Source organism: Terribacillus aidingensis (assembly GCF_900215625.1).
GTDB lineage: Bacteria > Bacillota > Bacilli > Bacillales > Amphibacillaceae > Terribacillus > Terribacillus aidingensis.
In genome coordinates this window covers 294676-352346 of the sequence record NZ_OBEK01000002.1, presented here as the reverse complement: position 1 = coordinate 352346, position 57671 = coordinate 294676, and the positions used below count along the sequence as shown (strand labels likewise).

Annotated in this window: 45 protein-coding genes (1 of these 45 running past the window's edge); 37 read left to right on the top strand and 8 right to left on the bottom strand. The window is 37.4% G+C overall.

Annotated features, from left to right (window positions below):
* From CRO17_RS07040 to CRO17_RS17350, 3 genes are all read right to left on the bottom strand, one after another.
* Positions 1-259: the 5' end (the start) of a hypothetical protein gene (locus CRO17_RS07040; protein WP_097040714.1), read on the bottom strand. 743 nt of this gene lie to the left of the window's left edge; 259 of the gene's 1002 nt are visible here — the first part of the coding sequence; it begins with the start codon at positions 257-259; its stop codon lies off the left edge, out of view.
* A gap of 133 nt (positions 260-392) precedes the next feature.
* Positions 393-2591 carry an AAA family ATPase gene (locus tag CRO17_RS07035; RefSeq protein ID WP_097040712.1) on the bottom strand — a complete coding sequence of 733 codons (2199 nt, stop codon included), beginning with the start codon at positions 2589-2591 and terminating at the stop codon, positions 393-395.
* A 13-nt stretch (positions 2592-2604) separates the two neighbouring features.
* Positions 2605-2769 (bottom strand): helix-turn-helix domain-containing protein, encoded by a 165-nt coding sequence (locus CRO17_RS17350; RefSeq protein WP_143595999.1) that lies wholly within the window; start codon positions 2767-2769, stop codon positions 2605-2607.
* Between the two features lie 146 nt (positions 2770-2915).
* On the opposite strand from CRO17_RS17350, the gene CRO17_RS07030 reads away from it, so the two are divergent.
* The 5 genes from CRO17_RS07030 to CRO17_RS07010 are packed head-to-tail and all read left to right on the top strand — an operon-like array spanning position 2916 to position 7041.
* Positions 2916-3104: a hypothetical protein gene (locus CRO17_RS07030; protein ID WP_097040710.1), complete on the top strand. Its 189-nt coding sequence runs from the start codon at positions 2916-2918 to the stop codon at positions 3102-3104.
* Positions 3105-3137: 33 nt separating this feature from the next.
* Positions 3138-3866, top strand: coding sequence for a hypothetical protein (locus CRO17_RS07025; RefSeq protein WP_097040709.1), 729 nt, complete (start codon positions 3138-3140; stop codon positions 3864-3866).
* Positions 3867-3914: 48 nt separating this feature from the next.
* Positions 3915-4799 (top strand): hypothetical protein, encoded by an 885-nt coding sequence (locus CRO17_RS07020; RefSeq protein ID WP_097040707.1) that lies wholly within the window; start codon positions 3915-3917, stop codon positions 4797-4799.
* A 16-nt stretch (positions 4800-4815) separates the two neighbouring features.
* Positions 4816-5127: an HU family DNA-binding protein gene (locus CRO17_RS07015; RefSeq protein ID WP_425444427.1), complete on the top strand. Its 312-nt coding sequence runs from the start codon at positions 4816-4818 to the stop codon at positions 5125-5127.
* A gap of 57 nt (positions 5128-5184) precedes the next feature.
* Positions 5185-7041 (top strand): LysM peptidoglycan-binding domain-containing protein, encoded by a 1857-nt coding sequence (locus CRO17_RS07010; protein WP_097040703.1) that lies wholly within the window; start codon positions 5185-5187, stop codon positions 7039-7041.
* Positions 7042-7126: 85 nt separating this feature from the next.
* Here the strand turns inward: CRO17_RS07010 and CRO17_RS07005 are convergent, their stop codons facing one another.
* A complete protein-coding gene (locus CRO17_RS07005) occupies positions 7127-7927 on the bottom strand; it encodes a hypothetical protein (protein WP_097040701.1) in 801 nt (266 codons plus the stop codon).
* 287 nt (positions 7928-8214) lie between these two features.
* Here CRO17_RS07005 and CRO17_RS07000 point away from each other — a divergent pair, with 287 nt between their 5' ends.
* From CRO17_RS07000 to CRO17_RS06845, 32 genes are all read left to right on the top strand, one after another.
* Positions 8215-8421: a YonK family protein gene (locus CRO17_RS07000; protein ID WP_097040699.1), complete on the top strand. Its 207-nt coding sequence runs from the start codon at positions 8215-8217 to the stop codon at positions 8419-8421.
* Between the two features lie 12 nt (positions 8422-8433).
* Complete coding sequence (locus tag CRO17_RS06995; RefSeq protein ID WP_097040697.1) at positions 8434-9627, top strand: hypothetical protein; 1194 nt, start codon at positions 8434-8436, stop codon at positions 9625-9627.
* A 207-nt stretch (positions 9628-9834) separates the two neighbouring features.
* Positions 9835-10707, top strand: a complete 873-nt coding sequence (locus CRO17_RS06990; protein WP_097040695.1) for a hypothetical protein — start codon at positions 9835-9837, stop codon at positions 10705-10707.
* Positions 10704-12482, top strand: coding sequence for a terminase large subunit domain-containing protein (locus CRO17_RS06985; protein WP_097040693.1), 1779 nt, complete (start codon positions 10704-10706; stop codon positions 12480-12482). The genes CRO17_RS06990 and CRO17_RS06985 overlap by 4 nt, the downstream gene beginning before the upstream one ends.
* A 62-nt stretch (positions 12483-12544) precedes the next feature.
* A complete protein-coding gene (locus CRO17_RS06980; RefSeq protein WP_097041928.1) occupies positions 12545-14002 on the top strand; it encodes a hypothetical protein in 1458 nt (485 codons plus the stop codon).
* A 29-nt stretch (positions 14003-14031) separates the two neighbouring features.
* Positions 14032-15468: a hypothetical protein gene (locus CRO17_RS06975; protein ID WP_097040691.1), complete on the top strand. Its 1437-nt coding sequence runs from the start codon at positions 14032-14034 to the stop codon at positions 15466-15468.
* A gap of 28 nt (positions 15469-15496) precedes the next feature.
* Entirely contained in the window at positions 15497-16063 is a 567-nt protein-coding gene (locus CRO17_RS06970; RefSeq protein WP_097040689.1) for a hypothetical protein, read from the top strand.
* 45 nt (positions 16064-16108) lie between these two features.
* A complete protein-coding gene (locus CRO17_RS06965; protein ID WP_097040686.1) occupies positions 16109-17125 on the top strand; it encodes a hypothetical protein in 1017 nt (338 codons plus the stop codon).
* A 61-nt stretch (positions 17126-17186) separates the two neighbouring features.
* Entirely contained in the window at positions 17187-17657 is a 471-nt protein-coding gene (locus tag CRO17_RS06960) for a hypothetical protein (RefSeq protein WP_245864690.1), read from the top strand.
* Between the two features lie 15 nt (positions 17658-17672).
* On the top strand, positions 17673-18068 hold the full coding sequence (locus tag CRO17_RS06955) for a hypothetical protein (RefSeq protein WP_097040682.1): 396 nt from the start codon (positions 17673-17675) through the stop codon (positions 18066-18068).
* Positions 18065-18319, top strand: coding sequence for a hypothetical protein (locus tag CRO17_RS06950; protein WP_097040681.1), 255 nt, complete (start codon positions 18065-18067; stop codon positions 18317-18319). The genes CRO17_RS06955 and CRO17_RS06950 overlap by 4 nt, the downstream gene beginning before the upstream one ends.
* Positions 18297-18941: a hypothetical protein gene (locus CRO17_RS06945; RefSeq protein ID WP_143595998.1), complete on the top strand. Its 645-nt coding sequence runs from the start codon at positions 18297-18299 to the stop codon at positions 18939-18941. Before CRO17_RS06950 ends, CRO17_RS06945 begins: the two co-directional genes overlap by 23 nt.
* Positions 18941-19444: a hypothetical protein gene (locus CRO17_RS06940; RefSeq protein ID WP_097040676.1), complete on the top strand. Its 504-nt coding sequence runs from the start codon at positions 18941-18943 to the stop codon at positions 19442-19444. The genes CRO17_RS06945 and CRO17_RS06940 overlap by 1 nt, the downstream gene beginning before the upstream one ends.
* A gap of 35 nt (positions 19445-19479) precedes the next feature.
* On the top strand, positions 19480-20163 hold the full coding sequence (locus CRO17_RS06935) for a hypothetical protein (protein WP_097040674.1): 684 nt from the start codon (positions 19480-19482) through the stop codon (positions 20161-20163).
* Positions 20164-20212: 49 nt separating this feature from the next.
* Complete coding sequence (locus CRO17_RS06930) at positions 20213-20935, top strand: hypothetical protein (protein WP_097040672.1); 723 nt, start codon at positions 20213-20215, stop codon at positions 20933-20935.
* Between the two features lie 200 nt (positions 20936-21135).
* On the top strand, positions 21136-21621 hold the full coding sequence (locus CRO17_RS06925; protein WP_097040670.1) for a hypothetical protein: 486 nt from the start codon (positions 21136-21138) through the stop codon (positions 21619-21621).
* A 3-nt stretch (positions 21622-21624) separates the two neighbouring features.
* Entirely contained in the window at positions 21625-22041 is a 417-nt protein-coding gene (locus tag CRO17_RS06920; protein WP_097040668.1) for a hypothetical protein, read from the top strand.
* An 18-nt stretch (positions 22042-22059) separates the two neighbouring features.
* Entirely contained in the window at positions 22060-23073 is a 1014-nt protein-coding gene (locus CRO17_RS06915) for a tyrosine-type recombinase/integrase (protein ID WP_097040666.1), read from the top strand.
* 123 nt (positions 23074-23196) lie between these two features.
* Complete coding sequence (locus tag CRO17_RS06910; RefSeq protein ID WP_143595997.1) at positions 23197-23838, top strand: hypothetical protein; 642 nt, start codon at positions 23197-23199, stop codon at positions 23836-23838.
* A 345-nt stretch (positions 23839-24183) separates the two neighbouring features.
* Complete coding sequence (locus CRO17_RS06905) at positions 24184-26427, top strand: homing endonuclease associated repeat-containing protein (protein ID WP_097040662.1); 2244 nt, start codon at positions 24184-24186, stop codon at positions 26425-26427.
* Between the two features lie 157 nt (positions 26428-26584).
* Positions 26585-28330, top strand: coding sequence for a phage tail tape measure protein (locus CRO17_RS06900; RefSeq protein WP_097040660.1), 1746 nt, complete (start codon positions 26585-26587; stop codon positions 28328-28330).
* 144 nt (positions 28331-28474) lie between these two features.
* Positions 28475-33706: a phage tail tape measure protein gene (locus CRO17_RS06895; protein WP_143595996.1), complete on the top strand. Its 5232-nt coding sequence runs from the start codon at positions 28475-28477 to the stop codon at positions 33704-33706.
* Between the two features lie 40 nt (positions 33707-33746).
* Positions 33747-34514, top strand: coding sequence for a phage tail domain-containing protein (locus CRO17_RS06890; protein ID WP_097040655.1), 768 nt, complete (start codon positions 33747-33749; stop codon positions 34512-34514).
* A gap of 14 nt (positions 34515-34528) precedes the next feature.
* The gene (locus tag CRO17_RS06885) at positions 34529-42421 is read left to right on the top strand and encodes a DUF7359 domain-containing protein (protein ID WP_425444426.1); all 7893 of its coding nucleotides are present in this window, start codon (positions 34529-34531) and stop codon (positions 42419-42421) included.
* A 53-nt stretch (positions 42422-42474) separates the two neighbouring features.
* Entirely contained in the window at positions 42475-42687 is a 213-nt protein-coding gene (locus CRO17_RS06880) for a hypothetical protein (RefSeq protein ID WP_097040650.1), read from the top strand.
* A gap of 5 nt (positions 42688-42692) precedes the next feature.
* Positions 42693-42938 (top strand): hypothetical protein, encoded by a 246-nt coding sequence (locus CRO17_RS06875; RefSeq protein ID WP_097040649.1) that lies wholly within the window; start codon positions 42693-42695, stop codon positions 42936-42938.
* A gap of 29 nt (positions 42939-42967) precedes the next feature.
* Entirely contained in the window at positions 42968-43759 is a 792-nt protein-coding gene (locus tag CRO17_RS06870) for a hypothetical protein (protein ID WP_097040646.1), read from the top strand.
* A gap of 60 nt (positions 43760-43819) precedes the next feature.
* Positions 43820-46480, top strand: coding sequence for a peptidase G2 autoproteolytic cleavage domain-containing protein (locus tag CRO17_RS06865; protein ID WP_097040644.1), 2661 nt, complete (start codon positions 43820-43822; stop codon positions 46478-46480).
* A gap of 82 nt (positions 46481-46562) precedes the next feature.
* Positions 46563-47108, top strand: a complete 546-nt coding sequence (locus tag CRO17_RS06860; RefSeq protein ID WP_097040643.1) for a hypothetical protein — start codon at positions 46563-46565, stop codon at positions 47106-47108.
* A gap of 12 nt (positions 47109-47120) precedes the next feature.
* Positions 47121-47510, top strand: coding sequence for a hypothetical protein (locus CRO17_RS06855; RefSeq protein WP_097040641.1), 390 nt, complete (start codon positions 47121-47123; stop codon positions 47508-47510).
* Between the two features lie 61 nt (positions 47511-47571).
* The gene (locus tag CRO17_RS06850; protein ID WP_097040639.1) at positions 47572-47811 is read left to right on the top strand and encodes a phage holin; all 240 of its coding nucleotides are present in this window, start codon (positions 47572-47574) and stop codon (positions 47809-47811) included.
* An 88-nt stretch (positions 47812-47899) separates the two neighbouring features.
* Positions 47900-48847 (top strand): peptidoglycan recognition protein family protein, encoded by a 948-nt coding sequence (locus CRO17_RS06845; protein ID WP_097040637.1) that lies wholly within the window; start codon positions 47900-47902, stop codon positions 48845-48847.
* A gap of 65 nt (positions 48848-48912) precedes the next feature.
* On the opposite strand, the gene CRO17_RS06840 is transcribed toward CRO17_RS06845, so the two are convergent.
* The 4 genes from CRO17_RS06840 to CRO17_RS06825 all read right to left on the bottom strand — a co-directional run bounded on the left by CRO17_RS06840 (position 48913) and on the right by CRO17_RS06825 (position 56973).
* A complete protein-coding gene (locus CRO17_RS06840; protein ID WP_097040635.1) occupies positions 48913-50160 on the bottom strand; it encodes a hypothetical protein in 1248 nt (415 codons plus the stop codon).
* A 158-nt stretch (positions 50161-50318) separates the two neighbouring features.
* Positions 50319-51659, bottom strand: coding sequence for a hypothetical protein (locus tag CRO17_RS06835; protein WP_097040633.1), 1341 nt, complete (start codon positions 51657-51659; stop codon positions 50319-50321).
* Between the two features lie 559 nt (positions 51660-52218).
* Positions 52219-56046, bottom strand: a complete 3828-nt coding sequence (locus tag CRO17_RS06830; RefSeq protein WP_097040631.1) for a YobI family P-loop NTPase — start codon at positions 56044-56046, stop codon at positions 52219-52221.
* Between the two features lie 180 nt (positions 56047-56226).
* Positions 56227-56973 carry an FRG domain-containing protein gene (locus tag CRO17_RS06825; RefSeq protein WP_097040629.1) on the bottom strand — a complete coding sequence of 249 codons (747 nt, stop codon included), beginning with the start codon at positions 56971-56973 and terminating at the stop codon, positions 56227-56229.
* Positions 56974-57671 lie beyond the last annotated feature (698 nt).

Sequence of the window (57671 nt, the reverse complement as noted above, 5' to 3'; positions counted from 1 at the left end):
GCAGATAATCACCGTATACATTTCGATTTCCACGACTGCCTTTGCTCAGTCCCCTGTTGTCTTGTTTAGGCAGGGGGGTATTATAAACATCATTAATCAGATACTTATGCCCCTGTTTAGTGAACATACAGTATCTGCTGAGCTCCTTCAGTTGGTATTCTCTGTTTTTACTACTCGTCTTGAACTCAATCTTTAACAAAGAGCAAAGCTCCTTATAGTTCTTAATTATTAATCCTTCTTTTAAACCATCTGTATTCAATTCGACCATCCTTTTATTTTACTTTTAAGGGGTCTTAGAGCCGCTGTAGTGTCTCCGAGTGTAATGACACTCGAAACAATTAATATCGTCTCAGAGACTCCTATATAACCGTATCACTTAGTTTTATTTTATTTTAGAAACTAAATCCTTGCTCCTGTTCTTCTAGCATATCTCTAAGAAAAGTATTTCTTTGAAGATTGGTCATTTTCTTTAACGCATAGTTGTAAGTTTCAGCCTGAGTAATAATAATAAGCTTCTCCTTAGCCCTTGTAATTCCTGTATACAGTAAATTGGTATTAAGGCTAAATTTATGAGATTTGTCTATAAGCATTATTACTGCAGGGGATCCCGAACCTTGACTCTTATGTAATGTTATACACCATGAGTGCATCAATTGCTTCAGTTGATGTGCTTCTAAAGGTATCTCAGAAGATCCAAAATCTACGATAATCTCTTTTTTATCTGGATTAACATCGATAATTTTACCGGTATCACCATTAACAATTGTAGTTAGATCGCCCTGAACATCCTCGATATTGTAAGTATTTGTTGTATTCATAGTGTAGTCTTGTACTCTAAAAGTAACTTCATCCTGACCATGAGTGATTTCTTTCTTCTCAATTGATTCAGGATTTACTACGGATTGTATGTATTTATTGATTTCGACTGTCCCAAACCCATTCTTCTTTGTAGGTGATAAAGCCATTATCTCTTCAGGATCGTATTCTTCAAGTAGTTTCTTATAGTAATAAATAAACCCATCTTCCATTTTTTCTTGGGGAACACATGCTATAGTACAGTTGTTACCGAATTCAATTATCCCCTTATCTGAATTATCGAGGAATCTCTCCTGTTTCCTGGTTCTTGTTGCTATATCTAAAATGCCCCCTTCTTTCTGTCTGAATACTTGAGTAAGAATTGTCTTAGGAATGTCACTATTAATAAGATCGTGCAATATGTTTCCAGCTCCTACCGAAGGAATCTGTGCATTATCGCCAATAAATAGTATCCTGACATTAGGATTTACGCATTTACTTAGCAGCTTCGCACACAATACCGAATCCAACATAGAAGTCTCTTCCACTATTACAAACTCACTGTTTACCTGCTGGGCTTCTTCCATATCTGGACTTAATCCCACTCCAATTGCCTTGTGTATGGTTGTAACTGGCCTATCAGTATATTGTGCTAATACTTTCGCAGCCTTGGCAGTTGGAGACATCATGGAATACGTTTTACCCAATGTTTCGATAATCTTAATTAGAATTGAAACCAGCATACTTTTTCCTGCTCCCGCGTTACCTACCAGCAATTGAAAGTTATATTTAAACATATTAATGAAGAAACTTCGCTGTTCCTCACTTAATTGAATGCCACTCTGCTCTGCTTCCTCATCTAAAAATCTCTCTACATCAAGTTCTAAAACGCCACTACCACAACTTGATAATTGTTTTATTTTATCTGATATGGTCTTCTCAGCTTTGTATAGGGACTTAAGTGCGAGCCGATCATTATGTACATAGAGACCTTGTGTATTATGAATCTGCTCACTAATTGATGTGTGGTTTACATTAATAAGTGCATGTACTTCATCAATTGCTTTATCGATAGTGCAATAAACATGACCTTTATTAGATTCTTGATCAACTACATATTCAATTGCTGCTTGTATTCTATAAGGATCGTTGGCTTTAACACCGAGGCTTTGCGCAACTGGGTCCGCTGTTTTAAACCCTATGCCATTTACTTGAGTGATACAATATGGATTTTTCTTCATCTCTGAGATAAGCTGAGCAGAAGTCTTGAAATGCTTAATTAACTTTATAACTAGGTTCTGAGGGAGTGAAGCTTTACCTAGAAATGCAAAAGCCGCTTGGTACTCCTTACTCTCTCTTACTCTGTCTTTAATTTTTCCATAAATAAAGACACCAATACCATAGATGTTTTTATAATCGAGTTTATCTTCTTCGATAAGTTTAAGTATATTTCCGGAAGGATGAACTTTAAGTATTTCTTCTACCTGTTTATCTGTAAGTATGTATCTAAGGTATTCGATCTGTCCCTCTCTTGTTTCAGGTATAGGCTCGAAAATTGAATTTACCTTATAGCTAATTCCATATTTACCCTTCTCCCTTTTAACATTTGCTTTATATTCTTTGTATAGATTTAACCTGAATGGTAAATTACCGTTTATAGTAAAGTTGCCATAATTGTTAAGCTCAACCTTATTTTTTTCCTTAGTATCACATGCATATACTCCATAGCCCGTTGCTGTATCGTAAAATACTTGTCTCACTGGTTTAACTAGTATTTCGAATGAATTGTTCTCCATTAATATCTCTCCTCTATTTTAATAGTGCAGTCCATTTGCTTAATAAGTGTTCAGGTATCGGGCGCTTATCGTTCTCCATCATGCTTATGTATTGTTTAGATAGTACAAGCTTTTTTGCAATATCGCATGCTTTTATGTCTAACCCTATCCTCATCATCTTTAGTTCTTTTCCAGTCAATAGTCTCACCTCCCTGTTAACTTGTTCACAATAAACATTACATAATTTTACTTATCTTGTCCAGCAAATAAAATAAAATATAATTGACTAATACTTCGTTGCGTTATAAAATTAGGTTATTAGGTACATAAGGAAGGAGGCAGCGTATGGAATACAACTTTATAATTACTTCAAGTGAGGTGATTGAGTATCTTGAGGAAAAGATTAAAGACAACCTGGCCTATGATGATGAGTTAGAATTGTATGAGGACTACAAATGGAATGGAACTATTAACACCGGCCGTTATACATACCAGTTATTAAAACGTGAAATTGAGAATAATCTATTTTATTAAGTAAAATAAAATTATATATGAGAGGAATAATTAATGGGAGCAGTTAAACGTGATATACATAAACATGAACATCCCTTCCGCTTTCTTTCCTTCAGTGATGAGGAAGTAATAGAAGGATTAATTAGAAATAGAAGTGAATTCGATGACTTTTATCAATTAAGTACATCTCAACAGTTTGATTTAGAAGAGGTAGCCAATATTGCCATAACGCTCGCCGAACAGCGACTTAACATTCATAGAAAAGAGCTTTTTTTAAAGAAGCAGCAAGATGGAGAAATACCTTTACATATAAAGTTTAAGCCTGTCAGACTTATGGTGAATAGATATGATCCTTCTCTCTGGGAAAAATTCATCTCTGCCTCTCACCTAGCCCAAACAAATCCAGAAATTTCAGCTGTTTACGGAGATTTAGATTACTACATTCACCAAGTACCGCTATCTCATAAGCAACGAAAGATAATTGGACTGTTTGAAGCAGGACTACGAGAAGCTGATATTGCCTTACTCTATAATCAGAAAGCACAAGCAATTACCAAAAACCTAAAGACAGCTTGTAAGAAGATCAGAGATCAATATGTCAAGCAGTGGAAATACTCAATGGCCGATGAAAACTACATTAAAGTTGAATGGAACTACTCTGAATGTATTTATTGCAAAAAGGTATTACCTTTAACCGAAGATTTCTTTATAAAAGACAAACAAAAGAGCAATGGATTTAAGTCTAAATGTAAGAAATGCGCTACCATGACGCAAAACGGATAAATTTCATCAAAAAAAACCGATTATATATAAGTGAGGGAGTAGATAAAAGTGATATTTACAATAGACCTCCCTAATGGCGGGATGCATACATTACACTCAAGTGCTTCTGATTCAGGTACTGAATTAGTTAATCAGGTACAGCAATACATATTAGATAAGTTCGATAACTACATAACTAACTATACTACCTTCCATGGCACTAGAAAGATGTTACTCGATTGCGCTAACTACCTTCTACGTGAAACTCAGGAAGGTGGAATCCTTACACCTGACAAGTACTCCACGATTAATAAGCGAGAAACCGTTATATCAAACTTGGCTAATCAAAGTGTATATGATTACTTATACGGCTATTCTGAATTCAACAACGATCAGGGATTCTATTCTGCTGAAATCGAGTCAATTGACCAAGATCTTATTGAAGATTACCGAAATGAGATTATCCCAGAGCTCTCCCCCACTATAAACGCTGAGTACAGAGATTCAGCAAAAGCTAAAAAGTGGAGAGATACTAAAACTTATAAAATGAATATTCTCTACAGCACTAAAGATAAGTACATTGAGGTAGGTGATGATGATGTGTTTACATATGATTTGAAGAAGAACGAAGCGGGTGAATGGTCTGCTGAATACCCTAAGTTTGATGGAAGCACTATACACTTTAGCAAAGAACTTATACATGAAAGCAGAAATGGCAGAATTCCGATAGATGCTGATTACATATCAAACTGGTCTTACATAGATACTGAAAACAATTTTAAATTTAATGGTGAATATTTCATAGTCGATAAGTCTTGTAAGCAATATATCGTATTGGATGACAATGAATCTAAAATGGATCATGTGCTTGGGTTTTACATCAAAGACAATAATGAATATATCTTCTTCGATGAAAATATTGAAGACATAACTAAATTTGTTAGTAAAAAGTAAAATAAAATTATATTCGATAAGGAGGGAACAAAATATGAACAAAGCAGAATTAATTAAAGAGGTAGCAATTAAAACGGGAATTTCCAAGAAAGACACTGAAGCGGCGGTTAAAAGCACACTCAAAACAATTAGTGAAACCTTAGCAAAAGGTGAAAAAGTGCAACTGGTTGGGTTTGGTACTTTTGAAGTTCGTAATCGTGCCGAACGAAAAGCTCGCAACCTACATACTCAAGAAGAAATGGTCATTCCTTCGGGTAAAACCCCTGCCTTTAAGGCTGGAAAAGAGCTTAAGGAGGTGGTAAAAAAAATATCCATACAAGTAAAATAAAATTACAACACAGAATTAATCGCAGCAACTATTAATAAAAAGAGAGAGGTTATAATTTTGGCAACTACTACATACACAGTTAAATCTGGAGACAACCTAGGAAGCATCGCACAGAAGTTCGGCATGACGCTGGCTCAAATCCAATCTTTGAATAACATTTCTGATCCAAATAAACTTCAGATTGGTCAAAAACTAAAAGTCTACTCCACTTCTGGTGGTTCTACTGGTGGCGACTCCACACGCGCGACTACTACTTATACTGTTAAATCTGGAGACAATTTGGGCAGCATCGCACAGAAGTTCGGCATGACGCTGGCTCAAATCCAATCTTTGAATAACATTACTGATCCAAACAAGCTTCAAATTGGTCAGAAATTGAAAGTCTATTCTTCTTCAGGTGGCTCTACAGGCGGCGGTTCCACTCGTCCAACCTCTACATACACAGTAAAATCTGGAGACAATCTAGGCAGTATCGCACAGAAGTTCGGCATGACGCTGGCTCAAATCCAATCTTTGAATAACATTACTGATCCAAATAAGCTTCAAATCGGTCAGAATTTGAAGGTCTACTCTACTTCAGGTGGTTCTACGGGAGGCGGTTCCACTCGTCCAACCACTACGTACACAGTTAGATCTGGAGACAACCTAGGCAGTATTGCACAGAAATATGGCATGACGTTAGCTCAGATTCAATCATTGAACAATATCAGCGATCCAAACAAGCTTCAAATTGGTCAGAAATTGAAAGTTTATGCCTCTTCAGGTGGCTCAACTGGCGGTTCTACTCGCCCGACTACTACATATACAGTTAAATCTGGAGATAATCTAGGCAGTATTGCACAGAAATATGGCATGACAGTGGCTCAAATTCAATCATTGAATAACATTAGTGATCCTAACAAGCTTCAAATTGGTCAAAAATTGAAAGTCTATTCCTCTTCGGGCGGGTCTGAAAGTGGAGGGTCTTCTCGTAAAACCATTACTTATACTATTAAATCTGGAGATAACCTAGGTAGTATTGCACTGCGTTATGACATGACGGTGGCACAAATTCAATCTTTGAATAATATCAGTGACCCAAATAAAATTCAGATTGGACAAAGAATAAAAGTTTATGATAATGGTAGCAGCAATGATGGTGGGAAGGATACTCCAACCCAAAAAACCACTACATATATCGTTGTATCCGGAGATAACTTGAGTAGCATCGCACAACGTTTTGGAATGACATTGTCCCAAATCCAATCGTTAAATGGTATCAGTGATCCGAACAAGCTTCAGGTTGGCCAAAAATTGAAAGTTTATGACAATGGTAGTGGCAGTGATACTGGAAAGGATACTTCGACTCCAATCAAAGGTGGAACTGGTAAAACAGGTAAATATGTATCCGAAAGTCAGCTAAATCACATTGGATGGCCAAGTTCAAAAATTTCAGATGCCATGTTAAAAGATTTAAATAGCTGTTTAGAAAGATATCATATTACAACTCGTTCTAGAATCACTCATTTTCTTGCCCAATGTAGTCAGGAATCAGCATGTGGGGTATATAGAACAGAGTTAGCCAGTGGATGGGATTATGAATACAATACATCCAAAGGTGTTAAACTAGGTAATACACAACCAGGCGATGGTCCAAAGTACAAAGGAGGGGGTTATATTCAATTAACTGGTCGTTACAACTATACTGCTTTCTCAAAAGCAATTGGTGATCCAGAAATAGTAAACCAAGGTGTTAATTATGTCGCTTCTCATTATCCATGGACTAGCGCAGGATTCTGGTGGCATAACAATAATATGAATGCGCTATGTGATACAAATCCAACAGTAAGAGCTGTGACGTTAAGAGTAAATGGTGGTACAAATCACTTAGCAAACCGAGAGATGTATTACGCAAAAGCTATTCAAGTATTTTAATTTAATACTAGGGCGGTTCATAAAAATTACGAACCGCCCCTTTTTTATAGTAATCTCAATATTATCGGTGACAGTGATATCTAAGTCAATTACTGTTCATAGAATCAATGAGCTTAATGATTTCTTCATTGTTGCCCGTATCAACAGAAACTTTCTTTGTATTATTAATGATATCCTCTGTTATTTCACGAATTACTCCTTCTCCAAGTTCATCATCAGGAACACCATCCCAGCGCAAAGGAACGGAGTAAACATTAATTGTGCCATCACCATTACTACTATATGTTACCGAACCATCAACTAAGCGACCACCTGCTAACTGGATAACATCTTCAGGATAAGCAGCACTTTCATTATTATCAGGTTTAACTAATTCACCAGCTGCAATATGTCGAATATTTAATTCATCTATGTCTTTTATAGTTCCAAGTTGTAACCAAACTCGGGCGTATTCAATCTGAGCAGCTGAATAATTTGATAATTCATCTTCTTCTTTGGGTTCAGATCCACTATCCGATTCTTGTTTTTTTGCATCATCTGAAGAGGTTTCCTTAGATTCGTTTACAGAAGATTCTCCTTTTGAAGTACTCTCGGACTCATCTGTTGTAGTCTCTTGCGTTGTAGATGCATCAGAACTGTCTGTAGTAGATTCATCTGAACTCCCTGTTCCAGATACTTCTGTGTCTTTTGTAGATTCGGATTTATCTTTATCTACTTGATTGTTCTCTTCTGTTTTGTTAGTTTTATCGTCGGATTTTTGAGTGGCTTCACTATTTGAAGCATCAGTTTTTGCTTCATCGTTTGTACCGCCTGAACACCCTACGAGCAACAGCACAAGCAATAATAGAGCGACATTACAATAAAAAACCTTTGTTAATTTCTTCATAAAGCCAATCCTTCCCTTCCATTACATTCCATTCCAACATATCACACTGGTATGGTATGTCAATAATGGAAATGAAGTGTAAAGATTCTTACAATAGTAAAATTAGCTTTCCTAATAAACTTTTAATAAATCTCCCTTTCTAATTTGGGGAGGTTTTTTAGAATATTTGTATCAAAATACAGCTGATTCTACAGATGTATTTAATGCAAATATAAATCAACTCAGTTTGTGAGATGTTAAATACAAAGTATAAATAAATACAGGATCAATTAGGAGGAGAAATTAATATGGCGAAGCAAAACATCACCCAAACGTTTAAAAAAGCAAAGATTGATTTAGAAGCGGGCACCCTGACTGAATATGATGACGAAATCAAAGTTTACCAGTTAGAAGAAATACTTGACGCTTTTGAAGGAGAAAATCGTATGATTGATATCACCATCAAGGAAGCATCAGAACTTGAAAATTATAAGTTAGATAGTTCTATAGACTAAGGTGGTGACTAGATGACTCACGACATTTTACAAAGAGGAAATAATGAAAGCTTTCTAGACTATCAAGTTCGACTCTTCTCTAATAAAGATACCTATAAAACATCTTTTGATGAGATAGCTGATTTGTTAAATAAAGAATATGGAAGCAACTATGGAGAATCAAAATGGCGCAAATCCTTTAAAGAATATTGCAATTGGAAAGATTACATCCTTTCCAAGAACCTCGATAAAGAAATCCTAGATAAATACGAAGAAATGCGGGTTGAGGCAGAGAAAGAGAAAATTCGAAAGCTCGACCAGAAACGTGAATACAACAAAGCTATCCGAAATCAAGCAAGATTTGAGAAATTGAGAGATGATTTGCAGGATGGGATTCAGTTACTCGAGCGAAAGAAGCCTCTTACTTTTAAACCCTCTAGTTCAACTGTCGAAAATGTCAAGCATGGACTAGCTTTATTCAGTGATTGGCATTTCGGTATGGAAGTAGATAACTCTGTTAATAAATTCAATAAAGAGATATTTGATGCTAGGGTTAATTTATTGGTCTCAAAGATTGTAGACTATGGACTCAAGAACGAAATACATACACTACATGTTGCTAATTTAGGAGACCAAATTAGTGGTACCATACATATAAGCACCAGAGTGCAATCAAACGAAGATTTAGTAGAACAAGTTCAATACGTATCTGAAGTTCTCAGCGAAATTGTATCACACCTCTCCTCTATCTTTCCTAAGGTTGTTTATTATAACGTCATCGGCAACCATGGTCGATCCGGCAAGAAAGACGAAGTTGGCTTAAAAGAGAATTACGAGTATCTCATTCCGTGGTATATGGAGGCACGTTTGAGAAACCATCCTAATGTAACTATTAAGACTGACAAAGATGGTTATATCTTAGACAAGATTTTTGATGAAGAAGTTGTATATGCACACGGAAACTTTGACAATCCAAATCAAAGTGTAAATCGCCTTCCTCAGCTTCTAGGTGTAATTCCAAAGCATATCTTTACAGGACATATTCATCACAAATTCAGCAAAGAATATGGTGTTACAAGAGTTCACGTCAATCCAAGTTTGATTGGAGCGGATGACCACTCTACTTCAGGACGTTATGGCGGAAAACCCGCTCAATCTTTCTTTGTTTTTGATAAAGAAGATGGCTTAGAAAGTGAGTATTATATTCGTTTAGATAAAGTGAAATAAAATTACCGTAGGGGATGGAGCCTAGCCCTCCCCTCTTTCATGCCTGCATAAATCATTAACAGGATAAATTGGTGATTTTATTTTAAGTTCCCCGCTTCACACCTCGAAATATCTTTTACAAGTGTCTGGCAGTGGTCTCCCCTTTCCACTTCTGCCGGGCACTTTCTAAAGGATATTTCGATCCTTTTATATAGGTGGTGATTATTAATGAGCACTAAACAATGCTTAAAATGCTTAAGAGATAAACATGAGGCTAATTTCTATAAGTCGTATAGCAAATGGCATACAGATGAGAAAATGCCATGGTGCAAAGACTGTCTTAAACAAGAGTTCGACAATGCGCATGGTGATAAGGAATCCATGAAAGAGATTCTTCGAGTATGTGATCGACCTTTCAAGAGAGAACTCTGGGAAGCTTCAGTTGCAGACGAGAAAGATACATTCGGAATGTATTTTAAAAATATCTCATTAAAGAAATTCCGGCTTGAAACATGGGCTGACAGCGACACTGCAACTACTAATACAGGACTTGCCGCTGACTTTTCGGATGAAGATAAGAAGATAGCTCAAGAAAACGCTGGTCTCTTGGTTAAGTTCTGGGGACGCGGCTTTTCTATGGATGACTACACTTGGCTACAGAACGAGTATGAGGACTTCACTTCAAGATATCAGATAGATTCAAAAGGTATGGAGCTTGTAATTAAGCAAATCTGCCTTACACAACTAGATATTGAGAAACGTAGAGAAAACAAGGAAAAAGTAGATCAGCAGCTTAAAACCCTGCAAGATTTATTAGGCTCAGGTAATTTAAAGCCTGTTCAAGAAACGGGAGCAAATGCTGCAGAACAAGAGAGCTTTGGAACTTTGCTAAAGAAATGGGAAAATGATAAGCCTGTCCCCCTGCCGGATCCTAAATGGGCTGATGTTGATAATATAGGAAGATATATAAGGGTCTTTTTCTTGGGACATCTCTCTAGAATGCTTAATCTTAAAAATAAATATGCAGACGAATACTGGGAAGAAATTAAAAAGCATACAGTTGAGGATCCTGTTGCTGAAGAAATTGATGGTAAATCATGAGCGCTCATCAAAACTTCCAAGTAGATAGAAACAAGGCCTATAAAGGCATAAATATATTCAATAAAGGCCGTAATTTCAACAAGAAAACCAAGTCCGAGCGTTTAATGGAAGGCATTGCTGTATGGGGATCTTTCTATAGAAGTAATCCTCAGAGATTTGTTAGTGAGTATTTAGGGATTAATCTTAAGTTGTTTCAGTGTATTTTATTATACATGATGATGCACAATCATTATTTCATGTATCTTGCAAGTCGTGGTCAGGGTAAAACGTTTTTGACGTCTATCTTTTGCTGTGTTCGAGCCATATTATTCCCCGAGACAAAGATCATAATTGCATCTGGTACGAAGGGTCAAGCACGAGAAGTCATTGAAAAAATAGATGATATGCGAAAGAACTCTGAAAACCTTGCTCGAGAAATATCCGATTTAAAGACCTCCTCGAATGATCCCAAAGTAGAATTCCACAATGGTAGCTGGATCAAAATTGTAGCTTCAAACGATGGAGCGCGTTCTAAGCGAGCCAATTTGCTAATTGTTGATGAGTTTAGAATGGTTGATTTTCAGATCATCTCTAAAGTACTCCGAAAGTTTCTAACAGCTCCCCGCTCCCCTAGATATCTGCAAAAAGACGAGTATGCCCACCTCACAGAGCGCAACAAAGAGATATATTTATCCTCCTGTTGGTACAAGGTGCACTGGTCATATAACCGTTTCCTTACCTATTACAAATCAATGATGGATGGCTCTAGCTACTTTGTGTGTGGCCTTCCCTACCAATTGGCTATAAAAGAACGATTGTTAATGGAAGATCAAGTAAAGGATGAGATGTCTGAGGACGACTTTGACGAAGTTGGTTGGTCAATGGAGATGGAAGCTCTTTGGTTTGGAGAATCTGAAAAGGCCTACTTTAAGTTTGAAGATTTGGAGAAAAACAGAAAGCTCTCTTCCCCTCTTTATCCCCTGGATTATTACCAGTTACTAAGAGATTCTTCCTTTAAACCAGATCCTAAAGCGCCTGGAGAGATACGCTTACTTAGCTGTGATATTGCAACTATGGAAGGCACAGACAATGATGCCAGTGTGTATTCAGTGCTTAAATTAGTACCTGTAAGCAAAGGTCGTTCCTATGAAAGACATGTTGTTTACATGGAAAGCATAGTTGGAGGCCATACTCAAACACAGTCCACTAGAATTAGACAGCTTTACGAAGACTTTAATTGTGACTACATAGTTCTCGATACACAAAACGTCGGTTTAGCCATCTTTGATCTTCTCTCTCAACCTTTATTTGATAAAGAACGAGCTAAAGAATATGAGCCCTTAAACTGTATTAATGATGAAAAGATGCAAGCTAGGTGTGTATACACTTCTGCTCCAAAAGTGATTTATAGTATAAAAGGTAATGCTTCTTTGAACAGTAAGATCGCTATTACAATGAAAGACGCTTTGAAACGCGGTAAATTAAAGCTTCTAATGCATGAAAATGATGGTAAGGAAGTTCTTAAATCAATAAAAGGTTATGAGAACTTACCAACTGAAACACAAAGTCAATTGATTCTTCCTTATGCGCAGGCAACTGCATTGATTAACGAAATGATCAACCTTGAAGGTGAAACAAACCCTGACACCGGACAAGTTAAATTAAAAGAGCCTCGCTCTAAACGTAAAGATAAATACAGTAGCGTTTCATATGGAAATCACATAGCTTCTGAGCTAGAACGTGACTTAAATAAAAACAGTGAAACAGCCGACGACGATGACCTGGTTTACTATTAAGATTGGAGGTGAGCACAATACAAGTTAGAGATATTGATACAAATTCAGATGAATACAAATTGATGTTAAACGACATGGAGACATATGCGGGTACTTTCGCTAGTGGTTTCATAACTCGCCTTTTTTCAAACGGCATTATTACTGAGGTAACTGCAGAACAACTTAAAAAGTACTTCGCCAATCCTGATCTGTATCAGCAAGAAATTGAAAATCTAGCTCAATACTTCTACATTTCTTCTCCTGATATCCACATGCTCTTTGAGATGATTGAATCTCTCCCCACTCTAAATTATCGTATTGAGTCATTCAAAAAGACTGAAGCATCGGACAAGCATGAAATGGCCATACATAAGCAACTAAAGAAAGTGCAGCATAGGAGATTGACTCGCGACATTTTAAAGCAAACAGCTGCTTCTGGAAATGTAGTTGGCATGTGGCTGGGAGACAAAAAGAATCCGCATGCCTATATCTTTGATGACACCAGATATGCTCAGCCGCTATACCGAAAAAATAACGACTGGACTTGTGTACTGGACTTGAGATTCTTTAATTCCTTTAACGACGAGCAGAGAAAGCTTATGTTTAGGATGTTCACCCCTTACGTGACACAGCAGCATTACGATGAATTTAAGAAGGATCCAGATAAACAATACGTCGAGTTGCCTCAAGAGCGTACATTTTCCATCACAACTGGCGCTTTAAAGAGAAACCAATCTAAAGGAACATCTTGGATTACCTCTGGCCTATTCGATGTACAACATAAGAAAAAGTTGAAAGATGTAGAGAGATCGATTGCTAACAAGATCATAAACGCTGTAGCTGTGGTTACTATTGGGTCAGATAAGAATAATGGCAAATATAGTAACCTGGAATTAAATAAAGCAATAAAACAGAAGATTCATGGTGGCGTTAAGTCCGCTTTAGAAGCTAACAACAAAGATGGCGTCAATGTAGTTTCTATCCCGGATTTTGCATCTATTGAATTCCCGGATGTTAAGGTAGATGGCTTAGATGGAAAGAAATTTGACCATATAAATAAAGACATTGAGTCCTCCTACGGCCTCCTTAGTAGCACTGGTGACAACTACGCTTCAGGAAATACTAAGTTGGATCTTTTCTATAAGAGACTGGGAGTCATGCTCGAGGACGTTGAAAACATCTATCAAAAGCTAATTAACCTAATTGTTCCTGATAGCCAGTTAGATAACTACTCCATTATCTATGACAAAGAAAAACCACTTTCAGCTAAAGAAATCATTGAGGTGCTTACCAAACTGGTGGACAAAGGCTTTTCTATTAAGCATCTCGTCGACAAGTTGCCAGGAGTCAATTGGGATACCTTCCTTGAACAAACTCTTTATGAAACTGATGTACTTCATCTGCAAGAGAAAATAAAGCCTTATATGACCTCATCCGTAATGAGTGGTAATGCTGGCAAAGGAAGTTCAAGCGAAACCTCAGAAAATCCCAACACTATAAAATCTGCTACAACTGATTCCAATAATACTCCTAGTGAGTAGTTTTTCTGCTTTCAAGGAGGTGATAATTATTGAAAAAGCAGAAAAAGAAAACTCTTCAGCTCCGCTTGAATGAAATTAAGCAATCTAATGACCCCACTCTCCTTCCAGTTACCTTCTCGATCATTGATTTTGAAGTTAGTAATAATAATGCCATTGTTTCCGAGGAAGTAGCATTGGAAGCAGCAAACACCCTTCTAAATAAACCCATCGTGACTAGGTACTATCAGGTCGAAGAACCCGGATCTCCCACAGATGCATTAGGATCCCATGAAGAATTCCTTTCCACAAACCGGAATGGCGAACAGCGCTTAAAACTTAATACCACTCCAATTGGCACTTTCACTACCCCTGGATACAAAGGAACTATTCAAACAGAAGATGGAGAAAAAGAAGTACTTCTAGCTGATGGAGTTTTGTGGAAGTCTCGGTTTCCTGATGCATGTGAATTACTGAAGGAATGGCATGTAAGAGGAATTGAGGTACATTCAAGCTGCGAGTTTCTATATGAAAATTATTCATTTGTTGATGGTGTGGAGCATATTCTCTCACCTATCATCTTTGATGGTCACTGTGTTCTGAACTCTGAGAACCGTGGTAACCATTCTATTGTGCTACCGGCCTATGATTCTTCTAAGCTTGTAAGTTTTAACGAATTTGCAGGTTTTGAGAGACTTGTGGCTCAGGCACTTAATCAAAATAATACTAAGGAGAGTGAAAAAGTGAAATTCAAAAAGACTTTTGAACTGTCACATGATGACATTCGTTCGAAAATTTATGAAGCATTCAGTGAAAAGCTGGCCGAGCAAGAAGATGTCTGGATCAGCGATACATTCGATAACTATTTCATTGCAAACATCTACAGTTGGTCTGAAGATGACGCATATGACAAGTATTTTAAATTTAACTATTCAAAATCAGAGAGCGCTGTAGAAATTGATTTTGACTCTAAAACTGAAGTTTTTCTAAAGCGCAACTGGGAAGAAGTTGTGCCCCAGGAAACTCAGAACCTTTTAAACCAAAAGGATACTGAGATTTCTGAGCTTACTTCAAAGCTCAACTCTGCTCAAGAAGACAAAGCTTCAGTTGAAGCCAAGTTTAATGGCGCTAGTGAAAAACTAGTATCTCTTAACCAAGCAGTCACAGAGCTGAAACCGTACAAAGAAAAGTACGAAAGCGAAAAGCTAGAGCAAAAGCTCAACAGTCAGAAAGAGCATTACGAGGGTAAATTCACTGCTCTCAATGCTAAGGAGCAATATGAGACTGAAGAAGTTCAAACACTTGTCGCTCAATCAGCTAATGAAGGCGAAGAAGCATCTCAAGCCACAATGAAGCTAAATTCAATGCTAGTTGAACTAGTAACTGTAAAAGCTGAGGAAGCTCATAGCACTGCTACTCTTGCACTAAACAGTACTCGTCAAGATCTAATTCCAGCTGAAAATGACTTCTTCAGTCGTTTTTCTGAGTAAAATTAAATTATTATTGGAGGAATGAAAAATGGCTACACAAGCACAACAAGCCTTAATTAAACACGATAAACATGCAGTCGGCAACTTGAATTCTATTCATGTTAAGACTGTCGCTCATGGAGCAATTTTCCTTGAGGATGTAGACAACTTTACATTGGTCGAACTAGGATTTAATGCTGAGGGTGAACGTACAGCAAAGCAATTGTCTGATAAAGCTAAAAAAGGCTATCTTGCTGCCGCACCTGAACGTCGTTACTTAGATGAAGAGCTTTCCGCTTTTTATAATGCTGAGGGTGAGCGCGGTCGTATTGTGATCTTTGAAGAAGGATATACACGCTTCGACACTTCTGCATTCAAGAAAAATGATGGTGTAGATATTATCGGACATGGTATGGTAGCCCACTTTGACATCGCAGAAAAAGTATTTATTGTGTCAAAAGCTGATGCTCCACACGCTGATTACGCTGGCTCCCGGAATAAATTCTTGGTGGTCGCAAACGAAGAAGATTTGGCTTACACTCATGGCCAACCGATTGTCCGACTTGAAGTAGAGGACCTCTCCCCTGTCGCAGCCGCTCCAGTAGCAGGCGAGTAATTAAATCAAATAAAATATTAATTTTATCTTAAAGGAGTTATACATATGAAACTAAATACTGGTCAATTGCGAGCTCTTATGAGCCGCGTTCGTCAAAACCAAATGCAAGAAACAGATAAAGCAGACATTAAGTCTTACATCAAAGCAGTCTTTAATGATGGTTATACAAATCCAGATCCCTCTATGTTGCATCAGTTTAACAACCTGGTTGTCGAACAAGCTGATCAAATTGCAAAGCCAGTTGTTACAGACATCCTTGGTATTATGGCAGATCTTGATACAGCCGCTCCTGGAACGTTCAAGCAGCTTAAGATCCCTCAGAAAAACAAAGCGAAGGTTATGTGGTCGGCAACCGGTTCTGGCGTTGACCTAGTCCGAGTTGAAGGTCGTAAAACTGTAACTCTTGAGCCACAGCATCTATCTACTGGTTTCTACTATGAGCCTCTTGACCTTGTACGTGATTCCGTAGAGTTCTTCAACAAGTTAGTCAATGATGTAGCTCAGGCTAAAGTTCGTCTTTACTTGGATAATATCTACAAGCTTATTGAAGCTGCTCGAGCATCTGGAAAGATCCCTGCAGCCAACATCGCAGCTGGATCCAACCTAACTCTTACTCAATACAACAAAGTAGCATCTACCCTACAGCGGTATGGTGGCCGCCCCGTCTTCATTGGCGATGCATTGCTTGTAGATCACTTTGCTATGCAACAAGCTTCAGACAATACTTTCAATAAATTGCTTACAGATGATATTAAGAAAGAATTGCTAACAGCACTTAACCCTACTACTATTGGCCGTACAACTGCAGTGACTTTAGTGAATCCATTCCTGGACGAAACTAACTCCAAAACAGAGCTGCCAGTTAACAAAGGCTTCATGTTTGCCGGTGGTGTTTCTCAGAAACCATTCAGTGTTGTTGAATACGGCGGGTTGAAACAAACTACTGCAACAGACATGGAAGATGAACGTATTAAAATGAAACTAACTCAAGATGCTTCTGTAACTATGGTATTTGGTGAAGCGATCGGACTAGTTAAAGAAGACGCAGCTGTACAACTTTAATTAACCATCGGGCAGGGTTCCCCCCTGCCTATTACTAGGATTATTTAGGAGGAATATTATATTGAGCAAAATTAAAGTAGCTAGAAGACGTAACACCCCTTATGTAGTTAATTACACAGCAGATGGATCTCGTAGAGTGTTTACTTGGAATGGTAGCAAAAACGGGAAGATTGATTCTAAAGATATTCCACAAGAAGTTGTTGAGTGGCTCACAATGAATTCTCGTTGTTTTGATGAAGGTGAACTCTACATTGTAGAAGACAAAGCAAATGCTGATGTTACAGAAATTGTAGATAATATCTTGGACAAAGAGACATACACTTCGAATACTCATACAGAGGAAGAAATCGAAGCCATTCTCAAAGGTAACGTAAATGCTATGAAGAGTAAGCTAAGCAAGATAACAGTAGAAGAAGAGAAACAATTCGTAATCGATGTTGCTCAAAAGATGGATCTCACAGCTAGCAAAGCTAAGTTTTTAGCAGAGTGGATGGAAGTTCCAAATGGCGACCCTTCTCTTCTCTTTGAATAATAAGGGGGTCATTATATGACTACCTACGATCAAATCTGGACAGCTTTTATGGACAATGGGCAATTTCCTGAAATCGACTTACCTAAGTCAGAAGAAAAGGTATATGCAACCATTCACAATGGCGTTAAGCACTTCAATAATAAGATGGATACCGCTATTACCTGTGATGATGCATCAGAAACTATTAATAAGGCTTTAAGCGATAGTGAACTGCTGATCCTAGCCTACTTCATTAAGTTAATTTTTCGTAAGAACCAATTAACTGCTTTTCAAGGAGTATATCAACCGTTCAACGGTGACATCGGATTCAGGAATTACAGTGCTCAGATTAGATCAATTGAAAGTTCGATAGCTGAAGATAAAGACGCTCTAAGAGTTTTGATTATGAACAACGAGGAGGATTTCCTATGAGTAATCATTGGATTTCAAAGCACAACCCCTCTTCTGGAAAACTCGAGGATGAGTCCCTGTATCTTTTCTGCAGCAGACTGAGCAAGAAAAACAACGGAGTCCTTTTTAAGCTAGAGGAATATTTAAATAAACCACTGTTAAGTGATCCAGCTCTAGCAGAAATTAGGGACACCATTTTGACAGTTAGTGCTGAGATCACCAAGATTAACGACCAGTTGAAATGTGGTGATGAAAATAAGGGATTACTCTAACTACCACGAGGTTACTGTAGAAGAAAAGATGCTACACGATTCTAGTAAAATTGTTGAAATGGCCTTAAATGGATATGACTCTCAAAGCGCCCTAATTGATGGTGCAGAAAGTAGAATCCTACTTAAGTCCAAATTCAATAATGTAGATGGAATGGGTAAGTATATATATGGTCGTCCTGATGAGATTAATAGAGGCAGTGTCGTGCTCACTTCGGAAGAAAGTTGGTTAGTAGTCACTTTGCCAGAAAACTATCGTACTTATAAAAAGGCAATGATATACCTTTGCAATAACGAATTTTCATTGGCTGGTAAGGACGAAAAAATATTATTGGGCTACAACAAACTTAAAGAACCTCAGTATAAGATTATTAAAGGTGAGTCAACTAGTCATCCTTGCTACATTAGCGTATCAGCTCCATCCTTTACTGATGGCAAGCCTATCAATGTTCCTGATTCTGATTTATCTATTACGATGCCTTACAAGGTTCATTCTGATCTAGAAGAAGGCAAAATTCATGAATTCTACGGTCAGAATTATCAATTTGTAGGGATTGATAGAACAAAGGTTATTAATGAAAAAGGTATACTCATCATCTACGCTAAAAGGATGGTGAACTCCTAATGGAAATGAATTATAGTATGCTTGCTGATATCTATAACACTTTAAGTAGCGATGAATCTCTTTTAAGACTCCTACACTATCCCCCTGAAGATTTATTTAACACCCAGCCTGATCCCCTCTCAGAAGACCTGCCTAACATTACTGAAATGGATGAAGAGACAAAATGGAATATTATTAAAAAGTCTATTAAAAAAACTAAGGTCACTAGCGATTTAACCACACCTCAATGCAGACTAATGTTTTATATGGGTCGAAGAGCTGCAGATGTAAACAATGACAAGTACAGCACTAAGCAGATCATATTCGATGTTATTGCTCACAGTGATTATGAAAACGAAGATTTTCGCACTATGAGAATTACAGACCGGATTTGTCAGCTACTCCTGCATCAAAACGTGGCCGGTATCAATAAAACAAAGGATGCTGGAGGTGGCCAAATCGCTAACTTACCTAGTGAATTCGTAGGTTACAGTAACGTCTTTCAGTTTGGGTCGGGTCAATAATGGAACGGTACAATGAGGAGTATTTCATCTTAGGGATGCCGATAGAAACCGATATAGGCACTTGCCACTTTATTAAAGTAGAAGATTACCCCCGCTTACAGCCCTTCATGAATTACGTAAAAATGAGTAAATTAGAGATTATCAACGAGCTTCACAAAGACAATAAAACAGGCAAACATGATATGCTCATAGAAGTCTTTCAAGATGATCGAGTAACTTTGTTTCAGATTAGCGGCAATTTACCTTCTTTCAATGAAGCTTATTCAGAAGTCTTCAGTCATGTTTTCAATGATGACACTATCATGAATCGGATCAGCGAGGATAACTTTCAACAAATAAGACAGTTGGTCATGAGAATGAATTGCATGAAAGAAGAGTTAATTAACCCTAACCCAGAGATTCAACGAGCCTGGGAGAGAAGTAAGCGTGTAAAAGCTCAAGATGCTGAGATGATTTCGTTCTCTGATATGGCAACTAGTATTTCTGTGTTTGGTAGTAAGCCTTCATATAATGCGATAGCCAACTTGACCATCTATCAGTTTTTCATGGAGTATCAGCGTATCGCACAGGGATTTGCTTACGAAACAGCCACCCTATTTGCGACTGTATCTGCCGAAAAAATGAAAATTGACAGTTGGTCAAAACACATTGATCTTTACCAGGAAGAAAGACATGAGCTATCTCAAGGTCAGTTCAATGAAATTAAGAAAGCTTTTTAAGACAGCTAATAGCTGTCTTTTTATATGCATTTTACAAGGAGGAAACTAAATGTCTATTAACAAAACTGTTATCTCTGATACAGCTGACGTAACGTTTAAGCGTAAAAGAGATGGCCACATCGTATTCACAACTGAGGCGCAGATGGCATCTATCTCTCAGGCTGTGACAGAAGAACGGCTTAAAGGTGGTATTGGTAACCGCGATATCGCTCTAATCCGTAGTGCTAAAGAGGTTTCTCTTGCAGTACGAAACGCGTTGTTCGACCTAGAATGGCTCGCAATGACTCAAGGTGTTGCTGTTGAACGTGACGGCAAGGCTTTGGTTAACAAAATCGAAACTGTAACGGTTGGAGATGCAGGAGCCTTCACATTGAGTGAAGTTCCAGCAGAAGGAGAAGTTGTTTTTACTAACCTAGATGGTGTGAATAAGAAGGTAGCTGCAGATGGTACTATCCCTGTTGACTTTGCTGAACAAGGGGAACGTCTGAAAGCAATTTACAAGGTTGAAGCAACCGGTAAACTTGTTGAAATTGCAGCAGATAAGTTCTCTGAGTCCTATGAAGTGGAATACCGTACTATCACTTATAATCCAGATACCAATGCTGTAGTAAGTGATCTATATGTTCAGTTTGATAACGTTGTTCCTTCCGGGGCAGTCGAACTTTCTCTCGAGAACGGTACACCTCTAACACCAGAGCTAAACTTTAACGCAATGACCGAAGACAATAAGATTGGTCGCTTCTTCGAAGTTCCACGCTCCACTACTCCCTAAGGATGCCACAGTCGAGCCAGTAACTACTGAGCCAGAGCCTGTGGCTACACCAGAGCCAGAGCCAGAACCTGAACCAGAAGTAACTGAACCTGCTGAGTCAGTTCAAGATTCAGAACCTATTGCTGTAGAAGAAACAGTTGAATAATTGAGAGGGGTCTCCCCCTCTCCTTTCATTTGGATTTTTAAGGAGGAAATTATATATGTCAAAGAAATTAACGCTACAGTTGTTGAAAAGCGATGCTAAGAAGTATGACAAAAAAGAAAAAGTACAGCTTACTGAAGATGTACATGCTTTCATTTATCCACTCTTCTCTCCTACTAAAGTAAAAGAGATGCTCATTGAATTTCTTACTGACTTTGAACAAGCAAAAGCAGAAAAGATTGATCTAGCATCCGTAGGTCGCCAAGAATGGTTATTTTTCATGATTATTAAAACATTTGCTGATCTGGAGATCTCTTCACACTTAAAAAATAAGTTTAATACTTACCTTCAAATTAGAAACTCGGATATCTACCCTCTTATTCTTGAGGCCTTTCCCAAGGAAAGTTACCAACGTGTGGTAAAAATGATGGATTCAATTGACAGACAATTGGTTGAACTGAAAAATATGGATCAGCAAAAGCTAGAAGATCTTGTTCAGAAAGTTGTCGAATTGGAAGAAGAAGTTCAAACAGAAGGCGAGTAACTGATGGCCAAGAATATGGTTCAGATTCAAGCTATGATTGAAAAAGCTGCTATTAACGCCATGCAACAAACAAACAGCAACGTTAAGCAAGTCATGGTTGAAACTGGTGACCAACATGTGCAGCAAGACGTATATAACGCTTATGAGCCCCAGCGGTATCAGCGTACTGGGGAATTAAAAAAATCTTTTGTCACTGAGAACGAGGCCAATGGAGTTTCTTTAGATAACGTTAGAGTAGATGGATACAGAGATGTTGCTACTGTAGTCGAAACTGGTGAGAAATATCAATTTCAAGGCTTTGGATATAGCTATGAGCAGCCTAGGCCATTCATGGCAAACACTAGACGTAATTTGGAAGATGGCCGCTTGGTTAGTGCCTTAGCTAAGGATTTAAACAGCATGGGAATTAAAACTAAGTAATAAAGTTGGTGATGATTATTGGCTGACATTAAGAAAAATATGCTTCGTGAAAGAGCGAAGAAAATAGATGAAGTTACAGACGAACAGTGGTCGAGGGTCAATCCTTTTAACCGTGAATTAGTTGAAGAATATCTTTACGAATCAGTACATCTCTCCCCTAAAACTTTAGACCAATATAAATCTGGACTAAGAATTTTCTACAGTTGGGTTCAAGAAGCTTTAGGTGGCAAAGAAGTATACAAGATTAAAAAGAAAGAATTCATGAGATATCAGAACTACTTAGTCCGTAGAGGAATGTCTTCCAATGGAATTAAGTTTAAGCGTTCTGCCGTTTCTTCTATGAATAAATACCTCTTAAACTTTTACGAGGATGACGACAACTTCCTCACATTTAGAAACTTCATAGAAGGTGTGCCTAACCCCTCCCCTAATAAAGTCTACAGTAAAGTTCCTCTCACAAAAGTAGAAATCCAAAATGTAAAAGATGCTTTATTAGAAGCTGAGCAATATCAAATTTTAGCTGCTTTCAGCGTGCTATATGATACAGGATCAAGACGATCAGAGTTCGTTCAGTTGAAGAAGGAAATTATCTCATATGAGCCCCTCAAAGACAAAGTTGGTAATAGCGTTGGCGCGTACAGAACCCATGATGTCAGAACTAAAGGCAAAGGTGAGCAAGGATTACTTAGACCTCTCCTCCTCTCAGATGAAGCTATGGGACATATAAAGTTGTGGCTTGAACATAGAGGTGAAGATAATTGCGAATTCATATTTGTGTCCAAACAAAATAACGAATACCAGCCATTACATGCTTCTGCAGTTAACTACTGGTTTAAAGAAATCATCTCGGACATTATTGGAAGACGCGTAAACCCTCATATCGTCCGAGCTAGTCGATCTTCCCATCTAATTAAGGATTCTGACGGAAAGTTAACCAAAGCACAGAAATTACTTGGTCACAAAGATTCTAGTACCACTAATAACTTCTATAATTTAAATGACGATGATGATGATGTTGCTGATATGTTTTAATATAAAATCTCTCTTTTATTCAAAGCCATGTCCTTGGTTGATTTTTACATCTTTATCAAAATTATAGTGTGAAGTCAGTTTTCCCACTTCTCCCAATCTATGGTATAATATACAAAAAAATATATGGTGGTGTTTATTATAGCCATACTGTGGTGGGTAATAATATTTGGTATCTGGCTGGCTATTGTTGCAGCAATGAGAAAACACTCTAAAAGAAAAAGTGAAGAACAAGATGCAGTGTTAAATCATATGGCTGAATATGATAAAGAGTTTCATGGCGATCTCTTTTTCCCTGGCTTAGATGGTCAAACTAAAATTGCTTACAATAAAGATGTGAACTTATTTAAGTATTACCAGAGAACTTCCAGTAGCACTATTCAAGAGTATTCCTTTTCGGCTGACAAAGTTTTGGATGCTTCATTTGAATTAAATGGTGAAACAGTATCAAAAGTCTCCCGTACTCAGCAAATTGGTGGAGCTCTAATTGGTGGGGTAATTGCTGGAGGTGTTGGTGCCATTATAGGCGGTCTATCCTCTGATCGAAGGCATGACGAGCTAATTAAAAAAGCAACTCTAAAAATTAATACCGCAGACGTCGAAAAGCCTGTTCTATATGTAGAATTCCTCCCCTCCCTCATACCTGGATCTCCACAAGAAAAAGGGTTCCCAAAGAATGGCGAAGTCGTTCAAGCAGTGCTAAAAAAACTTGAACAATGGGAAGGTATATTTAAAATTGCGATGAACAAAAACACAACCGCATCTTAAGTGGTTGTATTTTTGTTTGTTTCGATGTGATAAATTTTGAGTGAAGATTTAAAAAATATACTCTCCTCCTTTGATGACATTAACGATAATATTATTATAGTTAATATGTTCTAATGTAAAATCCCTCTTCTCTTTTGAAATAATCCGTGTTTAAGTTCTACATCTCATATAAGTTAAGGCGTAGATTTAAATATGGATAATATTCTCATTTTTCTTTTGCAAATAAATAAATCATAATTATACTGATTTATAGGGAAAGGATTGGATTGAATTAACTACTTAATCTAAATAGGAAATTCCCTACCTCCTTCCTGGCATTAATATAAGTGGAACAATATTAGGGAGTTGTTAAAACTGGCTGCATGGAATGAATCAGATATAGCAATTTTACAAGAGAAATTTTGTTGCGCAAGTCAAGAGGAGATAATTTCTTCTTTATCTGTACATAGAAATTGGAGTTCAATAGCTAAAAAAGCACATACATTAGGTTTGCGCAGAGACAGAAGACAAACAACCAAACCATTAAAAGCTCACAATAAAATGGATATATCGGTCGCTAAACAAAGATTTGCAACCTATGATCTTAGTTTACTTGAAGACAAATATGTGGATAGTAAGACTAAAATGAAATTTCAATGTTCATGTGGAAAAATATGTTTTCAGTCAATTAACAAGTTGCCTAATCGTCCCTACTGTCGAGACTGTGGAAAACAAAAGAAGCTAAGAAATCCGATTTCTCAAGCTGTTAATGAATTGAGTAAAAAAGGATTCAAGGTACTAAATAAAAGTATGATAGTTGATTTAGTTAGCACACCTCTAGTAATTATCTGCACCTGCGGCAGCATCATAGAGAAAATGCACAGAAATTTAAGATACAACCCAAAGTGTACTTGCGATAAAAACATGGAACAATATACGAAGATTACATATGACCGTGAAACTCTTGAACGTATATTTTGGGATTACTTAGTTATCAACAAAAGGTACCCCACTGCTTCAGACCTAAAAAATGATCCATTACTACCCACAGTTGCTCCTTTTATAAGATTATGCGGCTCTTACGACAATTTCCTAAAAGAGCTTAATTTATTATCTGCTAACGGCTGGTACAAACATGACGAGAATGTTTTAAGAAAGTACTATGCCTTTAACGATATCAAACTTATTAATGAGAAATTAATGATACCTAGGTCTGAAAGTACCATACGCCACAAAGCTAACTCACTAGGTCTTACTGTTTCTTACGAGTATAGGTATGGACATGATAATTTAAATACGAACGAAATAAAACAAATCGTTTATGATAATTACTTACGATTGCAAAGACCCTTAGCCATGTCAGACTTTAAAGATTATGAATATCGAGCGATCAAAAAACATTTTGGCAATTTAGCGAACTTGTGCAAGCTGCTTGAGTTACCACTACCTAAAGGACAAGAGAACAGGTTTGTACAGTATACAGACCAAGAATTAATTAATGACTTCGAAAACGCTCTCCCATATGAAGAAATTAGGTCTAAATACAATTTTACAAGTACTTCTGCCGTTCAAAATAGATTAAGGATGCTAGGATGCTACAAGCATAACGACTGGACTCAAGAGGAAATTAATTTCTTAAAGGTTAACTACAGTCAATTGGATTGGGAAGATTTGCTAGACTATCTCTCCCATAGTAAGGATACTATCTTGCATAAAGCCTCTCAACTAGGTTTGAGGAGGGAAAATTACCATTGGACAACACATGAACTCGAGGTGCTAAGGCAATTATATATTTCAGGTGGCACTAGGGCTGTTATTGAAAAACTTCCTCACAGATCTCCCTACTCTATAAACACCAAAGCATCTAAACTTGGTATAAATAATAGGATACCCTGGTCTAATCAGGATGTTATTACACTTAAAGAAGTGTATCCAACGAGTACGATAACTGAATTATTAAAGCTGTTTCCTGAAAGATCTGCTATCTCAATTAACAGTATGGCTAATGACACACTAGAATTAAAAAAGAACAAAGAAGTATATTCAGATAAACTCAAATCAGAAATAAAATTAGAGCTTATTGAAAATTTGGTAGAACTATCAAAAGAACTTGAAAAAACCCCAAGTATTGATGAAGTTAATCAACATATGTCTTGTGGAGCAATGTCATACTTTAGATACTTTGATTCTTATTCAGCGGCATGTATGGAAGCTGGTTTAACGCCTAATCAATCTTTGTATGGCAAGTCTTTCTCTTGCATTAGTAAAAATGGCGATATTTGCGATTCAAAGAAGGAACTAGCTATTACAAACTATCTTATAGATGAGGGCATAGAATATCAGAAAGCGACGCTTTATAAAGAAATCGTCGATGATCCTAGATTGGGCATGATGAAAACTGATTGGGTCATTAATGGAATACCAGTCGAATACTTTGGAATGTCAGACAAAGAATCCTATCGTAGAAGAATGGAAAAGAAAATTAGAATCTTAAGAGAAAACAATATTCCACTTGTAGATTTGTACCCAGAGGATATGAAGAAAGATATGTTAGGACTAAAAACAAAATTGAAAAAGCATAGCATCATTCCCTCACCCCGTATCATATGATATGGAGCTCAATAGCGATATTGTTCAAGCAGTATTAAAAAAGCTTAAGTAATTGGAAATTATATTTGAAACTTTAGCAAACAAAAGCACATCCCCTAATGAATGTGCTTTTGTTTTGTAATAAATTATCTATGCTAATACTGAAAGGATGTGATACATGTTGAGTGAAGATTTGAAAATAATACTCTCCCCTTCTGCTGATACCAGTAGACAAGCTACTAACCAGCTTAATCAAGATATTAAGCTCCTCCAAGGTAAAGCTAAAGCCCTGAATATTAAATCTGAAATTGATATCTCCAAATCCTCTATTTCCGAAATTAATAAGCAAATTGCCTCCTTTCAGAAACAACTCAAGCCAATCAAGTTAGACGTAATTATGGATAAGCAAGTAGAGAAAGTGCTAAACGGATTTACAAAATCCATAGACGGCCATGTTAAGAGTGCCAAAGATCTTAATAAAGTAATTGAAGAGCAAATCACAGTCACAAAGAAATTGGACGGAACGACTGAGAAAACGAGCATGCAGCACAAACAAAATGGAGAAATTCTTCAAAAGTCCACCAGATTTGTTAATGAGCAGACGCAAGCTCTTCAAAAACAAGCTCAGGCAGCGAAAGTGGCTCAAGACCAAATTACTAAATACGGTCAAACACTCTCTAAAACAGAAAAACGTGATGCCACTGGAAATTATCTTGGCGGTCAACAAAAAAACAGATTAAACTATGAAGATATTACATATAACACTGATCGCGAAGGAAATATCTCCTCTATCCGTACCACTGATAATATAGACAAGCGCAGAAAAGCTGTTCAGCAGCTAGAGACTCAACTTAAGTCATTAAAACAGCAAGGCGAAGTATCCGCTACAACTCTGTCTAAATTGTCTAATGCAATTAATATTGCTGATACTCTACAGGATATAGAAATAGTTCGACAGCTCATCTCTCAACTAGATGACGATTCAAAAGCTAGACAACGTACTCGTGAGCTAGAGAAACAGCTAGAGCTCTACAAACGTCAAGCTGCAGTAAATGTACAGAATCTTGAGAGACGTTTTAGCTCCGCTATAGGACCTGACGGCCAAGCTGGATTAAACAACTACCTTAACTCCGTTAACTCGCTTTCAGCTAAGACCCCTAATGTTAGCCAGCAAATGAAATCTCTTAATATGGAATTCAAGGAGATATCATCAAACGTTAATACTGCTGCTTCACATGTAAATACGTTTGGTCAAGAATTACAGACTGCCCTAGCCCGCACCGTCACTTGGGGCGTAGCAATGACTTCAATATATGGATCGTTAAACGCTTTTCGTAATATCACAGAACAAATTGTAGAAGTCGACACATTAATGACCAACATTAGACGTGTAATGGATATACCGGATTCCCAATTCAACACTTTACTGAGCGAGTCCATTGATTTAAGTATACAATTAGGAAACACTCTTCCAGATGTACTCACAATGATGGGGGAATTTGGGAGATTAGGCTATGAAGGAGATCAATTGGCTGATTTAGCCGAGTCAGCACAGATTCTTCAGAATATAGGGGAACTTTCTCCTGAAGATTCAGTTAAGTCTATCACTGCCGCAATGACCAATTTTAATATTGCAGCTAAGGACAGTGAATCTATAATTGATCGAATTAACGAAGTTGATAATCAGTTCTCAGTAAGTTCTTTAGACCTATCTCAATCCATAAGACGTGCTGGATCTACAGCCTCCGTATTTGGTGCAGATTTAGATGAATTGTTAGGCTATACAACAGCTATTGGAGCATCTACACGTGAATCTGGAAACATCATCGGTAAACTAGTTGCTGATGTAAAATCCTCCCTGATTGACTTGGAACCCCTAACGTTAAGACGAGGGCGACAAGGGGCAAGCGTAATGGCAGCCTGAACGACTGAGTGGGAAGACAAGTGTATGACACTTGAAGCGACAGTCTGAGCATCTATGGAAACATAGAGAGTGAAGTTGAAGTGCTTCACCGCCATATGTTTATGGTCAGTAGCCTGCTAGGTGAAAGTAACAGGACCGAACAGTTTGAAAACAATACTCTCCCGTATCACAACTATGGGAGCAGCTGAAGAGCAGCTGACTTCATTAGGTATCGCTGTAAAAGATGTGACCGGCGATGTAAGACCTGTGTCTGACATACTTGATCAACTAGCATCTCAGTGGAACAGCTTAAGTTCAGAGCAGCAGCAGAATACAGCTGTAACGCTGGCTGGACGGGAGCATTTGTCGCGATTTCTTGCGCTCATGGAGGGATTTTCCACCGCGCAAGAAGCTTCTTCCGTTTCAATGGGTAGCTTCGGCAGCGCAGCTCGTGAGCAGGAGAAATACGCAGATTCATTGCAAGCAAGGCTAAACATACTACAGAATCGATGGACAGAACTTTCCCTAGTTCTTGGAGAGGCATTTTTATCTGACGGTATAATAGCATTCACTGAAATAGCAGGAGGTGCATTAGAAAAATTAGCCGGTTTCGCTGAAAATGTTGGTATGCTCCCTCCCCTCTTTGCTGCAGCATCCGTAGCTGTCTTTTTGTTAAGCAAAAACTTCCGCATTCTTTCCACGGCCATGATATTCGGTGCAGACTCTCTATCTGACGCTAATAGACAGTTTGCTAATATAGAAGCAGGTGCTTCTAGAGCAACAGTTGCTACAAATGTCTTTAAAACTGCAATGCGTGGTTTACTTGCTACAACTGGTGTCGGATTGGTTTTTGCTGGTATAGGCTTAGCAGTAGAAAAATTAACATCGGCATATGCTGATGCCCGAGCTAAGCAAGAAGAATTCACTAAGAACCAAGAAACCTCTCTTGAATCTCTCTCTTCTGATAAGGACAAGGTAGATGAACTTGTTGAATCCTACACTAAACTTTCCTCTATTGATCGAAACAACGAGCAAGAAGAAGAATATCTTCGAATTCAAAATGAGCTCGCTGCCCTCCTCCCTTCTGTAAAAGCTGGAGAAGATGAAAAAGGAAATGCGATACTCTATAACTCCGGCATCCTTGAGGAACGTATTAAGCTCCTCGAACGAGAAGCCGAGCTCGAAAAACAGAAGACTCTTCTACAAGCTCCAAACACCCTTTCTCAAAATGCGGATAGCATCAAAAAAGCTCGTGAGGAGCTAGAGAAACTACAAAAGGAACAAGAAAAAGAGCTTAATTATGCAAACTCTATGAACACAATAAACAAATCTGGAGATGTTACTCTAGGTGTTCAAGCAGAATCTGCACAAAAGAAAGCTGATGAATTAAGCGCAGATATCAGTGAAAAGTTTGATGAGATAAACAAGAAAACAGTCGAATCAACTGAGGCAATTGCTGCTGTAATTGGTGATATGAAAGGTCTTACTGCTGTTGATATCCAATGGATTAGTGACCAATCTATAGAAAAAGGTTACACAACAACTGAACAAATCAAAGAGCTGGCTAAACGTGTCTCTGCTCTTAAGAAAGATCTAGGTGATGGCTTTAACCTAGACGGTTTTAGTGTCGATCAGCTTGATGCTGTCGAGAAGATTGCAGATTCTGGTCAGAAAGTAAAAGAAGGCACTAACGCTTATAATGAACAAGTTGCCTCTCTTACTTCCTTAAAGGTTGGTCTTTCTGACGCAGAAACTGTTGTCGGTATTCTTAGTGGTTCCCTAGAGAAACAAACAATTGAATCCCAAGCAGCTGCACAGACCTATTCAGAAGAAGGCGACGCGATGGCCGAGGCCTTCGAGGGTTCTGCTGATGCAGTAGATTCAATGGACGAGGCCATACAGAATGCAAGAGGAAACTACCAAGCGTTATTAGACATAGCGCAAGAGTTAGTTGATACTCAGCAGCATCAGAAAGCTACTGAACTACTTCTAGGTGACGCTTATAATGCATTAACTGATGAAGTCTCCCCTCTTAATAACCTACTTAAAAAGTTAGCCGAAGGGAAACAGCTATCTGCAGCAGAAGCAGTTACGCTCATGCAAAATGAAGAAGATCTCGCAGGAGCTATCTCAATCCAAAACGGTGTAATCTCCGTTAACCAAGATGCTATCATTAAACTTAGAGATGCCAAAGTCAAATCTTACACTGACATGCAAAATGCTGTTCAACAAGATTTGATCAATCAAGCAAACGCCACAGTTAAGATCCTTAATAACTACGGCTTACAGATTGAGGCAATCAAATCCGTTGCGGATGCCAGAAAAGCCCTAACTGAAGCTGGCGACGAGATTGGTGACACTATCGCTTCAGGTGGAACCATGAATGGCCAAGACATGGCTAAAATTCAAGCTTTGTCGGAACAGCGTAATGAATTAGATGGTATTGTTGAGAATCTTGATGGCATCGAGAAAATGAAAAGTATGGTTGAAGCTTCATCTACAGCATTGAATGAAGTTGGTACGTCCAATGAGAAGTTATCTGAATCTAACGATAATGTTTCAGAATCCGAGAAGGATAAGCAAGAAGAAATTGAGTCATCCAAATATGTAGCTGAAAAATACAAGTTGGATTTAGAGAAGCTTAATCTAGAGATAGAAAAGCAAAACAACCTCCTCAATGACTATCCTGGTCACTCTAAAAAGTATCGTGACGCCGTTAAAAGCGAGATCAAGATGCTCAAAGAAAAAAAGCAAATCTTGCAAGAGCAATCCAAGTCTTTAGAGAGACAGATAAAATCTGGTTACATTGCTCCCACAGGTATTGTCACTACTACCTCAGGTGGATCAACCTCCTCTGGCTTAGGATACTCCCCTCTTTCCTCTAATGTCGGAGGTGGCAAATACGGCGACTACATTAACCAAGCTGCTCAAAAATATGGAGTCGATGCCAACCTAATCGCAGCAATAATTAAACAGGAGTCCAATTTCAACACTAACGCTCGATCTGGTGCTGGTGCAATGGGGCTTATGCAACTCATGCCAGGTACTGCGAGCGATTTGGGTGTAAAAAACGCTTATGACCCATACCAAAACATTATGGGTGGTACTAAGTACATAGCTCAGCAGCTTGAGAAATTCGGTGGGGATATACAGAAAGCACTTTACGCCTATAACGCTGGTGCTGGTAACGTTTCGAAGATACTGTCTTCTGCTCAGGGTCAATGGAAAGAACCTAAAAACTATGCTGATAGAGTTTTAGCAAACTACTCCAAGTATGCTGGGTCTGTTGTAACGCAGACAACAGACGCTGCAAAATCTGTAGCTGACTACTATAAAAACAATTTCCGTCAAACTTCTGATTACATGGAAAAGCGTGGGTCCACGAAGCATAAAGGAATTGACTTGGCCAATGGTAAACAAGGTGATCCGGTTAAGTCTCTGCAAAACGGTAAAGTCATTACAGCTGCTTATTCAAAATCAGCTGGATACTGGGTTGTTGTTCAACAAGATGACGGCACTGTTGCAAAGTATATGCACATGCAAAAAGGCTTGGATGTAAAAGCCGGTGATAGAGTTGCTGCAGGTCAACAGTTAGGTAAAGTTGGAAATACAGGTCAATCAACTGGTGCTCATCTTCATTTGCAAATTGAGGATCAGAGCGGAAATACGATTAATCCTAATACTTACCTTGATGCACTAACGGACTACTCTTCTACTGTCGCTCAGAATCAGCAGAATGTTGCAAATGCTCGTTCCGAAGTAGTGAATTTACAATCAGAAATCGCCGGCATTGATGAGCAGATAGAGCAGTTGAATTATGACATTGTAGAATCATACCTCGCAGGTTATGACAAGCGCATAGCTGACTTAGATGTTAATTTAGCAAAGTATGATACTGAATTACAAAAGTATGATGAAACCTCTGAAAAATGGCGAAGTATCACTTCTAAGCAATTAAACGACACCAAGAGGCAAAAAAGTATTCAAGAAGAGAAAATTCGTTTCATCCAGCGAGAAATTAAAACTAACAAAGCTTTAACAGCTGCTCAAAGAGTTCAGCTTTCTCAAGAGCTAAATAATGCTCAGATTACTCTAGAGGATTACAAGCAGCAGCTATTCCAAATTGAAGAATCTATAATGTCCTCAAAAGTAGAAGAAAAGCTCAAGAAAATTGCTGATGCCTATGAGAAGATTACTGACAAGTTTGAGAATCTAAGCGACAAAATATCAATGACCCCAGAAGAAAAAGATCAGGTCAAATACTACAGCGATCAATATAAAAACCTACAGCAACAGCAAAAAGCTGTGAAGGATTATATTAAACAGCTCAAAGAACAGCGTAAGACAGTTAAAGGCTTCCCTGACCTCTATGATCAAATAACTTCTGAAATTGAAAACTGGGAAGATAAGCAAAAAGATTTAACCCTTGAAGTTTATAACACTGGTCAGGCTATCTCCTCCATTTATCAGAACATGTCTGATGAAGTAGTTGACATTTATAAAGAAATGTACGAAAAGATGCGTGATATAGAGCTTAAGAATGCTGAGGACGCCACCAATAAGATTATAGATGAAATCGATTCTAAAGCTGATGATGAGCAATTTAACAAAGAACTGGAAAAGCGAAACAAAGAGCTACAGGAGCTCCAAGATAAGTACGGTAAACTCTCACTTGACGATTCAGAATGGGCTAAATCTCAGCGTGAAGACCTTAAGAAACAAATCGAAGAAGCCCAGGAGTCACTGGATGAGTTCCTACAAGATCGAGAAGATGAGAAGCGTAAGGAAGCATTAACCGATCAGTTAGAGAAGGATACAGAAGCTATAAATGATAAATATGATGACTTGATTAATGATGATAGATACTTTGATTCTATTGAACAAAAAATCATGAATGGTCAGATTAAAGACATTAATAAGCAACTATCTAGTTTTACAGACTTCATTAACAAGAATATGGAGGAAATCGGTAATAGTATTTCCAATAACCTTGTTGACCGGTTAAAAGAAGCATCTGACGCTTTAACTGTAATCGTTTCTGGAAATAAGACCGGTAAGAATGTATCTTCCTTCGATACAGGTGGATACACCGGCTCTTGGGGTTCGAGCACAGGCAAGCTAGCTATGCTGCACCAAAAAGAAATTGTATTGAATCAACATGATACCGCAAACGTGCTAGATATTGTTAAGGAAGCCCGGAGTATCTCTGATCAACAAGTGCAGAACGCAAAGATGCCTCTTCGTAAGGATGCTATTCAGAATGCGTCCACTCTTACGACAATGCCTATTCAGATAAGTATCGATAAACTTATGGGAGATGCTTCTGGAGCGAATGAGTTGTTCAACACATTTAATAATAAGTTAACTGGACGAGGTTTAATTCTTAGAACAACCTAAGGGGGGGCATAGCCCTCCTTCTTTATTTGGAGGTGAAAACTTGATAAAAGAATCTTTATTTTTTCTGTTCAACAATGAGAAGTCAAGTGATTACAACGTAATTAGTGTCAATCAAGGCAGTGACTTATACGAAGAGAGCTTTGCAGCAAATAGAACTATCAGAGAAACAAAAGTGAAGAACAATGATATACCCTACTTCGAAGGTTTAGATACTGAGCCTCTTTCCTTCCCACTAACTCTTTACGTCAACAAGAAATTTAACGAGTTCGATCTTAGTAACATTAAGAAATGGCTATACCTTGATAACTACGCTCCCCTTTCATTTGAAGCAGACATTGACAAGGTATTTTATGTATTATTCCATGACGTTTCAACCCTCAAGCACAACGCTAGAGGTGAAGGCTATATTACTGTTCAAGTAAGATGCGACTCACCTTTCTCTTACAGCCATATCATATCCTCCCCTATCTACAACACTGCCGACCCATTAATCAAAGTTCCGATTGAGATTGACAATAACGGTGAACTACCAATTATGCCAGTAATTCACATTGAGAAAACAGGAAATGGCAGCATTGAGATCGAGAACCTTTCAAGTTATGATTCCCCATTTAAAATTGAAGATTTGCAAGATGGTGAAAAGGTTACTATTGACTGTGCAAATGAGTTAATCGAAACAAGTTTACTGGGTATCTCACGCTACGATAGCTCGAACGAAGAGTACATAAAGCTGCCCGTTGGTATTAACCGATTAAATATTAAAGGCAGTTGTATCATTAGCTTTGAATATGAATTCAAATATTTCTAAAGGAGGCGTAAGTTATTTACACTATTGAAAAGAACTATGAGTTTAAAAGACCTAAGATTTCACTACATAAACCCTATCGACAAAAAATCGCTAATATAACTCATTTCAATGGGCTACAATTTACTCCTCGCTTTGGAAAGCTTAATGATCTGAGTTTCCAAGTTCCATTGTACATAGTAAGAAATCACAAACGTATTAAAAACCCTGTAATGAAAATGCTTAAAGAACGTTACGTAATTAAGTTTTCTTCATATTTTTTTGAGCCTGAGTGGTATGTCATTACTGGTATTAGTAAGTCTAATTCGACTGCAGATTCATATAGCGTTACTTGTAAATTAGCTCCTCATTCGCTAATTTGGAGGAAAATGAGAGTTTACGAAGTAACCTCATATTCTCTTAAGCAAGTAATGGAAGATATCCTTAAAGACACAGGGCTTACAATTGGCTATATTAACCCGGAGATTCAGCTTAAGGCTCGATCCTTTGATGTATCTGGAGTGACCCGCCTAGATTTGTTTTACACAGTATGTGAGACATTTAAGGTAATACCTCAATTCGATACGGCACTGAATAAAATTCATTTCTACAAAGAGGATGAGCTCTCTGAATACAAAGGTTTTATAAACCGTGACGGGAAGTATATGGATTCCATTACTGACCAGATAGATATAGATCAACTAGTTACGCGATTAATTGTAACCGGCAAAGACGGCCTTAGCATAAACGGTGTTAATCCAACTGGCCAATCCTACGTTGATGATTTCTCTTTCTACCTCTATCCTTTCCAAAGAGACGAGAATAGAAATGTAATTCAATCCAGCGAATACATGACCGATGACCTTGCGCATGCTATTTTGGATTACAATGAACTAGTCAACAAAACTAACACAGAGTACAAACAGTTTCTCGATAATCTAACTGCTAAACAAAAAGAACAGTTAGCTGCTGAAACAGAACTGTTCAATAAAAAGCTTGAAAAGGAAAAAGCTTTAGACTTCCTGGAAACAAGAAAAAGCATTCAGGGAGCAGATTTAACTGCTGCTAAGGCTGATGCCGATGCCAAAGTTAAAGCATATGATGATCAGAAGAAAAAAATCGATACTATCAAATCTGAAGTAACAGCAATTCAGGATAAAATCGGTATTTTAAAAGGAAAGCTAAAACTTGAAAACAACCTCTCCCCTGCTCTCCTGGCTGAGTTAGAACAAAACTTTATTCACGAAGAAGAATGGTCTAACGACAACATCTACGACGAGTCTGAGTTATATGATGCTGGTATAGAACAGTTGGCTGAAATGAATACTCCCCCAGTTAATGTGACTACTAACATAGTCAATTTCTTCGAAGTTTCAAGCGAGAAGAAAAACTGGAATCGTCTATCATTAGGCGACATTATACGCAACCATCACAGACAGCTAGACATTGACATTAAAGCTAAAGTTATTGAGATGACATTCGACTTTGATCAGCGTAATATCTCTATCACTCTTAGCAACCAAAAACGAGTTCAGTCTGACGCCGAAAAGGTAATTAGTGCATTATATGCAGTTGAAAAAGCAAAGACAGAATACAATGCGAAGAAAGCCAACTATGAGTATACTCACCAAAACTTCACTCTCCGTAATGACCGTATTAGCACAACTCCTGCCGATCCTACCCTACCGACTTCTCCTATTTCCCACACAGAGAACGATAACGGCTCTGTAGATTTAACTCTAAACTGGGACTTCCCTACAGATGAAAAAGACGAGCATAACATTGACGGTTTCCAGCTCTACCTTTACTCTAGCAACCTCTCCGATAAGTATGTTTTTGGCGCAACTAATGCTAAAGAAACGGAAATTAATGTTAATAATCCAGTAGCACGTTCTTACACGTTCTCCGGTATTCCGGCCAACCTCTACTACTCTATCGCTGTCCAGGCATACCGCCGTGTGGATACAGACGTTAATGTAAATGGCATTATCCTATCTGAAAAGATAAGTAATAAAGAACCTTATCGTCCTAAAGCATCTATTGAGATGAAAGGCAATGTTGCAGGTAAGCTAAATGATATTAACTTTAAATTTAGCGAAGAAGACCCTCCTGTAGATGGTGAGGCTAATGTAAAGATTACATCTGAAGGTGGATTCGAGGTTTATGACTTTGAACAGCAAAAATATATTTCAAAATATGACGTAGCTTCTGAAGAGATCAAAGATGACCTAGAGAATGTTAAGGATAACATTGATAAGATCAAAGATGAACTCCAAGTTATTACTGACGAAGACACACTCATCAGAGATAACTTAGAAGATTTTCAAATTGACACAGGCAAAAAGCTAGAAGAAATGCAAAATCTTCAAAAAGAACTAGAAGATAAAGCAACAGCTTTAGAAGAGAAAGCAGCAGGAATGGTTCAAGATATTGCAGACAAAGCTGACCTTGAATATGTCAATGGAGAGCTGATTGCTAAGGTTGACTTAACCCAGTATGAAGAAGAGTACAATACAATTCGTGATGACTTGCTTAAGAAAGTTGACATTGAGAAGTATCAGCAAGAGTATGACGCTATACTTGAATCGTTAATTGGAAAAGCAGATGATTCAACTGTTGACAGTAAATTAGCTGAGTTGAATAGAAATCTCCAAGCAAGCTTGCAAGAAGTCGAAACTGCTAAAGCAAACATCTCTACAGTTAGACAAGATGTAACCAATGCTCTGGCTGAAATAGAGGCCCACAAAGATGCTATCGCTGTGCATGGCGGCCAACTATCAACTATATCGACTGAATTAGACGAGGTGAAGGGCTCCTTTGCTGTACAAGCACAGACTTTAACGGATCTAGATGGCAAAATGAGCAAAGCTCGGGCAGACATTTCACTGAACTCTCAAGAAATAGCTTCTAGAGTTAAACAGCTGGATTTCGACAATCTTGGCGAAGAGGTTTCTTCTCAGGAAACTTTAATCCAGCAGCAGGCTACTTCTATCGGTCTTAAAGCTAACGCTACAGATGTGTATAAGAAAAATGAAGTAGACACTGCTTTAGGAAATAAAGTTGATGCTACATCTTACAACGAAAAAATGTCCAGCATTGATTTAACTGTAAATGGTATCAATCAAAAAGTAAGTAATCAAGAAACTGTATTAAACGAATTAGATGACACTGTTCTCTCCCACTCCACTAAGATTTCCGAGATTGATCAAAAAGCAGACAGCATCTCATTGAAAGTATCAGAAACTGAAGCTGACCTTGAAAATGTTAAAGACAGTGTTAGTACGGCAAACGCTGAGATTAAACTTAATAAAGAAGCTATTGCTCTGAAAGCCGAGAAGATTGAGATGGACGATCTCGGAGATCGGTTAGCGACTACTGAGAGTTCTCTTACTGTAATGAATGACGCTATTGCATCCAAAGTTGGACAAGAAGAGCTGAACACAGTTACAGGTAGATTAGCAACTGCAGAGTCTAATATCGAACAGACTAGTACTGCTATAAAATCAAAGGTCGAGCAAACAGATTTTGACTTGCTGAACGGAAAATTCACAAACCAAACTGCTCAAATTAACACTCTAGCCGATCAAATAAACCTTCAGGTAAGTGAGGAAGAATTCAACAATCTGTCTGACACTGTAGCAAGCCAAGGCACTCAAATTTTCCTTAATAAAGATGCTATTCAAGCGAAAGCTGACAAGACTACCTTAGACATAGTTACAGGTAGACTAGAAGTTGCCGAGTCTAATATGATTGCTAATTCGAATGCTATTGAGCAGCGTGTCACTAAAACAGAATTTGATAAACTAGAATTGGGTGGTCGTAACTATATTCTTGATTCTGAGAAGCTGTTGACTTGGGCAACTCCTAATCCAAATTACTTGCAAATAACTTACACTAGTGTACATCCAAATGCAGGCAAGTATTTATCCGAGGATAAGTATTACACACTTTCCCTTCAAGTTAAGGCGAACGAAACAATGAGACCTTTTCAGAATATAGTTGTTGGTAAAATAGGCACAGACAACTGGGCGCTACGCTTAAGTGAAACGAGCATGTCTAAAAAACCGCTTGCAGACGGATGGGTGCAATATTCCGGCTATTTTAGAGTCAAGGGCGATGGCAATGAACAATTACAATCATATGTAAAGATAATTGTGGAAGGTAATACGGGCAATGCAGAAGCCAAAAAAATACAGTTGGAAGATGGAACGAAAGTGAGTTCCTGGTCGGCTGCACCTGAAGACACTGGGAAAGATATTTCTAACCTCGATAATAGAATGACCAAAGCAGAAACCTCCATTACACAAACAGCCAACGATATCACTTTTAAAGCTGATAAATCCACCACTTATACTAAGTCTGAAGTTGAGGGTAAATTATACGAAGTTAACCTAAAAATTTCTGATGCAAATACCCTAATTACACAAAACACAGAGGCTATAAAGCTTAAAGCTAGTTCTTCAGATGTTTATACTCGCACACAGGCAGATAATTTACTAGGCGGCAAAGCTGGTAAAGGAGAATTTGATGCTTTAGTTACTAAAGTTAACCTAAATTCTTCAGAACTTGCAGTTCAGTCTGATGCAATTAATGCGAGGGTTACGCGAGACGAGTATGAGAATCTTGAGTTTGGCGCGACCAACCTAATGGATGGGTCAGGAAATTTCGTTGACAGTTTTGCTTCTTTTATGTCAAACGGAGCAACGCTCAGTACAGATAAAGCTGCTACTTACAGAAGCTTTAATACTATTAAGGTTGTAGGTAATGGTGGACTTAAAACAGTAAATTGGATTGAGTTAGAGCCGAATACAACGTATACGTATAGCATTACCGCAAAAGCAGACAAAGCTATAGCAGGCAATAAAGGGACTCCGCTTCATATGTGGCTTAGCTCCACAAAGGCTTCTGGTGAGCACAAGGAAATAATTATTAGCCATAACTCAACTATTGGAACAACATTTGGCAAGTCTTGGATAACTTTCAAGACTCCTAATGACAATCAGAGATATTACTGGCAAGGGTTCGTATATAACATTGGTACTGCTATCGTAAATGTAGCAAACTTTCAACTAGAAAAAGGCAATAAGGCAAGTGACTGGAGGCTTAGTGCTTCTGACCAAACTGCCTATGTTGACTCCTCCCTTTCCCCTGTTAAGGAACGCGTATCTCAATCTGAAGCATCTTTAAAAATTCAGGCGGATCGCATAGAGCAACTGGTCACTAAGACAGAATCAAATGCTGGTCGCATTTCTCAAGCTGAGACTCGTATCTCACAGACTGAGAGCGACATTGAGCTCCGCGCAACAAAAACTGAGGTGGCTAATAAGGTTGATCAAGGTACATATAGCAAGTTTGTGACTGATACTAACGCAAGTTTAAAAGTTGCAAACGATGCTATCGCCACTAAGGTTAGCTCCTCCCAGTTAACGACAGGGATTAATGAAGCCATTAATCAGATTAAAATAGGTTCTAGGAACTTGCTTGTTGACACAGATTTCAGCATAGGTGGAAATATCGGAAAATGGAAGCGATGGAGTACAAATACCAATTCTGATGGCATAGCTTCATCAGTTACATTTACAACAGGAGAAACTAAAAGATTTATGAGAATCGAATCTATAAGGGGTGCAACTCAAGGTACTACATTTGGAGTGCAATCACCGGATAGATTCAATGTCGTGGCTGGACAAGAGTATGTACTAAGCTTCCTTGTTGCTGTTCATCCTAATGCCGAAAATACCATGAATTACACCTACTTAATGTATGACGATGCTAGCAACCAAGGTATTTCCACAAATAAAAGAGTGTCAGAACATAAGGTGTACGGTAGATTTTTAGGAAACTATGACTTATATGTCTATGAATATGTTATTAAATTCACGGCTCGAACATCTTCAGATTCTGCTTATATTCTATTGGGAGACAGGGTAGCGAGTGACTTGTCCTCAAGTTCATACGGCTTAATCTTTGTCTCTGATATCCAACTTGAGAAAGGTAATGTGCCAACGGACTATTCACCTTCGCCTGAAGATATAAAACGTCGTATCTCTCAGGCTGAATCTTCTATAGCTCAACAAGCTAGTGAGATAAAGCTAAAAGTTTCCCAATCAGAGCTAAATGCTGTGACAAACCGCCTCTCAACTGCAGAATCCTCCATAACACAACAAGCCAATCAGATTAATCTTAGGGTTGAAAAGAACAATGTCTTATCTGCGATCAAACTAACTCCTGAGAAAATCAAAATTAGCACGGATCGATTGCTTATCGGTGACTTTGCCAACTATGCAAGCTGGGAAAATAAAGGTGATCAAAATACCAGCCCATGGGGAGCAGATGCAATTGTAGATACCTCTACATATAAATCTTCTAATTCGTCCTTTAGAATACCCCCTGGTAAGGTGGGGATAGGATTAAAGAGAGACATTCCGGTTCAAGGCGGAGATAAGATATATTACTCCTTCTGGATTAAGACCGACTCTAACTGGAACGGCAAAGCAGACAACTCAAAACTTCGCTTCGGAAATCAAAACGGCGCACTCCTGGCTGCTTACAACTACCAAGGAGTAAAACCAAACTGGACTTTCATTGAGGGTGTATACACTGTCCCTTCAACGGGCGTTTCTCTGCTGCAGATTTCAATTGGTAATGACGGTACTACGGGTAACATATGGCTAGACGATATTACTCTAACCAAACAGATGTCTGCTGTGAAAATTGAAGATGGAGCTATTAAGGCTAAACACCTTAGCGTTGAAGGAATTGATGCTAAGTACATTACAAGTGGAACACTAGATGCTGGAAGAATTACAGTTCAGGGCGGTAGCGGTAATGAGTATGCCAAGATAGACGGAGCACTTCTTTCAACACGTGGTCAATACTCTCGTACTTGGTTCGGTCAAACCGAAAGCTTGGATAGTGAAATTACTGTTGGTGGTGGTATGGTTCGTATCACAAAGGTCAATGATTCTCGAGGCAGAAGAAACCTGTACTTCACAAATAACGGTATTTCAACCACAGCTGTTGGTGCTGATGGTGATGAAGGAACTGGTTCCGGCGTAGTTGAGTTTTTCTCTCATATGTTCGACACCGAACGACGAGGGCTTACACTATACTCTAACTTAGGAACAATTGGCTTGAAGACAGACAGTAGAGATATTGTTATGGATGCAGCCAGAGATACAATCATCATGGCAAGTACAGGCCGTGTAATCCTTAGACCAAAAGATGACAACCGTGTTGGTAACAACCATTTCTCTTTCACAGTCAAGCAAAATAGTAGTTCATCTGACACTGATGGAGTCCTACAGTATGGCTCTCCTCTCACTAACTTTGGATCCTCTCTCCGCTTCGGGAAATCTTCAGTCAATCCTACAGTGTGGGTCACTAACGGAAACGGAGATTATAATACAGGGGATCTAGTAGCAAGAGATGTTACAGCAACGCGTGACCTTATTGGAAACATTCGATCTTCTTCAAGCAACATCTATATGATGGGCGATGGTGAAGTTCGTGTCGTAGATAGTAAGGGATACAATGGCGGTAACATGACTTATCGACCTGTTAGAGCAGGTTCCTTCCCTACTGGATCCTCTATTAAATTCAAATCAAATTTAGAAAAATTCGAGACCCACGCTTCAGAATTAGTCTCTAGTCAACAAGTTTGGACATATCATCTACAAAGCAACTTAGACAAACTAATTTTTGATAAGCCAAAGGTTGGTTTCATAAATGAGATGGTTAACCCGTTAATGAGAGATGAAGATGGTGTTGACCCATATTCAATTGTATCTATACTTTGGAAATCACAGCAGGAGCAAATAGAAGCAGTGAAAAATCTTTTGCAGGATTACGAAGCTCTTTCCCTTGCCCTCAATGCTGAAATCTCTAGAAATAACAAATTAGAGAGCCGGCTAAATTTAGCTCAATTATAGATTTGCATGGAGAGAAGTTAATAGCTTCTCTCTTTTTTATGGAGGTGAGACTTTTGCAAAACCAAAATACAATTACTTTTGAACAGAAAGTAGCTAATAATCTAGGTGAAAGAATTGGAGTTTTAACGGTAGATCTTGAGATTACTTATGCTGAAAGAGATTTACTTCGTCAAGAATTGAATCAAGCTAACAATCGAATATCGCAACTAGAAGAGCAATTAAAAAACACTGATGTAGCAGAACCTCAAAATAACACACAGGAGTGATTTATATGACGGCACCAATTAAAATCAAAGTAACAGGCGTAACATTTGTTTATACAGAAGATGGATTAGATTTAAAAGAAGTCGCTACTAGTTTTAATAGCACAGACACATTGCAGCAAGCATACGCAAGTGGTCAGATTATGATTAGCAAAGAAGAATATTTTGGGAATCCTAATCTATCTGCTTTGGCCGATTTAGTTAGAACAAAATTCATTGACCGGTTAAACGCGACAGAGACTCAAGATGCTTAAGCAACGCTTAGAGGAAATGAGGTGAATTAATGGATAACTCACTAGACAGATATCAAGATCCCATTATTGCACGAAAAAGAACTCAATACATAGATATTACTGGTGAAACTCACTCTGTACGTGGTGGCAGAGTCCAGTTAACTGAGATTCCAAGTAAGCGTGAACGCGTGGTAGTAAAAGGTAATAATCGTGTTTGGAAAGAAGTTCAAAGCATTAGACTAGAGCCTGACTACTTTAGAGTGGATTATGTGAATGGTGTAGTTTATTTTCATGAAGATAATGAGAATAAGTCTTTTTCCTTTGATTACAAGGGTACGGGGGCGTACTACTTCCCTGCCTCTCGAATTTGGGTTAAGGAAGAAAATGGCGAAGTTACTGAAACCCTGGATACTTTAACTACGAGAGCTGAAGAACAAGCTGATCGTGCAGAGGTCGGTGCTAACAAAGCACATGATATGGCTGTATATGCTCAAGAACTCACTTCAGATTTTGAGACAATGGTACGAGAAACCAAAAAAGACTATAAGCAAGCTGTAAACACTTATTCAGAAATTGTAACTACCTACCCTAATCCTGAGATTGGCTGGGTGGTCACAGCTATAGATACTGGCCGTAGATATCGTTATGATGGATTTGAATGGGTCTTTCTTGATGTAGTGCAGTTTGATAAGTTAGATGTCTTTGTCTCCCCTATTGCCCCTGTGAATGTTAACCTTGTATGGATTCGAAAAGATGTTAAAGAACCATATCTTACCCGTATCACAAAGTCCTCTACTCCCCCAGAAGATAAACGACTCATTTGGCTAGAATCTATAAATTAAAAAGCAATTAGAGGCGCTCCTTGTAGTGCCTCTTTCTTGTTAAATGAAAGGTTGTGAATTATGGATCATCGTTTTAGCACATATGACAGAGCTACCCATGTTTGGAAAGTAATCGGCACTAGCGTATTCTTCGATGAAAACGGCAATCGCTTTACACCTGAAGAGCTGCAAGAGATTATCGATAAAGTTTTTGAAGATATTACAACAGTAAATACTAGCTTGACCGGCATGCTACAAGAAGTTGATAACACGCTGAGAGCTCTAGAAAGTGAAATTGGTGACATCTCTCAATTTAAGACTAGTGGGATTACACTAGTTGAAAAAATCATTAATGAGTTTCATACTCGATCAGTTAATGTTCAGGAATATGGAGCAGTTGCAGATGCTAACTACTTCAATCCTGCCACCAAAAAATATTATGCAGATGCTAAATTCACTAAAGAAGCAACGGATAATACTGCAGCATTTGAAAAAGCATTAGGCACAGGACGAGTTAAAGTATTTGTACCTGGTGGGAACTACATGGTGCAAAACTTAAAGATACCATCTTACGTAAAATTCTACGGTGCAGGTGCACATACAAAAATCATGTTGCATCACTCTGCTCCGCGTAATGCCGATCTGCTGAGACTTAAGAGTCACACTACCCCTAACATGTATATCTACATTGAAGATATGACACTGGATTGTAACAGGCTTCGAGAAGCGACGGTAGAAAGCGGTGACGGTACAGGCTGTGGCTTGCGCATCGTAAATGGCCAATACATCTATGTTAACAACGTTCACTCCCTCAATCCTTACCTACATGGTTTTGATGTAACTTCCCCAAAATACAATAGCTCAACTGATTCGGAAAAAGTATATCAGCAAAATGGCTGTAAATATGTATGGATCAACAACTGTACTTCTACAAACTTTGGTGATGATGGTTTCACAACTCACTTCTCTGATTTCGTTTTCCTCTCTAACTGTCGTGCCTACGATGCAAACGGTGACGCTCACCATAATGGTGCTGGTGGAAACTCAAACGGATTTGAGGCTGATGATGGATCCAAGCATGTTTGGTTCCTGAATTGTTTAAGTGAGAACTGTAGTCGTGGATACGAAGTTAAGGCACACAGTACAGCACCTGCCGGACAGAACGTCCACCTGGTTAGCTGTGTTTCTAAAAATGACTGTCGATCCTTTGACTTGCGACACATTGGATTCCATACAGCTAGTGCCCCAGTTTCTACAACAGCATTCAACGTGACACTAACAAACTGTACCTCCATTACTCCTTACCAGAACGACATTTATCCAGGTCTTTCACCCCGAGCTCTTGTTATTTCTGCATATAGAAACGTGTCCATTTCAAATTTCACTGCTATTGGCGATCCTTCACACGATTATAAAGACATCCCTGTGGTCGCCTTCCAGTATAAGAGCAGCAACATTACAGTTAACGGAATTAACATTCGTGGATTTAAAACAGCTGGCTCCGATATTTACGTAACAGGCGGTGCTCAAAAAGCAGACTTTGTATCCTTGTCCAACGTTAACCTATTCGATTCTGCCAGAGTCGGTATTCGAGTAGGTAGTAAGATTAATAGTGTAAAGCTAATTGGTGCCAACCTTCAGGGATCAAACTTGGCTGATTCAGTCGGAATTTGGTACACAAACTCGCGCACTCACATTGTAGGTGTAAGTGGATCCGGCTATAAGATACCTGCTCGTGTAGCTGGTAGTGACTATACTTACTTCCCGAACATCTTGCCAGGCGGATTCCGTGCTGCTACCTCCTCTGGCCAAGCAGTAACAGATTCCTCAGCTGTAATTGCTAGTACCTCAAACTCCATTGCAGGCAATAGTAAAAGTGCTGTAATTGCTTCCTCTAGTGGTAACGCTGGCGGAGAAGCTTCTGCCGTAATAGCAACCACTGGTGGCGCAACAACTGGTGGTGCAAGGACAGTCGTTATGGCCTCTTCTGGTGGTTCTCAAGCTCATGGTAGTCGTGCAGCAGTTATTGCGTCAAACAACTCACAGATTAAAGGCGACGTTACTTCTCGTTCTATTCTCTCCTCTAACGGTGTTAAGCTAACAGATCAAGACAACTATTCAGTTGCTGGTGGATATGGAACAGGAGAACCAAGCAGAGCAAACATCAAGTGGTACATCGATTCTATGAACGGAAATATTACTTCTACGGGTCAATTTAACGGGGGGTCTACTTTCAGTGACTTTGCCGAGTACTTTGAATCCAAAGATGGTAAATCAATTCCCTCTGGTACATTAGTTACAATTGATGCTGATAAAGTAAGACCTGCTCAAAAAGATGAATTAGTAATCGGGGCAATTTCGGAAACTGCAGCCATTCTCCTTGGAGGCTCACAGTTTCATTGGCAAGGTAGATATAAGCGCAATGAATTTGGCGGAGTAATTTATGAGCAGATTACAGATCCAGAGTCTGGTGAGGTTTATAGCTCTCCTGTTATTAATCCAAACTACGTTGAAAGTGCGGATTATGTTCCGCGTTCGGATAGACCTGAATGGAATGTGGTTGGATTGCAGGGACAGTTATTTATTCGAGTAGCAGATGGTATTGGATATGGAGATTATCTAACTGCTGACAACGGTGTCGGAGTTAAGTCTACAGAACCCACTAAGATTAGAGTTATGAAGCTTACTTCCCCTTATAATGCTACGCGTGGTTACGGAATTGCTTTATGTTTGAAAATGTAAATGAAAATCTAAATAAAATTGACCTTTTATATAGAGATATATAGAAGGTCTTTTCTAATTTTATTAAAAGGAGTGTGAATTTATGGCAGTACTCAAGATACATGATGACGAGACGGATTCTTGGATTATGGTCAGAACTGGAGCAGTATCCGATGAAGAAGAAACAATTCATCTGGATATAGATGACTTCATCAAGATGATTAACGATATAGCCACCCTCTCCTCCTCCCTTACCTCGCTGAAAACTCAATCAGACAATAATAAAATCACGATTACTAACCATGCAGAAAGTAAGGATAACCCTCACGCCACTACCAAAGCTCAAGTTGGTCTTGCTAATGTCGACAATGTGCAACAAGCCTCTAAGAGTGAATTTGAAGCACATACAGGTAGTACTAACAATCCTCATGGAGTTACAAAATCTCAAGTTGGCTTATCAAACGTAGACAATACAAAGCAGGCTACGAAAATTGACTTCGATAATCACATCTCTAATACAGATATCCACTGGACAAAAGAACAAAGAGATGAGCTAGTGGCCAAATTAGCAAATCTAGAAGCAAGACTAGCAGTCCTAGAGCAACCAGATCAACCTGAATCCGGTGACACTGCCCCACCAACGACTTGAGGAGAATAAATTATGACAATGGAGATACCAGAGCGCTTGGCGCAGTTAGAGATTATTGTAAAGAACCATGATAAGCGAATTAGTAAACAGGAAGAAAATACAGAAATACTCAATAAGTTGTCTCAGCTCTCAGAAATGCAGATAGAGTTAAATAAAGATATGAAGGTACAAATGGAGAAATCTAATGAAATCATGTATTCCACAAGGACAGATGTGGTTGAAATAAAGAAGGATATGACTTACTTAAAAGATGAGGTCGGACAGTTGGATGAGAGAACAACAGATCTTGAAGATGACAGCGAGGATGATCTAAAGAGCTGGAAGAAAACAATCGTTACAATTGCCACTTCTGTTATTTCAGGTATTGTTCTCGCGCTGTTCGGAGTATGGATTGGCAAGTAAGAGGTCGGGGTGAGACTCCTCGGCCTCTATTTTTATACATATTTCTGAGGAGGAATTATTTATGGACAAAGGTACAATTATCCGCTCTATCGTATTGATCATAGCCTTGGCTAACCAGTTATTGATGGCCAATGGTCTAACCCCTATTCCTGGAACTGAGGATGTATGGGGTGAAGTATTAGCTACAATTTTTACTGTAATTGCTGCTGGCATAGCATGGTTTAAGAATAACTACGTTACAGCTAAAGGGCAGATGCAAAAAGAAGCACTTCAAAAAGACGGGTTAACTAAAACTGAGTAACAGAATTACATATCTTCTATCACTTTATGAGACACGGCTTATACTGTGTCTCTTTTTTTCATACAACTTAAAGGAGTCGATAAAATCAATGGGGATTAAAGTTAAGAAAGACTTCGTATCTAAAAGTAAATATAGTATTAAATGCCCTAATACCATGTCAGCTAAGTACATAACTTTCCACAACACAGCAAATGATGCTTCGGCTCAGTCTGAAATCAATTATATGAAGAATAACAATAACGAAGTCTCCTATCATTATGCAGTTGATGATAAGCAAGTGATTCAAGGAATACCTGAGAATCGCAATGCTTGGCACTGTGGAGATGGATCCGGTGTTAACTCGGGTAATAGGACTTCTATTGGTGTTGAAGTTTGCTACTCTAAATCCGGCGGTGCAAGATATAAAGCAGCTGAAAAGCTTGCCATAAAATTTATAGCTCAACTACTTCACAAAAAAGGCTGGGGTATTAATCGAGTCAAGAAACATCAAGAGTGGTCTGGTAAATACTGCCCTCATCGTGTCTTAGATGAAGGCCGCTGGAATGAGGTCAAGCAGGCAATTGCCAATGAGCTAGCCTCGCTTAAAGGTGGTAAGGCTGAAGCTGTTAAAAAAGAAACTAAGTCTTCAACTAGTGGTTCTAAAGGGAATGCTAATGTTCGTGAAGCGCAAGCATTCCTTAACTCTCGTAATTACCCTAGAAAAGCTAAATTCACTAAGTTAATTGTTGATGGCTACACTGGGCCCAAGTCTTTAAACGCAGCATTGCGCATCCTTCAATATTATGGTGGAACAGATATTGATGGTATCTGGGGTCCTAAGACTCAGAAAGCTACAAAAGTACTTAGTGTCCACAGTTATTCCAAATGGTGGACTCACCTAGCACAGTCAGCTCTTGTACTGAGAGGTGTATATGTATCAATTGATGGAGTTTACGGTTCTGGCACTAAAGCTGGGGTTATTAAGTTTCAAAAATCTAAGAAGCTTATTCCGGATGGTATCATTGGCCCTCAGACATGGAAAGCATTAGTCGGATAAGACTAAATTTTAATACCCCTAATCCATTGATTTGGATTAGGGGTATTTTTTTGTTTCTATGAATATTAATTGCTCGTTGAAAATTCATCCCAAGGAACACCACTTAGTTCGCCAAAGTCACATGTCCATGCTTCATAAGTCTTACCCGATTGGCCGTCTCCTCCGTGATTTTTAATATCACCTTCGCCTGTTTTAGTACATTTAGAAGTTGAAGTGCCCCCACCATCAGTAGTACTATTAGAGGGCTTTTGAGAGCTTGCAGACTCATTACTGGTCTTAGATGAACTAGAACCGCTGGACGAGGAACTGGAGCCTCCGCTGCTTACAGAGTTACTAGATGAACTTTTAGAACCACTTGAGTTGTTTGGGGTACTAGTAGAAGAACCACCTTCAGACACCTCTGTGTTTGAGCTTTGTGAACTAGAGTTTTGAGTTTCTGTTTGTGTTTTTGCTACCTTTTCAGTTACAGCTTCTTGAGCTAGCTTTTCAGTTTCAAGCCTAGATTCTTCTTCAGCCTCTGCTTGTGCTTGTGCTTCCGCTTCTTTGCGAGCTTTTTCTTCATTAGACTTAACTTGTTTTAAAACTAGTTCTAGTTTATCTTCTAGCTTTTTCTGAACAGACTCGTTCTTAACGAAATCCACCTCGTCTTTAGCTTCGTCATACTGTTTCATTGTTACGTCTTCTTTTACATTGTCAACTTTATACAAGGCATCAATAGCTTTTTTAGCTGTATCAATTTGGATCAACTGACCATCGGCTTGTTTAACCAAACCCTCAAGTGATAAGTACCAGTCATTATCCTCTTTGACAGATCCAAGAGACTTACTTACATTCTCTACAGTCTTAAAATCAACATTGTCAGCAATTGCTACATCGCTAATTATAGAAGATACAATAGCTTTAGTAGAAAACAAACTGTTGACTAGCTTTTGAGATTCGAATTTGCTCTGGATTCGTTTAAATTGATCATCGACTTCTTTTTTACTATCACTAACGATTTTAATCTCATCATTCAATTCATCTTTTTCTAATTCATAATCAGTATATGTATCTTTAATTTGTTTGAGAGATTCTTCAATCTTAATAAGATTATCTTCTGTTAGATCTTCGGAAAGGTAGCCGCCCTCTAGCTCAAAATTGTTGATAGTATCTGCTAGTTCTTTTAATTTCTTATTATCTGCATTAATATCTGACTTTGCTTCAGCTACTATCTCTTTATGATTATTGACAGTTGTTGCGTATGTAGCAGTTCCACCAATTCCAGCGATACCTAAAATTATCGCAGTAGTTATAATGACTGATTTCTTTTTCAATTACAATTCCCCTAACATAAGTACAATGAACTAATTTTTGGTTATATTGTAACATTATTAGGTAATTTAATCTATCAAGTTGGGATTTTTATATAAAATTAGATTCAAATTCCCCCTTCTCATTAATTTGAGAAGGGGGAATTTTTTGTGTTTAAAGACTAGTACATTTCACTTGTTATGAAACTCCTGTCAGTAAGTGTTAAAGTAGCATCAATGTTAATATCTATATCCTCGTCATTGTGGGGATCACGATGAGTTCTTCCAAGGTAAAAAATAAACTCTTGGTTAAGCGCTTTAATGTAATACTCCTTTGACAATTGGAGAGCTTCAAGATTCTCAATAATACCTTCTAACGTGCCAAAATCATCCTCAGAAAGCTCATGAACTTTATGAGATCTTTTAATATACATTGTATATATTGCACTATCTAAGAGCGCTGAGTCATAATTATCTGCAATTTCGTGTGCATACGGTTCTAGCATAAATTCTAATTCAAGCATCAGATATTCATTAGTGTAATCAGTAAGCAAACTTACATTTTCTGGTTGTTGAAGAATATCTTCTATCTTTTTTATTTCTTCCGCATTTAGCTTATCCTCTAGATCAGAGTCCCCCAACAACTCTCTGACAATAGAGAATCCTACCCCGGAGTTGCTATAGATTGACTTATAATTTGCTGATGATAGATATAGTAGATAAGCGTCTTCCTTATCTAAGGTAATTTCACACATTAGGCAGTGGCCAGTGTATCCTCTTTCTTCAGATTTATCCCAAATTATATTTTCTTTGATAAAGAAAGATTTATCACAACAAGGGCACTCGTGGTAGGTAATATATGCTTCCTTTTTTATTCTATCTGAGCGCTTCTTAAATTCATCTGTTTTGCTGAGAATAGCACCTAATTTTTCCTTGCCTTTTATGAATTTAGTATTGAGTTTAAAGAACTGTATGAAACGCCATACGTGGAATTCCTTAACTTGCACGCTACCAATTAGATTTAAATCATTAACTATAACATACTGATCAAATTTAGGTATGAGTTTAGTATATATAGGAAAAATTACTGTAATCACTTGGGTTATTAAGTATATTATTTTCTTATCTGTAAGATCATACTCATGATGCGTAATAGCATTTCTTACAGTATTTAATCGCTCAAAACTGCCAAATTCAGTTTTGTCGAGCTGAATATTATTTAAAACTACTGTCCTTTTAACAGCTTCCTTAAATGTTATGGTTTGCCCGATATAGTCCCTAGGGTTTTTGTTTATTATCATATCTAACTGTTCACTAAAATATCCTTCTATATCACCATACAATAGTATTTCATTTTTATTGTGTATCATATATTTGAACAACGTTTCAATAGAATGATGTAAGCCTATTACTATGTCTTTAATCATTAATTCTCTTTCAGTTTTATTTTGTTCTTTATCTAGCTGTTTTAAATTTTGTATCGCTTTTTTGAATGAGTGCAATCCGTTTTCTATTAGCTTCATATTCCAATATCTCCTCAGTACCATTATCATGCATAACTTCTAAATAATAGCACCAGAAGAACGGTGTGGCAATATAGATTAGATCATATTAAAGAAGTAATTGATTAAAACCTCAAAATAAATAGAGACAGTTTTCTGTGCTGACTCTGTTGCAAAGATTCACGGATTAGAGTAAATTATATACGTAACCAAATCATATGCAAATATTGGTTTGTGTAAAATGCCCTGGCTTCGTGCTCATCACGCGGAGCCTTTTTCTGATGATGATCATATTTGAAGGAATATCGAATAAAATTCATGTTTTATTTAGCTTTGACACCAATGGTAGTGAATGTCCTCATATACTCCTCATTGTGACAGTTGATGCATAGTGTATCAAGGGCTCCCAACTCAAGAGCAAGCTTAGGGTGTTAGTCCTTGATGCGATAAATCTAATGTCCTTTGCTAAACTACATTTATACACTGGCATTCAGAGTTGTCACGCACCCAGGTAACAAGCCTAAGCCTGCGTCATGGTCCTACTTATTCAAGCTTTACTTTCACTGTTTTTTTAAGACTATTATAATGCTAAAATATCTGGCCTATTACGCCCGCTTGCGCGGAAAAGTTCTTTGTTTTGGTTATCTGTAGCGAAATCTTTTATCCATTTTCTTTCTTTGAAATTATCTAAGATTTTTTTATTGATTTTGTTTACTTCAAATGTAGGCCTTTTTCTTTCTAATAAGCTTAGAAAATCTATCATTTGAAGAACTTTAAGGCATTCTACTACTAGTTTATCCTCCATTTCAGGTAGATATTGAGCAAACAATTCCTTTTTAGTTTCCAAATCGACTTGATCTACCAGAAACATTTCCTTAAGTAATTCAAAAGGTATGGAATAGCCTTCGGATATAATTTTATTAATATGCTGGATAGAGATGTTTTTTATAGCTCCCTTAATAGGCTTACTTCTTTCCTCAGTATAGCTATTAAGCAAAAATAAAAGATCTTCAACATTGAAATTATGTTCTAAAATGTGTAGTTTTACTGCGTTTGAGTAATTTTTTCCCTTTAATGTGATTATACCGGTGGAGAATTCAAGCAAACTGATTTTATGTTTATCCCCTACATCCGCATCTAATATTGATAGAAGTTCATCCATTTCAAAATTATCTTCGTTAATAACTTTTTCCGTGTATTCACGAATATTATGGATAATGAATTTTAATAATAATCTACTGTAATTCTCTCTTATAAAGATAAGGTTCTTTTCTGTCATGCGTACAGTATCGATTTTTATGAGGATTTCCATCTTACTCAATTCGATCTCAGTATGCGAAAATGAATTGTAATACCGCCCAAAATTATTGAGTATAGATTCGTATCTTCCATTTTCCAGTTCATCACTTTTTACTATTGCATTAAAGAATTTTGAAGTTGATCCTTCCCCAAATTGGTTATCGATGGATATCGACTTAAATGATAATAGCCGATCCGACCCGTTTATAAAATCAATCAAATGGGGATCTAATTCATTTTGGAAGAAATATTTTAAAATATTATACTCCGAGTATTCAACTACCAATTTTTCTAATAACAAGTCCCACATATCAATGTCTTTAACACTATCAATGTGCTCAATAGTTGTCTCCAAGTAGCTTATATACGTAAATTTATCCTTTTCATCAATTTCGGAGTGATTAATTATTGACAATGCAACAGGTTCTGCGTCTGTTATACGCTCCTCACAGTTATCCAAAATTTCATTAACATACTGACTAAAATTGTTATTTATATATTGTGCTAAAGGTTCATCTGGCTTAGAAATCACCAAAGTATAATTTTTATTTTTGAAATCATCGCTTTTAATGACTCCATAAATATTTTCTAAGATTAAACAAATAAGGTTAAATGTCAGTTTGTACAAATGATTTTCATATACTTCTTGGAACAATCTAGTGTTTGCATTTTCATAATTAACCCAGTCGAATTTGACTTTAAGTAGAGAAAAACCAGCAATCAACTTTTCGATATTTGGTGAATCTATATCAAGAAAATCATGACTACCAGATATAAAATCAGTTAGATAATTTCTTTTATTTAGCTCTAAGATTTCAGCTTCTGAAGAATAATACAAACTATACACAGAGTACTGCTTTGTCTGTTCATAGTTAAAATCCGCCTCATCTTGTATACTTTGAAAGATATTTGGCCACATATTATTTATCTCTTTTATAAATAACTCAATTTCTGGTTTTTTACTAAGCTCTAAAAAACCACTAATAAATACAAAGTTCTTTGTGTCCTTTAATTGCTTAAGAAAGCTACTTAGATACCTAACGTTGGTTATTTTTGTGGTTAATAAATAGTTTAATAAATCAAAATTAAGGACTTCAACACGCTCAAAATGTCCAATATTTAATCTATCAATTACCTTTTCCGGCTCAATTATTGTATAGGAATAGTCTTTTGCCAATTGATCCGTAACACTTAACAAAAAATTCTTATCAATACGATTAAGGCTATTTTCATAAAAGTATGTCATATAATCCGAATAGTTTTCTTCAATGTATCCATAGCGTACTAAATATTTTATGAGCGGAAAATAATTACTTCCTTTAATTTCGTTAAACGTATTTTTTTCTCCAATTTCATTTGTAAATATAACGTTAAAAATACTATCGATATTTTCTTTACTAATAAAATCTTTCAACTTACTATTTCTTATATTGTTTTTTTGTTTTATTAATTTCTTATATTCAACTCTTAACTTTTCAGTTTGATTCTCCACATTTCTTTCAATAGCTTTTTTTCGTTTAATATAGTTTTCATCCTCTCTTACTTTTTTAAGTGGAGAGGTTACATCAAGATGTTGATTATTTTGATACCCATAAGAATAATAGACTTGATCAGGACTCTTGCTTATTGCTTCAATCAATTGAACTTGAGTTTTAAATTCCGATATCTTTCGTCCTCCTACACTACTTATTTTATAATTTAAGAGTAAATATAGAGCATCTAGTTCTATAAGAGATTTTAGCATTTCATTCTCTGATAATTTAATCTGCTCTTCTATTTCATCTATCTTTTGATTAATTCTTTCTATTTCCTTTTCAGTAAACAAAGGTTTATTTTCAAACAACGTATACATATAACCAGTTCTTAAATGAAGATCACTGAAATCTTTAGGAAAAATATTCTTATATACAATGATTCCTAGAAGTTTATTATTATCTAGGTTCAAATATGTTGAATTGCTTTCCTGCTCAGTTAGTGGTTTAAGCCCCTTGGACAATATACGATCATAGTAAATAATAAACTCATTATATATATTCTTTAAAATTCTCATATCATCAATATATAGTGATAACTCATTAAGAAAATTCTCATCGAATAGTTCTAAAATATGTCCTTCAGTAAAATGATCAATTAGTTTGTCATAGGAGTTAGAACCATCTATAACTGGAACAATGGGAAGGATAAAGTCAAAAAACTTTGTGCGATCTTTTGACGTAAATATATTATCTTTTATTAAATATAAAAAACGAATGGGCGCTTTATTTTCTTTATCCTTTTTATTATTAACAAGTGTATTAATTTCCCTTAACTTCTCAAATATTTTATTGGCATTAAATCTGTCCATATCTTCGAAAACAATTGCATCAGCATTAGAGTTCTCAAACAAGTATAATACCTCATTTAAATATTTATCAAAGAATGAATCTTCCTTTTCTTCAAATATCTCTATTTCATTCCCTTGTAACTTGAGCCTTTTTAGAAAATTTTTATTCCTTTGAAGTGTAATCATATAATATGTTGCTATTCCTATAATTACAAAACACGCTAAGCCACTAAATAGTAAAACTATATTACTTGTTGTCCACATTAATATACTTTTTAACCAACTTGCGCCTAATGTAGGAACAAATGATGCCCATTTATTAAAAGAAAATACATAATAAAGATTAACTAAAAATATGGTAAAAATTAAAGTAGTTAAAAGAATCTTTTTGGGTTCAGTTTTTTGTTTTACCTTAAACTTAGTTTGAGGAATTTTATTTTGTTTGATCTGATGAATAAGTTGATTAAGAATTTTCCCTTCTAAAACCGTACTATCAGTCTGAGAATCATCTCTAGGAGCTTCTCCTTTTCCATCTAAAAAGTTATCCGGTGCTGTTTCAGAAAAATGCGCAAGAGAAATATGTAAGAATTGCTTATCCGAATTATTTTTATAGGACTCTATTACGCTGCTTTTCCCGGCACTGTAGGGGCCAGATATTGCTACATTCTTAATATCGCTGTTATCAAAGACGAAATTAAGGGCATTTTCATAAACCCTTAATTCAACATTATTTATAGGGGTTAATTTTTGGAACTTATATTTTTTTTCGTTTTCCTCTTGGTTCACTTTAAAACCTCCATAGAGAGATCTATATTCTCTCCACTATATTCATATATATTATTGAAAAATCGTTAAGAATAGCTGAAGTTTATAACTAAACATTTATAATGTAATAGTGATGAGTAATTGTGGATTGACATCATACTAAAATCACTAAAGAAGAAGCATTGTGTTTTTTACCTTCCTTTATAATGAATTAACGTGCCTTGAAAGGCCATCAAGATCAGGAAACATAGAAAAATGGCTAACACCAGCCTGTCTTAGAAATGAGTGAGCATCACGCATTACCTCTTCAGGGATTGCGATTTTTTTCAAACTACCTTCTTTAACTAGATGCCCATCATGTTCTTCTTCCAATGGAGTACCTGCTGCTCCTTGTATAGTAAACATGCCATGTTGAGCCACTATTCTGGAACTGTTCCTTAAGGGATATGTTGCAACGGAATGATAAAGTTCATTTTCTTTAACTTCTTTCTGCTCCTGATGAATATAAACCTCAAAAAAATCCTCGTAACTAATGTTAGTTGATTTAAATGAAGCTTTATTTAGCGATAATTTATTTAGCCTAAGTGGACTTAGCATCCAAATTACCGGTTCTTTTCCTGGTATAGGATTTAATAAAGCAAAATAGAGTGCAACTGCAAAGGATTCAGTCCAATCAAGTAATCTAGTTTTCACTCCATGATGCTGCATTACAAATAGCTGGCTCCAGTCATCTTCATTTAAATACAAATGACCCATCCTTTTAAAAACCTCGTACCTGTTTCTTTCATGAGCTATATATGCTTTTATGGTTGGATGATGTTCTCTGTACATGCCTGAATTTAGCTTGTATTCTGAGTTATTAATTCCTCTATACCAAACATATCTGTTATCGTCTTGAAAATGTTTAACCTCATTCATTATTTTAAACCATTCATTAGAATAACTCATCGCGCTCCCCCTAATTACCAATGTCTAAAAGTTTTGCAAAACCACAAAAAGACTGCAAGCCTTGAAACAACTAGTTCCATAATAACCCATGGAAATGAGTTACACATAGCATTTTTATGAATAATTCACTATGAAATTATCAGATTAAGAAAAATAACGTCGTTAATTGAACAAACAAAAAATCCATCCTTTTGAATTGTATAGTACTTAAATCTATATAAAATGCATCTTTTATTTAGATTTAAGGTTGGACATGGATCTTCATTTGTTGGCGGGAATACTGATCCTATAACGTCCTCCTTGTGCCCTCACACCTTACTTTCATGAATCCTTACTTACGCAGGCAGGCTCCTTTTCTAGATAGTTCTTAATTACTGATCGAATAAAATAACCCCCACCTGAGTTTGATGGGGGTTAGAAAATATCACACTATTCTTTCTTTATTTCTATGATAAGTAAAGAATTACTTATAAGAAAACCTCATTTACTTATGGTACGGTTCACCATGGATGTTTTTAGATGAGAATAAACTCAATACTCTTCTTCAATTTCATTTCTTCTAATATTGGACGCTTTGTTTACATTTGTAGTTAAAAAATAAAAGAGCCAGTTGTTATCATTCCCTTGTAACCTAGTTGCTTCAGGAGCTTCCTCTGTCTCTTCTTCCGTTCCTTCAGCTTCCTCTGTTTCTTCTTCCG

What these genes read in the sequence shown, in the direction of transcription:
- CRO17_RS07035 (WP_097040712.1), bottom strand. Translation starts at nt 2,591, where the DNA reads ATGGAGAACAATTCATTCGAAATACTAGTTAAACCAGTGAGACAAGTA.
- CRO17_RS07030 (WP_097040710.1), top strand. Translation starts at nt 2,916, where the DNA reads ATGGAATACAACTTTATAATTACTTCAAGTGAGGTGATTGAGTATCTT.
- CRO17_RS07025 (WP_097040709.1), top strand. Translation starts at nt 3,138, where the DNA reads ATGGGAGCAGTTAAACGTGATATACATAAACATGAACATCCCTTCCGC.
- CRO17_RS07005 (WP_097040701.1), bottom strand. Translation starts at nt 7,927, where the DNA reads ATGAAGAAATTAACAAAGGTTTTTTATTGTAATGTCGCTCTATTATTG.
- CRO17_RS07000 (WP_097040699.1), top strand. Translation starts at nt 8,215, where the DNA reads ATGGCGAAGCAAAACATCACCCAAACGTTTAAAAAAGCAAAGATTGAT.
- CRO17_RS06995 (WP_097040697.1), top strand. Translation starts at nt 8,434, where the DNA reads ATGACTCACGACATTTTACAAAGAGGAAATAATGAAAGCTTTCTAGAC.
- CRO17_RS06990 (WP_097040695.1), top strand. Translation starts at nt 9,835, where the DNA reads ATGAGCACTAAACAATGCTTAAAATGCTTAAGAGATAAACATGAGGCT.
- CRO17_RS06985 (WP_097040693.1), top strand. Translation starts at nt 10,704, where the DNA reads ATGAGCGCTCATCAAAACTTCCAAGTAGATAGAAACAAGGCCTATAAA.
- CRO17_RS06980 (WP_097041928.1), top strand. Translation starts at nt 12,545, where the DNA reads ATGTTAAACGACATGGAGACATATGCGGGTACTTTCGCTAGTGGTTTC.
- CRO17_RS06970 (WP_097040689.1), top strand. Translation starts at nt 15,497, where the DNA reads ATGGCTACACAAGCACAACAAGCCTTAATTAAACACGATAAACATGCA.
- CRO17_RS06965 (WP_097040686.1), top strand. Translation starts at nt 16,109, where the DNA reads ATGAAACTAAATACTGGTCAATTGCGAGCTCTTATGAGCCGCGTTCGT.
- CRO17_RS06955 (WP_097040682.1), top strand. Translation starts at nt 17,673, where the DNA reads ATGACTACCTACGATCAAATCTGGACAGCTTTTATGGACAATGGGCAA.
- CRO17_RS06950 (WP_097040681.1), top strand. Translation starts at nt 18,065, where the DNA reads ATGAGTAATCATTGGATTTCAAAGCACAACCCCTCTTCTGGAAAACTC.
- CRO17_RS06945 (WP_143595998.1), top strand. Translation starts at nt 18,297, where the DNA reads ATGAAAATAAGGGATTACTCTAACTACCACGAGGTTACTGTAGAAGAA.
- CRO17_RS06940 (WP_097040676.1), top strand. Translation starts at nt 18,941, where the DNA reads ATGGAAATGAATTATAGTATGCTTGCTGATATCTATAACACTTTAAGT.
- CRO17_RS06935 (WP_097040674.1), top strand. Translation starts at nt 19,480, where the DNA reads ATGCCGATAGAAACCGATATAGGCACTTGCCACTTTATTAAAGTAGAA.
- CRO17_RS06930 (WP_097040672.1), top strand. Translation starts at nt 20,213, where the DNA reads ATGTCTATTAACAAAACTGTTATCTCTGATACAGCTGACGTAACGTTT.
- CRO17_RS06925 (WP_097040670.1), top strand. Translation starts at nt 21,136, where the DNA reads ATGTCAAAGAAATTAACGCTACAGTTGTTGAAAAGCGATGCTAAGAAG.
- CRO17_RS06920 (WP_097040668.1), top strand. Translation starts at nt 21,625, where the DNA reads ATGGCCAAGAATATGGTTCAGATTCAAGCTATGATTGAAAAAGCTGCT.
- CRO17_RS06910 (WP_143595997.1), top strand. Translation starts at nt 23,197, where the DNA reads ATGGTGGTGTTTATTATAGCCATACTGTGGTGGGTAATAATATTTGGT.
- CRO17_RS06900 (WP_097040660.1), top strand. Translation starts at nt 26,585, where the DNA reads ATGTTGAGTGAAGATTTGAAAATAATACTCTCCCCTTCTGCTGATACC.
- CRO17_RS06875 (WP_097040649.1), top strand. Translation starts at nt 42,693, where the DNA reads ATGACGGCACCAATTAAAATCAAAGTAACAGGCGTAACATTTGTTTAT.
- CRO17_RS06870 (WP_097040646.1), top strand. Translation starts at nt 42,968, where the DNA reads ATGGATAACTCACTAGACAGATATCAAGATCCCATTATTGCACGAAAA.
- CRO17_RS06865 (WP_097040644.1), top strand. Translation starts at nt 43,820, where the DNA reads ATGGATCATCGTTTTAGCACATATGACAGAGCTACCCATGTTTGGAAA.
- CRO17_RS06860 (WP_097040643.1), top strand. Translation starts at nt 46,563, where the DNA reads ATGGCAGTACTCAAGATACATGATGACGAGACGGATTCTTGGATTATG.
- CRO17_RS06855 (WP_097040641.1), top strand. Translation starts at nt 47,121, where the DNA reads ATGACAATGGAGATACCAGAGCGCTTGGCGCAGTTAGAGATTATTGTA.
- CRO17_RS06850 (WP_097040639.1), top strand. Translation starts at nt 47,572, where the DNA reads ATGGACAAAGGTACAATTATCCGCTCTATCGTATTGATCATAGCCTTG.
- CRO17_RS06845 (WP_097040637.1), top strand. Translation starts at nt 47,900, where the DNA reads ATGGGGATTAAAGTTAAGAAAGACTTCGTATCTAAAAGTAAATATAGT.
- CRO17_RS06835 (WP_097040633.1), bottom strand. Translation starts at nt 51,659, where the DNA reads ATGAAGCTAATAGAAAACGGATTGCACTCATTCAAAAAAGCGATACAA.
- CRO17_RS06825 (WP_097040629.1), bottom strand. Translation starts at nt 56,973, where the DNA reads ATGAGTTATTCTAATGAATGGTTTAAAATAATGAATGAGGTTAAACAT.